The 55308-nt window shown below is 67.4% G+C and carries 49 protein-coding genes, 1 other RNA gene, 1 pseudogene and 1 riboswitch (1 of these 52 only partly in view); of the genes and pseudogenes, 17 read left to right on the forward strand and 34 right to left on the reverse strand.

The genetic code is table 11. The features are described 5' to 3' along the window. Together AC5P8Z_RS16945 and AC5P8Z_RS16950 are read right to left on the reverse strand one after the other, a co-directional pair. Positions 1 to 478, reverse strand: the start of a protein-coding gene (locus AC5P8Z_RS16945) for a sensor histidine kinase (RefSeq protein ID WP_495229567.1). Its footprint begins 572 nt before the window's first position; only the first 478 of its 1050 coding nucleotides appear in the window; it begins with the start codon at positions 476 to 478; its stop codon lies off the left edge, out of view. 36 nt (positions 479 to 514) lie between these two features. Continuing rightward, positions 515 to 1441 (reverse strand): alpha/beta fold hydrolase, encoded by a 927-nt coding sequence (locus tag AC5P8Z_RS16950; protein WP_295569343.1) that lies wholly within the window; start codon positions 1439 to 1441, stop codon positions 515 to 517. 203 nt (positions 1442 to 1644) lie between these two features. Between AC5P8Z_RS16950 and metF the strand changes: the two genes are divergently transcribed. Together metF and AC5P8Z_RS16960 are read left to right on the forward strand one after the other, a co-directional pair. Then, a complete protein-coding gene (gene metF / locus AC5P8Z_RS16955; protein WP_197619763.1) occupies positions 1645 to 2472 on the forward strand; it encodes a methylenetetrahydrofolate reductase [NAD(P)H] in 828 nt (275 codons plus the stop codon). A 40-nt stretch (positions 2473 to 2512) separates the two neighbouring features. Beyond that, on the forward strand, positions 2513 to 3109 hold the full coding sequence (locus AC5P8Z_RS16960) for a DUF4124 domain-containing protein (protein WP_495229568.1): 597 nt from the start codon (positions 2513 to 2515) through the stop codon (positions 3107 to 3109). 95 nt (positions 3110 to 3204) lie between these two features. Here AC5P8Z_RS16960 and AC5P8Z_RS16965 read toward each other — a convergent pair whose 3' ends face one another. The 3 genes from AC5P8Z_RS16965 to AC5P8Z_RS16975 form a co-directional block, all read right to left on the reverse strand. Next, complete coding sequence (locus tag AC5P8Z_RS16965; protein WP_495229569.1) at positions 3205 to 4161, reverse strand: Nudix family hydrolase; 957 nt, start codon at positions 4159 to 4161, stop codon at positions 3205 to 3207. Positions 4162 to 4262: 101 nt separating this feature from the next. Then, positions 4263 to 6995: a preprotein translocase subunit SecA gene (secA, locus tag AC5P8Z_RS16970; RefSeq protein WP_495229570.1), complete on the reverse strand. Its 2733-nt coding sequence runs from the start codon at positions 6993 to 6995 to the stop codon at positions 4263 to 4265. Between the two features lie 250 nt (positions 6996 to 7245). Then, positions 7246 to 8202: a M23 family metallopeptidase gene (locus AC5P8Z_RS16975; protein ID WP_286070963.1), complete on the reverse strand. Its 957-nt coding sequence runs from the start codon at positions 8200 to 8202 to the stop codon at positions 7246 to 7248. A 12-nt stretch (positions 8203 to 8214) separates the two neighbouring features. Here AC5P8Z_RS16975 and AC5P8Z_RS16980 point away from each other — a divergent pair, with 12 nt between their 5' ends. Then, a complete protein-coding gene (locus AC5P8Z_RS16980) occupies positions 8215 to 8664 on the forward strand; it encodes a DciA family protein (RefSeq protein WP_286070962.1) in 450 nt (149 codons plus the stop codon). Between the two features lie 282 nt (positions 8665 to 8946). Here AC5P8Z_RS16980 and lpxC read toward each other — a convergent pair whose 3' ends face one another. From lpxC to mraZ, 15 genes and pseudogenes are all read right to left on the reverse strand, one after another. Beyond that, positions 8947 to 9858 carry a UDP-3-O-acyl-N-acetylglucosamine deacetylase gene (gene lpxC / locus AC5P8Z_RS16985; RefSeq protein ID WP_004143722.1) on the reverse strand — a complete coding sequence of 304 codons (912 nt, stop codon included), beginning with the start codon at positions 9856 to 9858 and terminating at the stop codon, positions 8947 to 8949. A gap of 192 nt (positions 9859 to 10050) precedes the next feature. Continuing rightward, positions 10051 to 11286, reverse strand: a complete 1236-nt coding sequence (ftsZ, locus tag AC5P8Z_RS16990) for a cell division protein FtsZ (protein ID WP_286070961.1) — start codon at positions 11284 to 11286, stop codon at positions 10051 to 10053. Between the two features lie 161 nt (positions 11287 to 11447). Further along, complete coding sequence (gene ftsA, locus AC5P8Z_RS16995) at positions 11448 to 12683, reverse strand: cell division protein FtsA (RefSeq protein ID WP_005408083.1); 1236 nt, start codon at positions 12681 to 12683, stop codon at positions 11448 to 11450. A 68-nt stretch (positions 12684 to 12751) separates the two neighbouring features. Continuing rightward, positions 12752 to 13429 (reverse strand): annotated as a pseudogene (locus AC5P8Z_RS17000) (cell division protein FtsQ/DivIB); the annotation flags it as partial. Continuing rightward, entirely contained in the window at positions 13426 to 14388 is a 963-nt protein-coding gene (locus tag AC5P8Z_RS17005; protein WP_286070960.1) for a D-alanine--D-alanine ligase, read from the reverse strand. The pseudogene AC5P8Z_RS17000 and the gene AC5P8Z_RS17005, both read right to left, overlap by 4 nt. Further along, a complete protein-coding gene (gene murC, locus AC5P8Z_RS17010) occupies positions 14385 to 15821 on the reverse strand; it encodes a UDP-N-acetylmuramate--L-alanine ligase (protein ID WP_180865295.1) in 1437 nt (478 codons plus the stop codon). Before murC ends, AC5P8Z_RS17005 begins: the two co-directional genes overlap by 4 nt. Positions 15822 to 15861: 40 nt before the next feature. Next, positions 15862 to 16947 carry an undecaprenyldiphospho-muramoylpentapeptide beta-N-acetylglucosaminyltransferase gene (murG, locus tag AC5P8Z_RS17015; protein WP_495229571.1) on the reverse strand — a complete coding sequence of 362 codons (1086 nt, stop codon included), beginning with the start codon at positions 16945 to 16947 and terminating at the stop codon, positions 15862 to 15864. Then, positions 16944 to 18254 (reverse strand): putative lipid II flippase FtsW, encoded by a 1311-nt coding sequence (gene ftsW, locus AC5P8Z_RS17020; RefSeq protein ID WP_286070957.1) that lies wholly within the window; start codon positions 18252 to 18254, stop codon positions 16944 to 16946. The genes murG and ftsW overlap by 4 nt, the downstream gene beginning before the upstream one ends. A 1-nt stretch (position 18255) precedes the next feature. Continuing rightward, positions 18256 to 19341 (reverse strand): phospho-N-acetylmuramoyl-pentapeptide-transferase, encoded by a 1086-nt coding sequence (gene mraY / locus AC5P8Z_RS17025; protein WP_180865298.1) that lies wholly within the window; start codon positions 19339 to 19341, stop codon positions 18256 to 18258. Continuing rightward, entirely contained in the window at positions 19331 to 20725 is a 1395-nt protein-coding gene (locus tag AC5P8Z_RS17030) for a UDP-N-acetylmuramoyl-tripeptide--D-alanyl-D-alanine ligase (RefSeq protein ID WP_495229572.1), read from the reverse strand. The genes mraY and AC5P8Z_RS17030 overlap by 11 nt, the downstream gene beginning before the upstream one ends. After that, a complete protein-coding gene (locus tag AC5P8Z_RS17035; RefSeq protein ID WP_286070955.1) occupies positions 20722 to 22230 on the reverse strand; it encodes a UDP-N-acetylmuramoyl-L-alanyl-D-glutamate--2,6-diaminopimelate ligase in 1509 nt (502 codons plus the stop codon). Before AC5P8Z_RS17035 ends, AC5P8Z_RS17030 begins: the two co-directional genes overlap by 4 nt. Beyond that, complete coding sequence (locus AC5P8Z_RS17040; protein ID WP_286070954.1) at positions 22227 to 24071, reverse strand: peptidoglycan D,D-transpeptidase FtsI family protein; 1845 nt, start codon at positions 24069 to 24071, stop codon at positions 22227 to 22229. Before AC5P8Z_RS17040 ends, AC5P8Z_RS17035 begins: the two co-directional genes overlap by 4 nt. Then, positions 24068 to 24331 carry a cell division protein FtsL gene (gene ftsL / locus AC5P8Z_RS17045; protein WP_005408074.1) on the reverse strand — a complete coding sequence of 88 codons (264 nt, stop codon included), beginning with the start codon at positions 24329 to 24331 and terminating at the stop codon, positions 24068 to 24070. Before ftsL ends, AC5P8Z_RS17040 begins: the two co-directional genes overlap by 4 nt. Then, positions 24328 to 25296, reverse strand: coding sequence for a 16S rRNA (cytosine(1402)-N(4))-methyltransferase RsmH (gene rsmH, locus AC5P8Z_RS17050; RefSeq protein WP_019661066.1), 969 nt, complete (start codon positions 25294 to 25296; stop codon positions 24328 to 24330). Before rsmH ends, ftsL begins: the two co-directional genes overlap by 4 nt. A gap of 14 nt (positions 25297 to 25310) precedes the next feature. Then, positions 25311 to 25757 (reverse strand): division/cell wall cluster transcriptional repressor MraZ, encoded by a 447-nt coding sequence (gene mraZ, locus AC5P8Z_RS17055; protein WP_004143635.1) that lies wholly within the window; start codon positions 25755 to 25757, stop codon positions 25311 to 25313. A 323-nt stretch (positions 25758 to 26080) separates the two neighbouring features. Between mraZ and AC5P8Z_RS17060 the strand changes: the two genes are divergently transcribed. Then, on the forward strand, positions 26081 to 26857 hold the full coding sequence (locus tag AC5P8Z_RS17060) for an NRDE family protein (RefSeq protein WP_286070953.1): 777 nt from the start codon (positions 26081 to 26083) through the stop codon (positions 26855 to 26857). Between the two features lie 812 nt (positions 26858 to 27669). Beyond that, complete coding sequence (locus tag AC5P8Z_RS17065; protein ID WP_286070952.1) at positions 27670 to 28149, forward strand: DM13 domain-containing protein; 480 nt, start codon at positions 27670 to 27672, stop codon at positions 28147 to 28149. Between the two features lie 89 nt (positions 28150 to 28238). Here the strand turns inward: AC5P8Z_RS17065 and rnpB are convergent. Together rnpB and rsmI are read right to left on the reverse strand one after the other, a co-directional pair. Further along, positions 28239 to 28590: RNase P RNA component class A (gene rnpB / locus AC5P8Z_RS17070), an RNA gene on the reverse strand. A gap of 118 nt (positions 28591 to 28708) precedes the next feature. Continuing rightward, complete coding sequence (gene rsmI, locus AC5P8Z_RS17075) at positions 28709 to 29527, reverse strand: 16S rRNA (cytidine(1402)-2'-O)-methyltransferase (protein ID WP_010481946.1); 819 nt, start codon at positions 29525 to 29527, stop codon at positions 28709 to 28711. 81 nt (positions 29528 to 29608) lie between these two features. On the opposite strand from rsmI, the gene AC5P8Z_RS17080 reads away from it, so the two are divergent. The 6 genes from AC5P8Z_RS17080 to AC5P8Z_RS17105 all read left to right on the forward strand — a co-directional run bounded on the left by AC5P8Z_RS17080 (position 29609) and on the right by AC5P8Z_RS17105 (position 34461). Continuing rightward, positions 29609 to 31330: a penicillin-binding protein activator gene (locus AC5P8Z_RS17080; protein ID WP_495229573.1), complete on the forward strand. Its 1722-nt coding sequence runs from the start codon at positions 29609 to 29611 to the stop codon at positions 31328 to 31330. Further along, complete coding sequence (locus AC5P8Z_RS17085) at positions 31320 to 31688, forward strand: YraN family protein (protein WP_286070949.1); 369 nt, start codon at positions 31320 to 31322, stop codon at positions 31686 to 31688. Before AC5P8Z_RS17080 ends, AC5P8Z_RS17085 begins: the two co-directional genes overlap by 11 nt. Positions 31689 to 31767: 79 nt before the next feature. After that, positions 31768 to 32385, forward strand: a complete 618-nt coding sequence (locus tag AC5P8Z_RS17090; protein WP_495229574.1) for a metal-dependent hydrolase — start codon at positions 31768 to 31770, stop codon at positions 32383 to 32385. After that, the gene (locus AC5P8Z_RS17095; RefSeq protein WP_495229575.1) at positions 32382 to 33767 is read left to right on the forward strand and encodes an FAD-binding oxidoreductase; all 1386 of its coding nucleotides are present in this window, start codon (positions 32382 to 32384) and stop codon (positions 33765 to 33767) included. Before AC5P8Z_RS17090 ends, AC5P8Z_RS17095 begins: the two co-directional genes overlap by 4 nt. Positions 33768 to 33978: 211 nt before the next feature. After that, positions 33979 to 34242, forward strand: coding sequence for a fimbria/pilus periplasmic chaperone (locus tag AC5P8Z_RS17100; protein WP_495229586.1), 264 nt, complete (start codon positions 33979 to 33981; stop codon positions 34240 to 34242). A 9-nt stretch (positions 34243 to 34251) separates the two neighbouring features. Next, positions 34252 to 34461 carry a fimbrial biogenesis chaperone gene (locus AC5P8Z_RS17105; protein ID WP_495229587.1) on the forward strand — a complete coding sequence of 70 codons (210 nt, stop codon included), beginning with the start codon at positions 34252 to 34254 and terminating at the stop codon, positions 34459 to 34461. Between the two features lie 69 nt (positions 34462 to 34530). Here AC5P8Z_RS17105 and AC5P8Z_RS17110 read toward each other — a convergent pair whose 3' ends face one another. From AC5P8Z_RS17110 to AC5P8Z_RS17135, 6 genes are all read right to left on the reverse strand, one after another. Further along, positions 34531 to 35499, reverse strand: coding sequence for a fimbrial protein (locus AC5P8Z_RS17110; protein ID WP_495229576.1), 969 nt, complete (start codon positions 35497 to 35499; stop codon positions 34531 to 34533). Between the two features lie 188 nt (positions 35500 to 35687). Beyond that, complete coding sequence (gene thiL, locus AC5P8Z_RS17115) at positions 35688 to 36650, reverse strand: thiamine-phosphate kinase (RefSeq protein ID WP_495229577.1); 963 nt, start codon at positions 36648 to 36650, stop codon at positions 35688 to 35690. 205 nt (positions 36651 to 36855) lie between these two features. Beyond that, positions 36856 to 37335 carry a transcription antitermination factor NusB gene (nusB, locus tag AC5P8Z_RS17120; RefSeq protein WP_005415268.1) on the reverse strand — a complete coding sequence of 160 codons (480 nt, stop codon included), beginning with the start codon at positions 37333 to 37335 and terminating at the stop codon, positions 36856 to 36858. Beyond that, positions 37332 to 37799: a 6,7-dimethyl-8-ribityllumazine synthase gene (gene ribH, locus AC5P8Z_RS17125; protein WP_495229578.1), complete on the reverse strand. Its 468-nt coding sequence runs from the start codon at positions 37797 to 37799 to the stop codon at positions 37332 to 37334. Before ribH ends, nusB begins: the two co-directional genes overlap by 4 nt. A 192-nt stretch (positions 37800 to 37991) precedes the next feature. Then, complete coding sequence (gene ribB / locus AC5P8Z_RS17130; protein ID WP_286070942.1) at positions 37992 to 39092, reverse strand: 3,4-dihydroxy-2-butanone-4-phosphate synthase; 1101 nt, start codon at positions 39090 to 39092, stop codon at positions 37992 to 37994. Then, positions 39089 to 39715, reverse strand: a complete 627-nt coding sequence (locus tag AC5P8Z_RS17135; protein WP_286070941.1) for a riboflavin synthase — start codon at positions 39713 to 39715, stop codon at positions 39089 to 39091. Before AC5P8Z_RS17135 ends, ribB begins: the two co-directional genes overlap by 4 nt. 77 nt (positions 39716 to 39792) lie before the next feature. Beyond that, positions 39793 to 39938, reverse strand: a riboswitch (FMN riboswitch). Between the two features lie 267 nt (positions 39939 to 40205). On the opposite strand from AC5P8Z_RS17135, the gene AC5P8Z_RS17140 reads away from it, so the two are divergent. The 4 genes from AC5P8Z_RS17140 to AC5P8Z_RS17155 all read left to right on the forward strand — a co-directional run bounded on the left by AC5P8Z_RS17140 (position 40206) and on the right by AC5P8Z_RS17155 (position 43544). Beyond that, positions 40206 to 40829: a hypothetical protein gene (locus AC5P8Z_RS17140; RefSeq protein ID WP_286070940.1), complete on the forward strand. Its 624-nt coding sequence runs from the start codon at positions 40206 to 40208 to the stop codon at positions 40827 to 40829. 152 nt (positions 40830 to 40981) lie between these two features. Further along, entirely contained in the window at positions 40982 to 41866 is an 885-nt protein-coding gene (locus AC5P8Z_RS17145) for a hypothetical protein (RefSeq protein WP_286070939.1), read from the forward strand. A gap of 131 nt (positions 41867 to 41997) precedes the next feature. Further along, positions 41998 to 42861, forward strand: coding sequence for a hypothetical protein (locus AC5P8Z_RS17150; protein ID WP_495229579.1), 864 nt, complete (start codon positions 41998 to 42000; stop codon positions 42859 to 42861). Then, positions 42861 to 43544, forward strand: coding sequence for a hypothetical protein (locus tag AC5P8Z_RS17155; RefSeq protein ID WP_495229580.1), 684 nt, complete (start codon positions 42861 to 42863; stop codon positions 43542 to 43544). Before AC5P8Z_RS17150 ends, AC5P8Z_RS17155 begins: the two co-directional genes overlap by 1 nt. 36 nt (positions 43545 to 43580) lie before the next feature. Here the strand turns inward: AC5P8Z_RS17155 and ribD are convergent, their stop codons facing one another. The 5 genes from ribD to glyA all read right to left on the reverse strand — a co-directional run bounded on the left by ribD (position 43581) and on the right by glyA (position 47638). Next, entirely contained in the window at positions 43581 to 44666 is a 1086-nt protein-coding gene (gene ribD / locus AC5P8Z_RS17160) for a bifunctional diaminohydroxyphosphoribosylaminopyrimidine deaminase/5-amino-6-(5-phosphoribosylamino)uracil reductase RibD (RefSeq protein ID WP_495229581.1), read from the reverse strand. 78 nt (positions 44667 to 44744) lie between these two features. Further along, a complete protein-coding gene (gene nrdR, locus AC5P8Z_RS17165; RefSeq protein ID WP_004143350.1) occupies positions 44745 to 45266 on the reverse strand; it encodes a transcriptional regulator NrdR in 522 nt (173 codons plus the stop codon). Positions 45267 to 45404: 138 nt separating this feature from the next. Beyond that, the gene (locus AC5P8Z_RS17170; RefSeq protein ID WP_495229582.1) at positions 45405 to 45854 is read right to left on the reverse strand and encodes a hypothetical protein; all 450 of its coding nucleotides are present in this window, start codon (positions 45852 to 45854) and stop codon (positions 45405 to 45407) included. Next, positions 45847 to 46317 carry a hypothetical protein gene (locus AC5P8Z_RS17175; RefSeq protein WP_495229583.1) on the reverse strand — a complete coding sequence of 157 codons (471 nt, stop codon included), beginning with the start codon at positions 46315 to 46317 and terminating at the stop codon, positions 45847 to 45849. Before AC5P8Z_RS17175 ends, AC5P8Z_RS17170 begins: the two co-directional genes overlap by 8 nt. Before the next feature lie 67 nt (positions 46318 to 46384). After that, positions 46385 to 47638 (reverse strand): serine hydroxymethyltransferase, encoded by a 1254-nt coding sequence (gene glyA, locus AC5P8Z_RS17180; protein WP_286070934.1) that lies wholly within the window; start codon positions 47636 to 47638, stop codon positions 46385 to 46387. Positions 47639 to 47864: 226 nt separating this feature from the next. On the opposite strand from glyA, the gene AC5P8Z_RS17185 reads away from it, so the two are divergent. Beyond that, a complete protein-coding gene (locus tag AC5P8Z_RS17185) occupies positions 47865 to 52811 on the forward strand; it encodes an autotransporter-associated beta strand repeat-containing protein (protein ID WP_495229584.1) in 4947 nt (1648 codons plus the stop codon). Between the two features lie 92 nt (positions 52812 to 52903). Here the strand turns inward: AC5P8Z_RS17185 and AC5P8Z_RS17190 are convergent, their stop codons facing one another. Further along, the gene (locus AC5P8Z_RS17190) at positions 52904 to 53368 is read right to left on the reverse strand and encodes an RcnB family protein (protein ID WP_286070932.1); all 465 of its coding nucleotides are present in this window, start codon (positions 53366 to 53368) and stop codon (positions 52904 to 52906) included. A 255-nt stretch (positions 53369 to 53623) separates the two neighbouring features. On the opposite strand from AC5P8Z_RS17190, the gene ettA reads away from it, so the two are divergent. After that, positions 53624 to 55288, forward strand: coding sequence for an energy-dependent translational throttle protein EttA (ettA, locus tag AC5P8Z_RS17195; protein ID WP_010481992.1), 1665 nt, complete (start codon positions 53624 to 53626; stop codon positions 55286 to 55288). Positions 55289 to 55308: the final 20 nt, after the last annotated feature.

A 55308-nucleotide genomic window follows, 5' to 3' on the forward strand; every position in this document is an offset into this window, starting at 1 on the left:
CGGCACGCAGGCGGGCCAGTTCACTGTGGCGCGCCCGGCGCAGGCCGTGCAGGCCGGCCCACAGGCCGGTCCACATCAGCAGGAACAGCGCGGTGTTCATCCAGTACACCAGCAGCGAAGACCACCGGTAATCCGCGTGGCCGCCGGGCAGCTGCACCCAGCCCAGTGCCAGCGCCGGCAGCAGCAGCGCCGCCGTCATCGCCTGTGCGACGCTGGCACCGGCCACCACACCGGCGGCCAGTTTCAGCACCAGGCTGCCCAGGCTCCCCTCCCACCAGCGCTGGCGCAGCGCCACCGCGCGCAGCATGCCGCTGCACAGCCACAGGCAGGCGGCCACGCTGACAGTGATCAACACGATGCCGCTGAACACCACGCCGCCGCCGATCCGCATCCCCGCCCACAGCCCGTACATCGCATAACCCGCCCATGCCAGTGCATTGAGGGTCCAGAAGCGGCGCGATGAGGTGGTGGCGTCCATGCGGACTCTCGGCGGTGGCAGGAGGACAGACAAGGGTCAGGGGTGCGCGGCGAGGAAACGCTGCACCTGCTGCTGCAGCCAGCGCGGATCATCCCACATCAGGAAGTGGAACCCCTGCGCGCTCATCGCGATCTGCAGGCCCTGCAGTTTCGCGTACTGCGCCTGGAACACCGCGCGGGTGCTTTCTTCGGTACCGCCCATCGGCTGGTAACCGGCCCAGCTGCCCAGCACCAGCGTCGGTGCGCTGATGGAGGCGATGCTGTCACGCAGGTCGGCGGTCATCACCCCGTGCATGGCGTCGGCGGTGGTCTGTCGGTCACTGCTCTCGCCCCAGCGGCCCAGCTCGGCCTGGCGCTGCGGATCACGGGTCATGCCCGGCAGGCCGGCTTTCAGCTGCGCCTGCCACTGCGCGGCGTCGGCGGCGAGCATGCCCTTGCGCAGCTGGTCGGCCATCGGCCGCACGCTGTCTTCGGTGGCGTTCGGGTCACGCGCCGCCGGCAGGAACGGCAATGCATCAACCACCACCAGCGCGCTGACCGCCTTCGGCTCGGCCTGCGCCATCTGCAGGCCCAGCAGGCCGCCCAGGCTGTGGCCGATCACCACCACCGGGCCCAGCTGCTGGTCATGCAGGTAGGCCAGCAGCTGCCCGCGCATCGCCGGCAGGAAGTCGGCCGGGCGCGGATCGGCGGGCGCAGCGCCGGCAAAGCCCGGCAGCTGCACCAGGTGGCACTGCACGTCCTTCAGCGCCAGGCAGGTCTCGCGCCAGACCTCGGCGCTGCTGTTGAGGCCGGGGATCATCAGCAGCGGGCGGCCCTTGCCGACCACCTCGACCTGCACCTTGCCGGTGCGTGTGGCGGCCGCCGCATGGGCCGGACCGGAGCCAAGCACGGCCATCGCCATGCCGATCATCGCCAGCCGGGCCAGCGCCTTCAGTGCGTACCAGAGTGCCAGGAAGATCTTCATCGTCTGCTCCTTCGTCGGGTGGATGTTGCCGGGATGGGAGCAGCGTGGGCCGGGCCGAGGCGTGCCGGTTGCGATTCCGGAGCAGCGGCCGCACGGCGCGGCGAACGGTCGCGGCTCGGGGTTGACGGACCCTCACGCAGCCGTCAAACATCCATCTTGATGAAGCGATATACTGCTTCGCACCTGCCGCCGCCGCCCGCGCCATGACCGCCATCAGCTTCGAGTTCTATCCGCCCAAGACCGACGAACAGCGCAGCCAGCTGGACCGTGCCGCGGCCAAGCTGAAGGACTACGATCCGCAATACGTGTCGTGCACCTTCGGTGCCGGTGGCTCGACCCTGAGCTATACCTCCGAGACGGTACGCCACCTCAACCAGCACCACGGGTTCGACGCGGCGCCGCACCTGTCGTGCGTGGGCGGCACCCGCCAGGAGATCCGCGAGCTGCTCAAGCTGTACCGCGCCATCGGCTGCCGTCGCCTGGTCGCACTGCGCGGTGACCTGCCCTCGGGCATGGGCTTCCCCGGCGACATGCGCTATGCCGCCGAGCTGATCGCCTTCATCCGCGCCGAGCATGGCGATGCGTTCCACATCGAAGTGGGTGCGTATCCGGAGACGCACCCGCAGGCGAGCGATGCGCTGGCCGACCTGAAGCACTTCAAGGCCAAGATCGATGCCGGTGCCGACGCGGCGATCACCCAGTATTTCTTCAACCCGGATGCCTACTTCCACTTCGTCGATGAAGTGCGCCGGCTCGGTGTGCAGGTGCCGATCACGCCGGGCATCATGCCGATCGCCAACTTCAGCCAGCTGCGCCGCTTCTCCGAACAGTGCGGCGCGGAGATTCCGCGCTGGATCAGCCGCAAGATGCAGGCCTACGGCGATGACGCCGAATCGGTGCGTGCGTTCGGCACTGAAGTGGTGGCCAGGCTGTGCCAGCGCCTGATCGAAGGCGGCGCACCCGGCCTGCATTTCTATACCTTGAACCTGGCCAAGCCGACCACCTCGGTGCTGAAACTGCTGCAGGGCTGAAAGCACGCCCTGCGGACCTGATCGGCGCTACCCTTTCTGGATGATCCGCCTTTCCCTCCTGCTGGTGCTGTTGCCGCTGTGCGCGATGGCCCCTGTTGCCAATGCGCAGTCCCCGCGCCTGAACCGCTGCACCGATGCGCAGGGCCAGAGCGTCTACACCGACCGTCCCTGCGACAGCGTGGGTGCCCGGTCGCGGCTGCCGCCCCCCGCCCCCGCCCCCGCCCCCGCCGGCAACACTGCACCGCGCGACACATTGGGTGCGCGCTGCCCACGCCGGCTGAGCGAGCTCGTGGACGCATTGCGCAACGGCATCCTCAGCAACGATGTGAACCGGCTCTCTTCGCTGTACCTGTGGGGTGCGGTGTCGGACGCGGGGGCGCAGCGCATCCTTGGCCAGCTGGAATCGCTGGCACGGCGACCGCTGGTGGACGTGGTGCCGGTGTATCCGCGGCACGATCAGGACGTTCTGCAGGACGAGGGTCAGAGCCCTGCCGCGCAGGGATCCGACCCTGAGCCGCCAGCGGCGCGGCATCCAGTCGGCCTGCGCCTGGAGCAGACCCTGCCGGGCAGCGTGGCGCGCGCCTCGACGGTGCTCGGGCTGCGGCGGCAGTACGGGTGTTTCTGGATCACGTTGTGATCGGGAGGGGTCGGATCCCGTTCCAACGGAATGGGCCCTGACCCCGGGTTCCAGCGGGGGTCAGAGCCCCGCGTTGCGGGGATCCGACCCTGGCATCACTCCGGCCACAACCCGCGAATGGCCGCGATGCCCTGCCCGCCGTGGCGGCGCGCTTCGGTGATGTGGCCGCGACCCATGCCACCCAGGGCGTAGATCGGCAGTGACACCTGCGCACGCAGCTCGGCGAAGGCATCCCATCCCAGCGGCACGGCATCCGGATGACTGTCCGTGGCCTGCACCGGGCCGAGCACGGCGAAGTCGCAGCCCAGCTGCTGTGCGGCCTGCAGCTGCGGCAGGTCGTGGCAGGATGCGGCCACCAGCTGTCCTTCGGGGAGTGGACGCTGCGACAGCTCCAGCAACTGCTCGCTGCCCAGGTGCACGCCCACGCCCAGTGCGCGTGCCAGTTCGATATCGCGGTTGAGCAGCCATTGCACGCCGCTGCGGCGATGCGCACGCACGGCCTGCTCGACCATCGCCTGCCGCTGTGGATGCCCCGGCGGCAGGCGCAGCTGGATGCGCTGCTGGCCGCTCGCTACCGCGCGCTGCAGCTGCGCGTGCCAGTGCTGCACGCCGCCATCATCGTCGGCCGGCGCGGGGGTGATCAGGTAGCGGTCGGGCTGGCGCAGGGCGGCCACTACCGGCAGATCGGCCGGTGGCATCGAATAGCGGCCCAGCTTGTCCGGCGCCACCCAGGTGATCGCCTGTCCTTCGCGTCCGCGCGGGGTCCCCTTCCAGCTGCGCACGTGGCGCACCTCCAGGGTCAGGTGCTTGTCCGGGTAACGCTGCGGCACGTCCATCAGCCACTCGCCGACATCGGCCTCGATGCCCAGTTCCTCGCGCAGCTCGCGCACCAGCGCCTGCTCGGAGGTCTCCCCGGATTCGCGCTTGCCGCCCGGGAACTCCCACAGGCCGGCCATGTCGCGGTTCTCGGTTCGGCGGTTGAGCAGGACGCGGCCACGCGCGTCGGTGATGACGGCGGCCACGACATGGATCGATCGGGTCGGGGAAGGCATGGGGGAAGCATGCCCAGAACAGGGCGACCCGCGCAATCGCGGATCCGGCCAGAATCAGGCGCCGCAAAGGAAAAGCCCCGCTTTCGCGGGGCTCTTCGGGATCAGCTCAGCTGGCCGTGGCAGTGCTTGTACTTCTTGCCACTGCCGCACGGGCAGGGATCATTGCGACCGATCTTCGGCTCATCGCGCTGCAGCTGTGCCACACCCTGGCGCTCGGCCTCCACCTGCGCCGCTTCCTCGTCGGCGCTGTAGCTGCCGGCGTCCTGGTGCTGGAACTGCGACTGGCTCAGGCGAGCTTCCACCTGCTGGCGTTCGGCCGCTTCCAGCGCCTGCACTTCCTCGTCGCTGCGGATGCGCACGCGCGACAGCAGGGTCACCACTTCGCGCTTGACGTTTTCCAGCATGTCCGAGAACAGCTCGAAGGCTTCCTTCTTGTATTCCTGCTTCGGCTGCTTCTGCGCATAACCACGCAGGTAGATGCCCTGGCGCAGGTAGTCCATGCGGGCCAGGTGCTCCTTCCAGCTCTGGTCCAGCACGGTCAGCATCACGTGCTTCTCCAGCGCGCGCATGGTCTCTTCGCCCACGCCGGCTTCCTTCTCGGCGAAGTGCTGGTTCACTCGTTCCTGCACCTTGGCGGCGATGGCTTCGGCGTCCAGTTCCTCGTGTTCCTTGACCAGGTCGGTCAGCGACATCTGCAGGCCGAAGTCCGACTCCAGGGTCGCCTCCAGGCCACGCAGGTCCCACTGCTCGTCGATCGAGTTCGGCGGCACGAAACGGGCGACCACATCGAAGATCACGTCGTCGCGGATGCCATCGACGTTGGCCTTCACCGACTCGGCATCCAGCAGCTCGTCGCGCTGGGCGTAGATCACCTTGCGCTGGTCGTTGTTGACGTCGTCGAAGTCCAGCAGGTTCTTGCGGATGTCGAAGTTGTGGGCCTCGACCTTGCGCTGCGCCTTCTCGATCTGGCGGCTGACCAGGCGGTCCTCGATGACGTCGTCTTCCTTCATGCCCATCATGCGCATGGCCTTCTGCACCCAGTCGGAGGCGAAGATGCGCATCAGGTTGTCTTCCAGCGACAGGTAGAAGCGGGACGAACCCGGGTCACCCTGGCGGCCCGAACGGCCACGCAGCTGGTTGTCGATACGGCGGGACTCGTGGCGCTCGGTGCCGACGATGTGCAGGCCGCCCGCAGCCTTCACCGCGTCATGGCGCTTCTGCCATTCGGCCTTGACCGCCGCCTTCTGCTCGTCGGTCGCGCCTTCGCCCAGCTCGTGGATTTCCGCTTCCAGCGAACCGCCCAGCACGATGTCGGTACCACGACCGGCCATGTTGGTGGCGATGGTCACGGCTGCCGGACGACCGGCATTGGCGACGATGGTCGCTTCGCGATCATGCTGCTTGGCGTTGAGCACTTCGTGCTTCACGCCCGCCTTGCGCAGGTGCTCGGACAGCATTTCCGAGGTTTCGATCGAGGTGGTACCCACCAGCACCGGCTGGCCGCGCTTGGCGCACTCTTCGATGTCGGCCAGCACCGCATTGAACTTGCCCTTGCGGTTGAGGAACACCTGGTCCGGGCTGTCCTTGCGGATGGTTGGGCGGTTGGTCGGGATCACCACCACTTCCAGGCCGTAGATGCTCTGGAACTCGAACGCTTCGGTATCGGCCGTACCGGTCATGCCGGACAGCTTCTTGTACATGCGGAACAGGTTCTGGAAGGTGATGCTGGCCAGCGTCTGGTTCTCGCGCTGGACCGGCACGCCTTCCTTCGCTTCCACCGCCTGGTGCAGGCCGTCGGACCAGCGGCGGCCGGCCAGGGTACGGCCGGTGAATTCGTCGACGATGACCACTTCGCCGTCGCGCACGATGTAGTCCACGTCACGCTGGTAGATGGCGTGAGCGCGCAGTGCGGCATTGAGGTGGTGGACCACGGTCAGGTTCTGTGCCGCGTACAGGCCTTCGGTCTCGCCATCGAGAATGCCGGCTTCGACCAGCAGCTGCTCGGCGTGCCCCATGCCCGCTTCGGACAGGTGCACCTGCTTGCCCTTCTCATCGACCCAGAAGTCGCCTTCGCCGTCTTCCACTTCCTGCTTGACCAGGTGCGGCACGACACGGTTGACGCGGATGTACAGCTCCGGGGAATCGTCGGCCGGGCCGGAGATGATCAGCGGGGTGCGCGCTTCGTCGATCAGGATGGAGTCGACTTCGTCGACGATGGCGTAGTGCAGGCCGCGCTGGTAGCGGTCGGCCTTGGACAGCGCCATGTTGTCGCGCAGGTAGTCGAAACCGAATTCGTTGTTGGTGCCGTAGGTGATGTCGGCGGCATAGGCTTCGCGCTTGTCGCTGTGCGGCATGCCCGGGTACACCACGCCCACGCTCAGGCCCAGCCAGTTGTACAGCTTGCCCATCTGCGCGGCGTCGCGGCGGGCCAGGTAGTCGTTCACGGTGACCACGTGCACGCCCTTGCCTTCCAGCGCGTTGAGGTACACCGGCAGGGTCGCCACCAGGGTCTTGCCTTCACCGGTGCGCATTTCTGCGATCTTGCCCAGGTGAAGCACCATGCCGCCGATCAGCTGCACGTCATAGTGGCGCATGCCCAGCACGCGGCGGCCGGCTTCGCGGCAGACCGCGAACGCTTCCGGCAGCACCTTGTCCAGGGCTTCACCGCCAGCGATGCGCTGCTTGAACTCCGGCGTCTTGGCCTGAAGCTGCTCGTCGGAAAGCTTCTCGATCTCCGGCTCCAGCGCATTGATCTTGGCGACGATGCGGTTGAGCTGGCGCAGCTGTCGTTCGTTACGACTGCCAAATACGCGGGTAAGCAGGCTGTTGATCATTGAAGGAACCGGGTTGGATGGACACGACGCCCGGCCTCCCCCTTGGGATCCGTCCGCCGCAAACGAAACAGGGCGCCTGGCGCCCTGTCGATGGCAACACCCATTGTAGCTTGGGACGGGCGGCTGAGGTTTCAACCCTTTGGAGAGGGGGTCAGGGCCGTTCCGCGTTGCGGAAGGGATCCGCCCCCGTGCTCGATCGGGGTCGGATCCCATTCACCATGGCGAATGGGCTCTGACCCCAGGCCTGGAATCAACCCCGGCTGACGCGGCCGACCGGCGTGTTGCCGCCGTCGCCGAGGAACTTGCGCGGGTTGACCACGTTGCCGTTTTCCCACACCTCGAAGTGCACGTGGGCGCCGGTCGAACGACCGGTGGAGCCTGCCTTGGCGACTTCCTGCCCGGCACGGACCAGATCGCCGACCTTCACCACCAGGCGCGAATTGTGCGCGTAGCGGGTGACATAGCCATTGCCATGGTCGACGTCGACCACGTTGCCATAGCCGCCCTTCACACCGGCGAAGCTGACCACGCCTTCGGCCACGGCCATCACCGGGTCACCGACCTTGGCGTGGAAATCCATGCCCTTGTGGGTGGCGGCACCGCGGCCGAACGGGTCGGCACGGGTGCCGAAACCGGAGGTCACGTAGCTGTTGCGGATCGGCATGCGCGAGGGCACGGCGTTCTGCTGCAGCTGGTGGTCGAACATCAGCGATTCCATCACCGACAACTGGCGGCCTGAAGCAGCGAAGCGCTGCTCCAGCACCTGTAAGTCGGCGTTGACGTCCTTGACCGGGATGTCGCTGGTCGGGCCGCCGGCATCGCCATCACCGAGGCCAGGCGTCTCGTTGAAATCGAATTCGCCGTCTTCCAGCTTGCCCATCTGGGTCAGCCGTTCGCCCAGCGCGTTGAGGCGGGTGGCCTGCGCCTGCAGCTCGCCGAGGCGGGCCGCGAGTGCATTGACCTGGGTCTGCGCATCGCGCTTGACCTTGGCCAGCTCCGCATCCTGGCGCTCGACCTTGGCCTGCAGCCGGGAATCATTCAGCGCGCTGGCGCCAATGCCGCCGGCAAGGCCGATAATGCAGCCTACCCCGAGCACGCTGCCCAGCAGGGCGCGGGGGCGGTCCTCGAAATAGAACCGCAAACGCGTGATCGGCGACGATTTGGCCTGTCCTTCACGCGTTTTGATTACGATCTTTTTGAATGCCATCAGTGAGTTTTCATGTCTGAGCCGAAATCCAGCGTTCGCCCCGCGTCAGTGCCGAAGCCGGCGCTGGATGCGGTGATGGCGGACAAAAGCGGGAACCCGCTGCGGCGTGCCTTGTGGCTCGACGCGCTGGACCGTCAGTTGCGCCCCCAGTTGCCGCCACCTCTGCGCAGCCGTTGCCGGCTGGCCAATGTGGACGGGGAACACCTCGTTTTTCTCGTCGAGTCCCCGGTCTGGCATGCCAAGTTGCGGCTTGCCGAAGCCCAGTTGCTCGACGCGGCCCGTTCCATCGGGCTGAAGGCCACCAGGGTGACCATCAAGACTGCGTCCACCACTCCCTCACGCTCCCCAGCGATCGACAACCGGAATGGCCCCCACGCAGTTTCAGCCGCCACGCACAAAGGGCTACGCGACGCCTTGGCTTGCCTGCAGGACGTTCCTTCGAAGCTGAAGAAGCGGTCCTGACGACAACGGAGCATCCGGCTCCGCTCCCCGTCGCGCGTGTCACCACGGCGTGAAACATTTCGGGGGCCGGGTCGCATCCTAGCTGCCATCCGGGGGGCTGTCGTTAGATTGTTGTTAAAACCGCGTTAAATTCAGGCTTCCGATCCAACAGGTTCACAAAACCGTGACCTCGAACCGGCCCTGGCGGCGGTCAAGCATGCTGAATGCGGTGCGCGTTGCGGAAACAACAACGCCGCCCTTTCAGGCGGCGTTTTTTTCTTTCAATTCAACAACCTGCAGGAATCAGGCGTAGGCCGGCGTTGCGTATTCGACCGGATCCGGCGTGGCCGGCGAGTCGAAGCTGACCCATTCCCAGGCCGTGGCGTCGGCCATCAGCGCGCGCACCAGCTTGTTGTTGAGCGCGTGGCCCGACTTGAAGCCCTCGTAAGCGCCCAGCACCTGGCCACCGGCCAGATAAAGGTCGCCGATCGCGTCGAGGATCTTGTGGCGCACGAATTCGTCGGCGTAACGCAGGCCGTCTTCGTTGAGCACGCGGAACTCGTCCAGCACGATGGCATTGTCCATCGAACCGCCCAGGCCCAGGTTGCGCTCGCGCATGTATTCCAGGTCGCGCATGAAGCCGAACGTGCGGGCGCGGGAGATTTCCTTGGTGTAGGCCAGTGTCGAGAACTCGATTTCCTGGCGCGACTGCTTGGCCGGGATCATCGGGTGGTCGAACTGGATGGTGAATCCCAGCTTGTAGCCCTCGTAGGGGGTGAAGCGGGCCACCTTGTCGCCCTCGGTCACTTCCACGGTCTTCAGCACGCGGATGAAGCGCTTGGGCGCATCCTGCTCCACGATGCCCGCCGACTGCAGCAGGAACACGAACGGGCCGGCCGAACCGTCCATGATCGGCAGCTCGGCCGAGGACAGTTCAACGATGATGTTGTCCACACCCAGGCCGGCCAGCGCCGACATCAGGTGTTCGACGGTCTGGATCTTGGCGTCGTTGCAGGTCAGGCCGGTGCACAGGGTCACTTCGGTGACCAGCTCGGCCTTGGCCGGCACTTCCACGACCGGATCCAGGTCCACGCGACGGAACACGATGCCATGGTTGACCGGTGCCGGGCGCAGGGTCATGTAGACCTTGTCACCGCTGTGCAGGCCAACGCCGGTGGCGCGGATCGTGTTCTTGAGGGTGCGTTGCTGGATCATGGGGGATGGACCGGAAGTGACACATTAGATTAACACGCGCGGTCCCCTACCCCGGCTGAAAGGCAGGCAGGACACACCGGCGCGCCAATGGGGCGCACATGAAGCAGGGCGGCCGGGCCCATCCTGGCCCGGCGCCCGCGTTTTCAGGACATGGTGGCGCAACCCGGGGAGGACAACCCCGGGCCGCTCCGCTCAGTCCGCCTGGCGGCGCAGGAACGCCGGGATGTCCAGGTAGTCGTTCGGCAGTTCCGCTGCAGCCGGGGCCGAAGAGGCCGGGGCCGACGGGGTCGAAGCGGCCGCGGTATCGCTGCTGGCGCGACGCAGGCCCAAGCCCATGCCGCCGACGGCCTTGGACACGGCATCGCCGCCGTTGTCGAAGTCGCCGAACTCCGGCTGGCCGGTGGTGGCGTTGCGGACCAGCTTGATCGGCGCACGCTCGCCCGGACGCTGGGTCTTGCTGGCCGACACGCGGTTCAGGCCGGTGGCCACCACGGTCACGCGCACTTCGTCCTGCATGTCCGGGTCGAGCACGGTGCCGACCACCACGGTGGCGTCTTCGGACGCGAAGCCGTCGATGGTACGGCCGATCTCGTCGAACTCGGCCATGGTGAAGTCGGCGCCGGCGGTGATGTTGACCAGGATGCCGTTGGCACCGGCCAGGTTCACGTCGTCCAGCAGCGGGTTCTGGATGGCCGATTCGGCGGCGGCCTGGGCGCGGTCATCGCCACGGGCGGTACCGGTACCCATCATCGCCAGGCCCATTTCGGACATGACGGTGCGCACGTCGGCGAAGTCGACGTTGATCAGGCCCGGACGCACGATCAGGTCGGCGATGCCCTGCACGGCGCCCTGCAGCACGTCGTTGGCGGCACGGAAGGCCTGGATCATGGTCGCGTTGCGGCCCAGCACGGTGATCAGCTTCTCGTTCGGGATGGTGATCAGCGAGTCGCAGTGCTGGCTCAGTTCCTCGATGCCCTTCAGCGCCACCTGCATGCGGCGACGGCCTTCGAACGGGAACGGCTTGGTGACCACGGCCACGGTCAGGATGCCCATTTCCTTGGCCAGCTGCGCCACCACCGGTGCGGCGCCGGTGCCGGTGCCGCCGCCCATGCCGGCGGTGATGAACACCATGTCCGCGCCCTGCAGCGCGTCCATGATGCGCTCACGGTCTTCCAGCGCAGCCTGGCGGCCGACTTCCGGGTTCGCGCCTGCGCCCAGGCCCTTGGTCACGTTGGTACCCAGCTGCAGCTGCAGCTTGGCACCGCAATTCTTGATGGCCTGCGAGTCGGTGTTGGCGGTGATGAATTCCACGCCGTCCACTGCCGAGTTGACCATGTGCGCCACGGCATTGCCGCCGCCGCCGCCCACGCCAACCACCTTGATCACCGCATTGGGTGCCATCTTTTCGATCAGTTCAAAATGCGCCATGTCCGTGTCCTCGTTGTATCCGCTTGTCGGTGGCATGGACGGTCGGGCCTCCTGCCTTTGCGTGTCATGTTGCCGATGCGGCTGTGTGGGTTGTGTGTTGCGTTGTTGCCGTCTATTGCAGGTACTGCGACCGGGTACGCCCGGGTGTTGCAGGTTCCGCGTCAGAACTCGCCGCGGAACCAGGTCTTGAGTTTCTTGAACATGCTTCCGGCGCGCCCGGTCGGCAGCGACGGGCGACGCGGGTGCTCGATCTGGCTGCCCATCAGCAGCAGGCCCACACCGGTGGCATGCACCGGGTTGCCGACTACTTCGCCGAGGCCGGTGACGTGCTGCGGAATGCCCACGCGCACCGGCATCTGCAGCATTTCCTCGGCCAGCTCGACCACGCCTTCCATCTTCGAAGCGCCACCGGTCAGCACCATGCCGGCGCGCACCAGTTCCTCGAAGCCGGAGCGCCGCAGTTCGGCCTGCACCATCTCGAAGATCTCCTCGTAACGGCCCTGCACCGCCTGCGCCAGCGAATGGCGCGGCATGCGACGCGGCGGGCGGTCGCCCACCGACGGCACCTGGATGCTTTCCTCGGCGGTGGCCAGCTGGGCCAGGGCGCAGGCATAGCGCACCTTGATCTGCTCGGCTTCCGGGGTCGGCGTGCGCAGCATGTGCGCGATGTCGTTGGTCACGTGGTCGCCGGCGATCGGCAGCGAGGCGGTGTGGCAGATCGCGCCCTGCACGAACACCGCGATGTCGGTGGTGCCGGCGCCCATGTCGACCAGCACCACGCCGAGTTCGCGTTCGTCTGCGGTCAGCACGGCCACGCTGGAGGCCAGCGAGGACAGCACCAGGTCATCCACCTGCAGGCCGCAGCGCTGCACGCACTTGCTGATGTTGGCCGCGGCCGACTGCGCGCACACCACCAGGTGCGCATGCACCTCCAGGCGCACGCCGGTCATGCCGACCGGGTTGCGGATGCCTTCCTGCGAGTCGTCCAGCACGTACTCACGCGGGATCGCGTGCAGGATCTTCTGGTCGGCCGGAATCGCCACCGCCTTGGCCGCATCGAGCACGCGATCCAGGTCGCCCCAGGTCACTTCCCCGTCGCGGATCGGCACGATGCCCGGCGAGTTCTTGCACTGCACGTGGTTGCCGGAGATCGAGGCGTACACCGAGCGGATCTCGCAGCCGGCCATCAGCTCGGCTTCTTCCACCGCGCGCTGGATCGACTGCACGGTCGATTCGATGTCCACCACCACACCGCGCTTCAAACCGCGCGACTCATGCGAGCCGATGCCGATCACTTCGATCGGATTGCCCGGCGAATACTCGCCCACCAGCGCCACCACCTTGGAGGTGCCGATGTCCAGGCCAACGATCAGCGATTTGTCACCCTTGCGATTCATGTCCTTTCCTGCGTCCTGCTGGCCGGGGTCGCCGGCGTTTTCGCCGGCGTGGCCGGGGTACCCCAGCTCAGCGTGAAACCATTGGTGTAACGGAGGTCGGCGCGCTCGATCGGCGCGTCCTGGCGGTTCAGCTGCGGCAGCACCTTGACGAAGCGCTGCAGGCGCGAGCGCGCGTCGTCGCGGCCAACCACCACTTCGGTGCCGTTGCTCAGCACCAGCGACCAGCTGCCGCGTGCATCCATCGTCACCCGGCGCACGTCGACGCCGGCCGGTGCGAACAATGCACGCGAGTCGCTGTACAGCTTCATCACTTCTTCGGTCTGGCTGTCCGGACCGTCCAGTTCGGGCAGCGCCAGGTCGGCCAGCTTCTTCGGCGTGGGGAACAGCTTGCCCTGCTCGGAGACCAGGCGATCGTTGCCCCAGCGCGCGAATGGCTTGTGCTCGACCAGGGTCACTTCCAGCACATCCGGCCACTGCTTGCGTACCCGCGCGCTTTCCACCCACGGCAGCTTTTCCAGTGCGTCCTGGGCATCCTGCAGCTTGACCGCGAAGAACCCGGCGCGCGCGTAGGGCAGCAGTACCTGCTGCAGCTGTTCGGCCGGTACACGCTTGAACTCACCGTGCACGCGCAGCTTCGCCAGCGGCCAGCGCTCGGCGCCGACCCAGCCATTGACCACGGCCACCACCGGCAGTGCAACCACCGACAGCGCCAACAGCCAGACGAAGATGCGCAGCACCGCGTTCATGCGTGCGAGGCCTCCAGGGTCTGTTCCAGCACGCGCCACACCAGCTCTTCAAAGTTGATGCCGGCCTGCCCGGCCGCCTTGGGCACCAGCGAGTGGCTGGTCATGCCCGGCGCGGTGTTCACTTCCAGCAGGAAGAAGCGGCCGCTGCTGCGGTCACGCATGACATCCACGCGGCCCCAGCCACGGCAACCGGCGGCACGGAACGCGGCCAGCGCGATGCGGCGGATCTCGTCCTCGTCGGCACCGTCCAGGCCCGGGCACAGGTACTGGGTGTCCTCGGCGATGTACTTGGCGTTGTAGTCGTACCACTGTCCCTTGGGCACGATGCGGATCGACGGCAGCGCGACGTCACCGAGGATGGCCACGGTCAGTTCGTCGCCGACCACCATCTGCTCCATCAGCAGCTGGCCGTCGTAGCGCGCGGCCAGCGCCACGGCCTCATCCAGGCCGGCCTCGTCGGTGACCCGACTGATGCCCACGCTGGACCCTTCATTGGCCGGCTTCACCACCACCGGCAGGCCCAGTTCGGCCGCCAGCGCATGCACGTTCGACGCGTCGACCTTCCGGTACTGCGGGGTCGGCAGGCCCAGCGACAGCCACACCTGCTTGGTGCGGATCTTGTCCATGCTCAGCGCCGAACCCAGCACGTCCGAACCGGTGTACGGCACGCCGAAGGCATCCATCAGGCCTTGCACGATGCCGTCCTCACCGCCACCGTTGTGGCCGTGCAGGATGTTGAACACGCGGTCGATGCCACCGGCGGCCAGGGCCTTGGCCAGCGCCGGGATGCCATCCACCGCGAACGCATCGACGCCGCGCGACTGCAGGGCTTCGAGTACGTTGCGGCCCGAATCCAGCGACACTTCGCGCTCGCTGGAGCTGCCACCGAGCAGCACGGCGACGCGGCCGAACACGGCCGGGTCGGTCACGCGCAGCGGCGGGAACGTCAGCGTACTCACGCTTCACCCTCCGCCTTGAAACCTTCCACGGCGATATGGCTCGCGACGGCGCCAATGTCGCCCGCCCCCATCATCAGCAGCAGATCACCGTCCTGCAGCACGTCGGGCAGCACGCTGGCCAGTTCGGCGGCCTTGCCCACCACCACCGGCTCGCTGCGGCCGCGCGCACGGATGGCACGGGCCAGCGCGTGCGAATCGGCACCGGCAATCGGCTCCTCACCGGCCGGGTAGACCTCGCTCAGCACCAGCGCGTCGACGCTGGACAGCACGGCAGCGAACTTGTCGAACTGATCGCGGGTACGGCTGTAGCGGTGCGGCTGGAAGGCCACCACCAGGCGCTTGTCGGCCCAGCCACCGCGGGCGGCGGCAAACACAGCCTCCAGCTCGCTCGGGTGATGGCCGTAGTCGTCAATGATGCGGACCTTGGCACCGCTGGCGGTGGTCACCTCGCCCAGATCGTTGAAGCGACGGCCAACGCCGGCGAAACTTTCCAGCGCGCGTGCGATCGCGTCCGGGGCCACGCCCAGCTGCCAGCCCACCGCCGCAGCGGCCAGCGCGTTGAGCACGTTGTGCCTGCCCGGCAGCGCCAGCACCACTTCCTGGCTGGTGCCCTGCGGCAGGCGCAGGGTGAAGCGCATGCGCGACCCTTCCTGCACCACGTTCTCGGCACGCACGTCGGCCTGCGGGCTCATGCCGTAGCTCATCACGTGGCGCGGGGTCTTCGCCGCCAGCGCGGCCACTTCCGGGTCGTCGATGCACAGCACCGCCAGGCCGTAGAACGGCAGGCGCTGCAGGAACTCGGCGAACGCCGCCTGCACGCGGGCAAAGTCGTTGCCGTAGTTCTCCAGGTGATCCGCATCAATGTTGGTGATGATCGACATCAGCGGGTTCAGGCGCAGGAAGCTGCCATCGCTTTCATCGGCCTCGGCCACCAGCCACTGCCCACCACCCAGCTTGGCGTTGGCACCGGCGGCCAGCAGCTGGCCACCGATCACGAAGGTCGGGTCCAGGCCACCTTCGCTCAGCACCGCCGCGGTCAGGCTGGTGGTGGTGGTCTTGCCATGGGTACCGGCCACCGCGATGCCGCGGCGGAAGCGCATCAGCTCGGCCAGCATCGCCGCACGCGGCATGATCGGAATGCGCTGGCTGCGCGCTTCCATCAGTTCCGGGTTGTCTTCGCGGATGGCACTGGAGACCACCACGCAGTCGGTGCCCAGCACGTTGGCCGCGGAGTGGCCGCGCATGATGCGCGCACCCAGGCTGGCCAGGCGGCGGGTCGCCACGTTGTCGGCGTTGTCCGAGCCGGACACTTCATAGCCCAGCGTCAGCATCACTTCGGCGATACCGCTCATGCCGGTGCCGCCGATGCCGACGAAATGCACGCGGGGGAAGGCGCGCACCAGGTCGTTGGTGTCGTGCAGGCGACGGATCATGCGCGGCCTCGCGCAGGGCAGGCGCGGTGGCATGCCTTCTTCATACAGCTTCCTCAAGAATGATATCGGCGATGCGCTCGGCGGCATCGACCTTGGCCAGGGCACGCGCGGCGTGTGCCATCTGCATGCGGCGGGCGGGATTTTCGGACAGATCGCGCAGCAGTGCGGCAATGCCGTCGGCCAGCGTTCCGTCCTGCTTCAGCAACACCGCCGCGCCGCGCTCGACCAGGTACTCCGCATTGCGGGTCTGGTGATCGTCGACGGCGGCGGGGAATGGCACCAGCACGCTGCCGACACCGACCGCGCACAGCTCGGCCAGCGTCGAAGCGCCGGCGCGGCACACCACCAGGTCGGCCCATGCAAAGGCTTCGGCCATGTCGGCGATGAACGGCGTGATCTCGGCCTGCACGCCGGCCTTGGCATACGCCTCGACCGCTTCGGCATGCATCTTCTCGCCGCTCTGGTGGCGCACCTGCACCGGGACCGCGGCGCCCAGTGCAGCGATGGCCTGCGGCACGCCGGTATTGAGCGCACGTGCACCCTGGCTGCCACCCACCACCAGCACGCGCAGCGGGCCGTGGCGGTCGGCGAAGCGCTGTTCCGGCGGTGCGATGGCGGCAATCTCAGCACGCACCGGGTTTCCGACGAACTCCTCGCGCTTGGCGAAGGTGCCCGGGAAGCCGGTCAACAGGCGGCGCGCATAGCGCGACAGGATGCGGTTGGTCATGCCCGGTGCGCGGTTCTGCTCGTGCACGATCAGCGGCAGGCCGTGCAGGCGCGTGGCCATGCCACCGGGGCCGGAGGCAAAGCCGCCGAAGGCCACCACCGCACGCGGCTGACGCTTGCGGATGATCATGCCGGCCGCGCGCAGCGCGCGCATCAGCCGCCACGGCGCACCCAGCAGGGCCAGCTTGCCCTTGCCGCGCAGGCCGGTGATGGCCAGCGTGTCGATGGCGATCTCGTGCTTCGGCACCAGGCGGGTTTCCATGGCGCCTTCGGCGCCCATCCAGGTGACCGGCACGCCACGCTCGCGCAGCACGCGGGCCACGGCCAGGCCGGGGAAGATGTGACCGCCGGTACCACCTGCCAGGATCATCACCGGGCGGGCGTTGGAAGCGCTGCTCATGACAGCCTCCCGAAGGTCGGCTCGATGCGCGACTGCAGGCGGCTGGTGCCACGCGCAGCGTTCGGCGCTGCGGCAGCCACCGGCTCGGCGCTCACCGGAACGCTGGCCGCGACCGGCGCGTCGCTCGGCTCGGCAGCGGCGTCCTCGGCGCCACCGATGCGCACGGCCTGACGGCGCTCGGCGCGCTTGAGCTCATAGGACACGCGCAGCAGCAGGCCCATCGCCACACAGGTCATCAGCACCGACGAACCGCCGGAGGAGATCAGCGGCAGGGTCAGGCCCTTGGTCGGCAGGATGCCCAGGTTCACGCCGATCGAGACGAAGGTCTGCATGCTGATCCACAGGCCGATGCCGAAGGCGATGTAGCCGGAGAAGTGGCGCTTCATTTCCACGCAGCGCATGCCCAGCCAGAAGGTGCGGCCGACCAGCAGCGCGTACAGGGCCACGATCACGCAGGTGCCCAGGAAGCCGAATTCCTCGGCGGTCACCGAGAAGATGAAGTCGGTGTGCGCTTCAGGCAGGTAGTACAGCTTCTGCACCGAGTTGCCCAGGCCAACGCCGGTCCACTCGCCACGGCCCACCGCCATCAGCGCGTTGGACAGCTGGTAGCCGTCCCCCTGCTGGTCGGCCCATGGGTCCAGGAAGGAAGTAATGCGGCGCATCCGGTACGGCTCGATGATCGCCAGCGCGCTCATCCCTACCAGGCCGATGATCACCGGCATCGACATGCGCGGCATGTTCACCCCGCCCAGTACCAGCATGCCGGCGGTGATCGCCAGCAGCAGGGTGGACGAGCCGAAGTCCGGCTGCAGCAGCAGCAGCACCACCAGCGCACCGGCCACGCCCAGCGGCTTGAGCATCGCCGGCCAGGTCGCGTTGACTTCGTCGCGGAAGCGCACCAGATAGCTGGACAGCCAGACGATGTAGAGCACCTTCACCGCTTCGACCGTCTGGAACTTGGAGATGCCCAGGTTGATCCAGCGGCGCGCGCCGTTGACCGTACTGCCCAACCCCGGCATGAACACCGCCAGCAGCAGCACGAAGCAGCCCAGCAGCAGCATCTGGTTGTACTGCTCGATGGACTTCAGTTCGGTGCGGGCGGCGATGACCGCCAGCACGATACCGACCGCCAGGAAGATCAGGTGGCGGTTGAGGTAGTAGAACGGGCTGCTCATCAGCGCGATCGAACTGGATGCCACCATCACCACGCCCACGCCGGTGAGCGCGATGATCGCGCCCAGCAGCCACTTGTCGTAGCTGCCTTCGATGGCTTCAAGGCGTGTTGCCTGGCGGGACAGGTCGTTCATCTCAGCGCACCTTCAACGTGGCCAGACCGATCAGCACGAGTACGACGGAGATGATCCAGAAGCGCACGATCACGCGCGGCTCGGGCCAGCCCTTCAGTTCGAAATGGTGGTGGATCGGCGCCATGCGGAACACGCGCTTGCCGGTCAGCTTGAACGAGGCGACCTGGATCATCACCGACAGGGTTTCGATGACGAACACGCCGCCCATGATCACCAGCACCAGCTCCTGGCGGGTGATCACCGCGATCGTGCCCAGCACCGCGCCCAGCGCCAGCGCACCGATATCGCCCATGAACACCATGGCCGGATAGGTGTTGAACCACAGGAAGCCCAGGCCCGCACCGGCAATTGCCGCGCAGATGATGACCAGCTCACCGGCACCTGGAATCTGCGGGATCTGCAGGTAGTTGGCGAACACCGCGTTGCCCGAGGCATAGGCGAACACACCCAGCGCGCAGGCGACCAGTACGGTCGGCATGATCGCCAGGCCGTCCAGGCCATCGGTCAGGTTTACCGCGTTTGAGAAACCGACGATCCAGAAGTAGGCGATGGCCACGAAGCCGATGCCGGCCAGCGGCAGCGCGATCGACTTGAACATCGGGATGTAGAAGGTCAGCGCCGCCGGCACGTCGGCGGTGTAGAACAGGAACAGGCCCGCGGCCAGGCCGAAGATCGACTGCAGCAGGTACTTCCAGCGCGACTTCAGGCCGTTCGGATCGCGACGGACGATCTTGATCCAGTCGTCATACCAGCCGATGGCGCCGAAGCACAGCATCACCGCCAGCACCAGCCACACGTAGCGGTTGCGCAGGTCGGCCCACATCAGCACCGACAGGGTGATGGTGAGCAGGATCAGCGAACCGCCCATGGTCGGCGTACCGGCCTTGGAGAAATGGGTCTGCGGGCCGTCCTGGCGGATCGGCTGGCCGCCCTTGAACTGGGCAAGCTTGCGGATCATCGCCGGGCCGAGCCACAGCGACAGGAACAGGGCCGTCAGTGCGGCAAGGATGGCGCGGAACGTCTGGTAGTTGAACAGCCCGAACAGGCTCTCCAACTGCTGCAACCATCGAGCCAGTTCATACAACATGCGGGGATTCCTCTCCTTGCGCCAGCAGCGCTTTGACAATCGTGTCCATGGCGCTGCCACGGGAACCCTTGACCAGGCAGCGCACGCCGGCGTGCAGCTCGTCCTTCAGCGCCTGCGACAGCGCGTCATGGGTGGTGAAATGACGGCCGCCTTCGCCGAACGCAGTGGCGGCGGCGGCGCTGAGCGGACCCAGCGCGTACAGACGCTTCAGTCCGGCAGCGCGTGCGCGGATGCCCGCCTGCGCATGCAGTGCCTGGGCATCCGGGCCCAGTTCGCGCATGTCGCCCAGCACCAGCCAACCCTCTTCCGGGGCGGCGGCCAGGGCATCGATGGCCGCAGCCAGCGAGCCGGGATTGGCGTTGTAGCTGTCATCCACCAGCACCGCGCCGTTGCGCAGCTGATGGGCGATCTGCCGACCCGGCACCGGCTGTGCCTCGGCCAGGCCGGCGGCAATCAGCGCGAGATCGACGCCGGCAGCCAGCGCCAGGCTGGCCGCGGCCAGCGCATTGCTGACGTTGTGGCGACCCGGCAGGCCGAGCACCACACGCACTTCGCCGGCCGGCGAAACCAGGGTGAACTGGCTGCCCTGGGCACCGGCGCGGATGTCGCGCGCGGTCACGTCGGCGGTATGTTCCAGGCCATAGCGCAGCACGCGGCAGCGCGGCGGGGTGCCGACGAAATGCTGTTCGAACCAGCGGCCGTAGGCATCGTCGGCGTTGATCACCGCCACACCATCGGCCGGCAATGCGGCATAGATCGCGCCCTTGGTCACCGCCACGCCGAGCAGGCTGCCCATGCGTTCCAGGTGTGCCGGGGCGATGTTGTTGACCAGCGCATAGCGCGGGCGGGCGATGTCGGTCAGGTAGGCGATGTCACCCGGCTTGCCGGCGCCCATCTCATAGACGGCATAGTCGGCATCTTCCGGCGCATCGATCACCGCCAGCGGCAGGCCGATCTCGTTGTTGCGGTTGCCCGGGTTGGCGTAGACCACCTTGTGCGCATGCTGTGCCACCTGCTGCAGGATCGACAGCAGCAGGCTCTTCACGCTGGTCTTGCCGTTGCTGCCGGTGATCGCGAACACCTCGGTGCCGCGGTCACGCTGCATGCCGGTGGCGATCTTCGCCAGCGCCCGCTCGGCGTCGGCCACCAGCACCTGCGGCAGCTCGATCGGCAGCAGGCGCTCGACCAGCAGCGCACTGGCACCGCGTGCCTGTGCGTCGGCGGCGAAGTCATGACCGTCGAAACGCTCGCCGCGCAGCGCCACGTACAGGCTGCCCGGACCGAGGTTGCGGGTGTCATGGCTGACCGCATCGATGGCCACGTCGTCGCCGTGGATCTCGCCGCCGGCCCAGTGCGCGATCAGCGAAAGCAGGGTGCGCTTCATGCGATGCCCTCCCCGGCCTGCGAGCTCAGAACACCGGCCTTGGCCGCCAGCGCAGCGGCGGCCACTTCGGTGTCGTCGAAGTCATGGCGCACGCCGTTGACCTCCTGGTACGGCTCGTGGCCCTTGCCGGCGATCAGGATGATGTCGCCGGCGCCGGCGCGCTTCACCGCCAGGCCGATCGCACGCGCGCGGCTGCGCTGCACGGTCACCGCCTCGGCGTTCTGGAAGCCGGCCAGGATGTCGGCCACGATCACGTCGCCATCTTCGCCACGCGGGTTGTCGTCGGTGACGATGACATGGTTGGCCAGGCGCTCGGCAATGGCCGCCATCTGCGGGCGCTTGCCGGTATCGCGCTCGCCACCGCAACCGAACACGCAGAACAGCGCGCCGTGCAGGTGGCCGTGCAGGCTGTCCAGCGCCTGTTCCAGCGCGTCCGGGGTATGTGCGTAGTCGACCACCACGGTCGGCAGGCCGTCTTCGCCGCCGAGGCGGTTCATGCGGCCGCGGATCGGCTGCAGCGCCGACAGCACTTCGGCAATGCGCGGCAGCGGCTGGCCCTGCGCGTGCAGGGTACCGGCCACGGCCAGCAGGTTGTCCACGTTGAAGCGGCCCAGCAGCGGCGACTGCACCGCGGCGCGCTGGCCGTCAATGACCAGTTCGAACGCAATGCCACGACCATCCAGCTGCAATGCTTCGGCGCGCACGCTGGCATCGCTGGCACCACGCGAACTCAGGCCGATCGGCTGCACGCCCGCCGGCAGGCCGGCAAACAGCTGGCGACCGAAGGCATCGTCCAGGTTGATCACCGCCGCCTTCAGGCCCGGGCGATGGAACAGCCGCGCCTTGGCCGCGCCGTAGCTGGCCATGTCGCCGTGGTAATCCAGGTGATCGCGGGTGAGGTTGGTGAACACCGCCACGTCGTAATGCACGGCATCGACGCGGCCCTGGTCCAGCGCGTGCGAGCTGACTTCCATCGCCACCGCGCGCGCACCTTCGTCGCGCAGCTGCGCCAGCAGCGCATGCATCTGCAGCACCAGCGGCGTGGTGAAACCGGTCGGTTCAACTGCACCATAAAGTCCGGCGCCCAGCGTGCCGATACTGCCACTGGGCGTGCCGAGCAGGTGCCAGGCCTGGGCCAGCAGCTGCACGGTGGAGGTCTTGCCGTTGGTGCCGGTCACGCCAACCATCGCCATCGCCCGCGACGGTGCGCCATGGAACTGGTCGGCCATCGCGCCCATGCGCGCACGCAGGCCCGGCACCGCGATCGCATCGATCGGGGCCGGCAGCTCGGCAGGTGCCGGCGGTTCGAACAGGATGGCGCCAGCGCCCGCCGCACGGGCCTGCTCGACAAAGCCCAGGCCATGCGCGCCGAACCCGGCGATGGCGACGAAGGCATTGCCGGGGCGCACGGCGCGGCTGTCCAGCACCAGGCCGGTCAGAACGGGATCATGGCCCGCCAGGGCCACGTCCGGAAGCAACTGCGAAAGCAACATCGAAGGACTCATTGCGTGCCTCCCGTAGCGGGCGGCGTCTGGGCATGCGCGCTGGGCAGCGCAGCATCGAATTCAGCGGCGGCATCCGCCGGCAACGCGGTTTCGGCCGGCGGCGCAGGCAGGATCGAGGCCGAGTGGCCGACCTTGCCGGACTGCTGCGCGGCCAGCCACGACTGCAGGTCGTCCAGCGGCACGTCCATCAGGCGCAGTGTGCCTTCCATCACGTTGTGATAGACCGGCGCCGACACCAGGCCGCCGTAGAACTTGCCGGCCTGCGGGTCGTTGATGACGATGACGGTGGCGAAGCGCGGGTTGGTGGCCGGCACCACGCCGGCGAACAGCGCGTTGTAGTGGCCGCGCTCGTAACCACCTGGACCGGCCTTTCGCGCGGTACCGGTCTTGCCGGCCACGCGGTAGCCCAGCACCGCCGCCTGCTTGGCGCCGCCCTGGGTGACCACCGTTTCCATCATCGCCACCACCTGCTTGGCGACGTTCTCGTCGATGATCTGATGCGCCTCGTTGCGCTGGCCCTTGACGAAGGTCGGTGCGATCAACTTGCCGCCATTGGCCAGCGCCGAGTAGGCGGTGGCGATCTGCAGCGGCGTCACGTTCAGGCCGTAGCCGTAGGACATGGTGGTCTTGGTGGCACCGTCCCAGTTGGCCGGGCGCCGCACCACGCCACCGGATTCCCCCGGGAAGCCGCTGTGCGGCACCGAGCCGTAGCCGAAGCGGCGCACGCCGTCATAGAACACCTGGTCCGGCATCTTCGCCGCAACCTTGGCCGCGCCGATGTTGGAACTGCGGGTGATCACGCCGGTCACGTTCAGCACGCCGTTGTTGCGCGGCACGTCGCGGATGGTGAAGCGGGCTACCTGCATGTAACCCGGGTTGGTATCGATGATGGTGTCCTTGGTCACCGCACCGGCCTGCAGCGCGGTGGCGATGGTCAGCGGCTTCATCGTCGAACCCGGCTCGACCAGGTCGGTCACCGCACGGTTGCGGCGCGCATCGGGCAGCGCGCCGGTCAGCGAATTCGGGTTGTAGGTCGGCAGGTTGACCATGGCCAGGATCTCGCCGGTGGTCACGTCCATGATCACCATCGAACCGCCGGCGGCCTTGTTGGCGACCAGCGCGTTGCGCAGCTCCTTGAAGGCCAGGTACTGGATGCGGCGGTCGATGCTGAGGGTCAGGTCCTTGCCCGGTTCAGCAGCGCGCAGCAGATCGCTTTCGACGGTCTCGCCCTTGCGGTTGCGGATCACCCGCTTGGCACCGGCCTTGCCGCGCAGCCATTCATCGAACGCCAGCTCCAGGCCTTCCTGGCCGCGGTCGTCGATGTTGGTGAAGCCCAGCACGTGCGCCATCGCCTCACCCTGGGGGTAGAAGCGGCGGAACTCGCGCTGCGCGGCCACGCCCGGAATCTTCAGCGCGACCACCTTTTCTGCCTCGTCCGGATTGATCCGGCGACGCAGGTACATGAATTCCTTGTCCGACTTCTGCGACAGGCGGCTGCTCAGCTCGTCCACGGACATGCCGACCGCCTGGGCCAGCTCCGGAATGCGCTCGGGCGAACGCAGCAGGTCCTGCGGATTGACCCAGATCGAGGCGACCGGGGTGGATACCGCCAGCGGCTCGCCGTTGCGGTCGGTGATCATGCCGCGCGAGGTCTTGATCGGCAGCTCGCGCAGGTAACGGGCCTCGCCCTGGCGCTGGTAGAAGTCGCTGTTGATGATCTGCACGTAGGCGGCACGACCGACCAGCGACACCGAGCACAGGCCGAGCGCCAGCGCGACCCAGCGCAGGCGCTGGCGCAGGTTGAAGGCGTTGCGCGGGCGGTTGCGGCCGGCCTTGCTCATGGCCGCACCACCACGATGTCCCCGGCTTCGGGGAACTTCATGCCGAGCTTCTCGCGGGCGATGCGATCCACGCGGTTGGCTTCGGCCAGCGTGGCCTGTTCCAGCTGCAGGCGGCCGAATTCCAGGTTGATGTCATCGCGCTTGCGTTCGGCGCGCGACAGCTCGATGAACGTCTGCCGATGACGGTGGCGCACGAACACGACGCCGATCGCCGAGGCCACGGTCGAGGCCAACAGGATGATCAGCAGCAGCCGGCTCATGCGTCGGCCTCCCGCTTCTGGGCCACGCGCAGCACGGCGCTGCGGGCGCGCGGGTTGGCGGCCAGCTCTTCGTCGGTGGCCTTGATGGCACCGCCGATCAGGTCCAGCGTCGGCACGAACGCGACCGCCTCGGGCAGGCGACGGTTGGCCGGCGGCGCCTTGGCCAGGCGGTTCATGTACTGCTTGACGATGCGGTCTTCCAGCGAATGGAAGCTGATCACCGCCAGCCGGCCACCGGGCTTGAGCCGCTCCACCGCCGCATCGAGGCCGGCTTCCAGATCGGCCAGCTCGCGGTTGATGTGGATGCGGATGGCCTGGAAGCTGCGCGTGGCCGGGTGGATCTTGTCTTTCCCACGCGGCATCACCGAAGCGATCAGCTCGGCCAGTTCGGCAGTGCGGGTGAACGGCTGCTTCTCGCGGCGCGCTACGATGGCACGGGCGATGCGGCGGCTCTGCCGCTCTTCGCCGTAGGTCCACAGCACGTCGGCAATCTCGCGGTCTTCCACGCGGTTGATCCACTGCGCGGCGCTTTCGCCGCTGTCCGGGTCCATGCGCATGTCCAGCGGGCCGTCCTTGCCGAAGCTGAAACCGCGCTCGGCCACGTCCAGCTGCGGCGACGACACGCCCAGGTCGAACAGCACGCCGTCCAGGCCTTCGGCCGTCGCATCCCACTGCAGCAGCTGGGCGAAGCTGCCACGGAAGATGGACACGCGCGGGTCCGGCGCGAAATCGCGCTCGGCAACGGCGATGGCTTCCGGATCCTTGTCCATGACCAGCAGGCGCCCCTCGGGACCGAGCTGGGTGAGCACACCACGTGCATGACCGCCACGACCGAACGTGCCATCCAGATAACGTCCGTTTTCGATCACCCTCAGGCCTTCAAGGACCTGGGTGTACAGGACCGGCAGGTGCACCGCCGGCGACTGCGACACCGGAAGGTGACCGGTCTGCGCTTCTGGGCGCATCCGGGCACCCCGGCTCACAACTTCAGGTCGAGCAACCCATCACCCAGATCCTCGTCAGACAACGTCTGCTGGATCAGGGCCCGATGCGCCTGCTCGCTCCACAATTCGAACTTGTCGCCCATACCGAGCAATACCGCCTTCTTCTCAATGCCCACCGCACCGCGGTGGCTGGCGGGGATGCTGATGCGACCGTTGCCGTCCAGCTCCAGATGGGCGGCCGAGCCGACCAGCTTCTGCTGCAACAGGCGCACGACGCGCTGGGTGTTGGGCTTGGACATGACGTCGTCGCGGACCCGCTCCCATTCCGACTCTGCATACAGCCACAGGCAGCCGGCTTCGAACGGGTTGTAGGTCAAAACGAGACGGTTGTTGCTGGCGCGCGCGACAAGGTCGCGGTAAGCGGTGGGAACCGCCATGCGCCCTTTGTCGTCAACTGTGATGGCCGTCTCGCCCTGGAACACGACGCGTGCACCTTTCCTTCGCCCGGTGAAACATTGAACCACGAAAACCCACAAAACACCCGGATTTCCCTCTGATGCCCACCTTAGCAGCGGCCGAGGGGTTGTCAACAACTTTTCAGCAGGGAAATCGCCAGCCGCATCAATGGCTTGCAACAACCTTTAGAGAATTGTTCAAGGCTTATCCACAAGTTGCTGATCCGTCTCAATTTTTGAGATTGAACGGAAGTTCAGGGCTGTGGACAGGGCGTGAAACACAGGCCGCGCATTCATCCGTAGCGGGCCGAAATGGGCCCCGGACTGCGCAAACGGTGCACAATGAGGCCATGTGCCTGCTCGCTCTTGGCTGGATGCACCACCCGCGCTGGCGGCTGGTGATGGCCGGCAACCGTGATGAGTTCCACGCCCGCCCGACCGCGGCGCTGGGCCCCTGGCAAGATGAGACCTCCGTCATCGGTGGGCGCGACCTGCGCTCCGGCGGTGGCTGGGCCGGCGTCGGTGCCGGTGGCCGGATGGCGGTGGTCACCAATGTCCGCGATCCGCTGGCCGCACAGACCGGTCCTTCACGGGGCGCGCTGGTGGCCGACTTCCTGCGCGGCCGCGACTCGGCCGCCGTGCATATCGACCGGCTGGCCATCGTGGCGGGCGCGTACGCCCCCTTCAACCTGCTGCTGGCCGATGGCGACAGCCTGGAGTACCTGGGCAACCACCCGGCCGAGCGCCAGCGCTTGGCCCCCGGCGTACATGGCATGTCCAACGGCGCGCTGGACGCGCCGTGGCCGAAGACGCGGCGGCTGATGGCTGCGCTTTCCGCCTGGCTGAAGGAAGACGGGGTCAGATCCTTTCCCCAAGGAGAAAGGAATCTGACCCCGCTCTGGCAGGCCCTTGCCGACGAACACCGCCCCGCCGACCGCGACCTGCCCGACACCGGCATCGGCCTGGAGCGCGAGCGCTGGCTGAGCCCAGCCTTCATCCGTGGCGACGACTACGGCACCCGCGCCAGCACGGTGCTGCTGATCGACGCCGATGGCCACGGCCAGATCCACGAGCGCCGCTTCGGTCCGCAGGGCGTGCCTGTTGGACAGGACCACTTCATTTTCTGACCCTCAACAGGCAAGTCGACTGACAACGGCGACCGACCTCCCATAGGGAGAGACGTGAGTCGCCATCGGTATGTCGCAACTGGCAATGCAGCAGGTCATCCGGCACATGCTCGGCCGGTGACCGTTCAGCGTCCCCATAGGAATCGGCACCTTGTGCCACAGGACCTTCAGCACTGAATTGTCGTCAGCTTCGTGGATGAGGCGCCTGCACGCCGCTTGAGCATCAGCATCAAGGGCGCGGAAATGTCCGCCGTTGCGTCGCTCTGCCTGCGCATCCACAAGGCGCCGCTGCCTTGCGCAACGCTCCCGTTCCGAAGAGTGCAGATCACGACATGCCAATCTCCACACTGATCCTGTCCCATGCCATTTCATTGTGGCTGGGCCTCGCCGTTGCGCTTCACATGTTGCCCCAGCCGCTCACCGCCAACGATGCCTGCAACCGCGGTGTCCATTGCGAACTCCCCCACCCCGCGGATGCCAAGGACCTCCATCCCACCCGGCCAGCCCACGTTCCCGCCGAGCCCGACTCACGGCCATCCCGGTTCACCCCTCCCTTCCTGCCAACCCGCGCGTTGCTCCGCATCAAGGCCCTCTGCGCTGCCATTTCACTTCCCTGCGGTTACGCGACCACCGCGCGCGATGCCGTCCATCCTGCGGGCTGAAACCCCAACGCTCGGAATCAGCCCGGATGCCCCGGCCCCGTGCAGGATCACCGCCTGTACCTGTTTTCTGTGTCTATCAATGCGCCACCTCGCGCCACACGATGGCCGCGCGCCACTTCCGCGCACACCACCGTTCCAGATGGAGTGACCATGCGCCGTATCCTCATCCTCATCACCACCCACCTGCTTACCCTCGGCCTTGGCTTCGGCCTGGGCGTGTACCTGCTGCCGATCCTGATCGCCCCCGACGACCCGCCGGTCGCGCAGGTGCAGGCGGCGATGGGCGACGCCCGCTACCACACCACCTTCCGTCGCGACCTCAAAGGCAGCGACGCCGTGCATTGGGCCGAGGGCAAGGTCAGCGTCAGTCCGCACCAGGTCGCGTTCGACGGCACGATGGGCCCGGGGCCGGACTACAAGGTCTACCTGGTCCGCGACTTCGTCGACAACAAGGCCGATTTCCTGAAGATCAAGGCGCAGGCCCAGCGCATCGGCGAGGTGAAAACCTTCAACCGGTTCCTGGTGGACGTGCCTGAAAGCGTCAACGTGGACGACTACACCACCGTGGTGGTGTGGTGCGAACGGTTCGAGCAGTTCATTTCCGCCGGTCAGTACCGCACGCCGGGTTGAACAACATCCCGAGCATCTGAACGGAGAGCAGCCGAGCATGGCTCGGCTCTACTGTAGAGCCGAGCCATGCTCGGCTTACCGCAAGAAAGAGGCGGAGCCGGCCGATAAGCCGGGTTCTGTCGTGGACAGTCATTCCTCTAGGCGTTACGTCACCGCAACGCTCAAGCAACCTACCCGGATCCAACGCGGGCCGCGCCAAAGGATCCCTATTTGGTCTTGCTCCAGGTGGGGTTTGCCGTGCCGGTCTGTTGCCAGACTCGCGGTGCGCTCTTACCGCACCATTTCACCCTTACCGGCCTTCCGAAGAAGACGTAGGCGGTATCTTTCTGTTGCACTTTCCGTCGGCTTGCGCCGCCCAGGCGTTACCTGGCACCTTGCCCTATGGAGCCCGGACTTTCCTCGGCACCCCCGAAGGGATGACGCGACTGTCTGGCCGGCTCCGCCAGCGCGCATTCTAGCGTACATGGGTTGTTCCTGCCGCCTTGATCGCGACGTGCGGTTCATCCATCCACGCATGGCGTGGACCTACCAATTCCGCTGCGCTGGCGGGTGCGATCCATCAACTCCCGTACAACGCCTTGCGCGGCGCGCCGGTCAGCTCGGCCGCCAGCTTCGCCGCAGTCGACGGCGGCAGGTGTTCGCTCAGCGTGGCGTACACGCGACGGCCATGCGCCAGCTGCGCTTCCTCATCGTCGCCGGCGCCCTGCACCATCACCACGAACTCGCCCTTGCGCTGGTTCTCGTCGGCTTCCACCTTGGCCAGCAGCCCCGCCAGATCGCCATCAAGCACGGTCTCGAACAGCTTGGTCAGCTCGCGCGCCAGCACCGCCGGGCGCTCGCCGCCGAAGATCGCCGCCATGTCCGCCAGCGATTCGCCGATGCGGTGCGAGGATTCGTAGAACACCATCGTGCGCACTTCACCCGCCAATGCCTGCAGCCGGTCGCGGCGGCCACTGGCCTTGGCCGGCAGGAAACCCTCGAAACTGAAACGGTCGCTGGGCAGGCCGGCCACGCTCAGCGCGGCGATGGCGGCGCAGGCCCCCGGGATCGGGCTGACCTTGATGCCGGCCGCACGCGCAGCACGCACCAGGCGGAAGCCGGGATCGCTGACCAGCGGGGTGCCCGCATCGCTCACCAGCGCCAGCGACTCGCCGGCCTGCAGGCGCGAGACCAGGCGCTGCGCCAAGGCCTCTTCATTGTGTTCATGCAGGGCCACCAGCGGCTGCTGGATGCCGAAATGGGACAGCAACTGGCCGCTGCGGCGGGTGTCCTCGGCACAGATGGCCGCCACCGAACGCAGCACCTCCTGCGCGCGCGGGCTCAGATCGGCCAGGTTGCCGATCGGGGTGGCGACGACGTACAGGGTTGGGACACTCATTTCAGCGGTACTCACGGGGCAAGGGTAGAATCGTAGCGTGTACCCGGCCAAGGCCGCTGCCCTCATCGCATGGACCCGATCATGAACAAGCCCGCCGCACGGATCTCCGCCCTGTCGTTGTCGCTGATGCTGCTGGCCGGCTGTGCCACCACCAGCCTGACCAGCGCGCCCGAATCGCCGGCCCAGAGCCAGGCGCTGGCGCTGATCGAACAAGGCAAGCCGCGCGACGCCGCCCTGCAGCTGGAAGCACTGGCCGCAACCCTGAAAGGTGGCGCCCGCAGCAACGCCCTGGCCGATGCCGCCTGGGCCTGGCACCTGGCCGGCGACAGTGCCCGCGCGCGCAGCCTGCTGGGCCAGCTCACCGCCCGCCAGCTGTCCGGCGCCAGCCTGCAGCGCTACCAGCTGATCGGCGCCGAGCTGGCGCTGGCCGACAAGCAGCCGGCACAGGCCCTGGCCCTGCTGAAGGACAGCGGCGACAACGTGCTGCCGGCGCTGCGCACGCGCTGGTACCTGGCCCGCGCCGCTGCACTGCAGGGGACCGGTGACAGCTTCGGCGCCGCCGCCGAACGTGCCCGCGCGCACGCCGGCCTGACCGGCAGCGCCCGCAGCGAGAACCAGGCCGCCATCGCCGGTCTGCTCGGTACCCTCGACGACGCCACCCTGCGCAGCCGTGCCGCTGCCCTGCCGGCCAACGACCCGCTGTACAACTTCGCCGGCCGTGCACTGATCGCGCGTGGCCTGCCGCTGCCGCGCCCGTTCGACCGTGATGGCGCCGCCCAGTTCGATACCAGCAAGCGCCCGCCGGCCATGAGCGACGGTTACCGTCCGCCGGCCAAGCTGGCCGTGCTGCTGCCGCTCAGCGGCCGCCTGGCCACCGCCGCGCAGCCGGTGCGCGATGGCCTGCTCGCCGCCTACTACGGCGAAACCCGCCGCCGCCCGGACATCAACTTCATCGACACCGCCGGTACCCCGGCCGGTGCGCTGGCCGCCTATGACAAGGCCGTCGCCTCCGGTGCCGACTTCGTGGTCGGCCCGCTGGGCCGTGACGAAGTGGATGCGGTCTATGGCCGCCAGCAGCTGCAGGTGCCGGTGCTGGCCCTGAACCGTGGCAAGGACGCGCCGCCGGCCGGCAGCGCCGGCTTCTCGCTGGCGCCGGAAGACGACGGCATTGTTGCCGCCGAATACCTGCGTGGCCGCGAGCGCGGCAAGGCGCTGGTGATCAACAGCGCCGACGACACCGGCCGCCGTGCCGCTGCCGCCTTCGCCCAGCGCTTCGCCCAGCGTGGCGGCCAGGTGGTGGCCACCGTCGGTGTCAGCGACGCGGTTGGCGATGTCGGCGCGCAGGTGCGCAATGCCGGCCAGGTCGATGCCGTGTTCCTCGCCGTGCGCGCCCCGCAGGCCCGCCTGCTGGCGCCGCAGCTGGCACTGGCCGGTGCCGGTGGCGCCACCCGCGTCGGCACCTCGCAGCTGACCGTCGGTAGCGGCAAGGTGGAAGAAGACGTGGCGCTGGACGGCATCGTCTACCCGAACGAAGCCTGGAACGTGCGCAGCGTGTCCGGCCTGCCCTCGGCCAGCCAGGTGGCCAGCACCCTGCCCAGCGCACGCGGTGCCGCCGGCCGCCTGTTCGCCTTCGGCGCCGATGCCTGGAAGATCACCGCCTACCTGGACAAGCTGTCCAACGAAGGCGGCCTGGACGGTGCCACCGGCACCCTGTTCCTGGACAGCAATGGCAACATCCTGCGCCAGCCGGCCTGGTCCACCTTCAATGGCGGCCGGCCGATGCCGATCGTCGGTGGTCGCTGAGCGCAGCCAACGGGGCGCGGCGGTGGAAGCCGCCGCCGAGCAGCATCTGCAACAAGCCGGACTGCAGCCGCGTGCGCGCAACGTGCGCTACCGCGGCGGTGAACTGGACCTGGTGATGGACGACGCCGGCACCGTGGTATTCGTGGAAGTACGTTACCGCGCGCGATCCGATTTCGGTGGCGGTGCGGCCTCGGTGGATGTGCGCAAGTGCCGGCGCGTGGCGCATGCCGCATTGCTGTACCTGCAGGACCATCCCGCGCTGGCCGATGCGCCCTGCCGCTTCGATGTGGTGGAAGCCACGGGTGAACCGCCGCAGTTGAACTGGCTGCGCGATGCGTTCCGGCTGGAGGATTGCTGATGGTTACCGTCCGCTCTGGTAGAGACCGACCTTGGTCGGCGCTTCTGGGACTGGCCGGCACGACCATGGTGCGTGACTGATGCCGTCGATCATCACCCATGCCGCTGTACCGCTGGCGCTGTGGTGCGCCGCCGATCGCGGCCGCATTCCGGCGTGGCTGCTGGCTGCAGGTGTGGTCGCCGCGATGCTGCCCGATGCCGACGTGCTGGCATTTGCCCTGCACATTCCGTATGCCGATGCGTTCGGCCATCGCGGTGCCAGCCATTCGTTGTTGTTTGCCAGTGTGTTGGCGACGTTGGCCGCCGTGTGGGCGTTCTTTGGCAGCGGCCGACCCTGGTCGGCACAGCGCAGCCCCGGTAGTCGCCGACCTCGGTCCGCGGTTTCGTGCCAACCAAGGTTGGCACCAACCACACAGGCGGCGACGTTCGTCTTCTTCTGCGCGGCCAGCCATCCGCTGCTGGATGCGATGACCTCCGGCGGGTTGGGCGTTGCCCTGGCCTGGCCGTGGAGCGAGCACCGCGTCTTCGCCCCGTGGCGACCGATCCGCGTTTCACCCTTCGCGCCGCAGTTCTTCAGCGCACGCGGCATCGCCACCCTGCTCTCTGAACTGCGCTGGGTGTGGCTGCCGCTGGCCACCGCCGTGGTCGCCTGGAAACTGATCCAACCTGCCCCCGCTGTCCCGCGAGATCCCTCATGAGTACTGCCCTGCCCGCTGCCCTGGTTGCCGAACTGTCCGCTCTGCTGGGCGTGGAGGGCTGGCGCATGGATGACAACGCGCTGGAGGCGAACGCGCAGGACAACTCGTGGCGCCGTCAGCGCCCTGCAGCCGTCGCGCTGCCCACCAGCATCGAACAGGTACAGGCACTGGTGCGCGCCTGCCGTGCACATCACGTGGCGCTGGTCGCGCGCGGCGCGGGCACCGGCACCACCGGTGCTGCGGTGCCATTGCGCGGCAGCATCGTGCTGTCGTTCACCCGCATGGACCGCATCATCGAGATCCGTGCCGGTGATCGCTGCGCCGTGGTGCAGCCGGGCGTGCTCAATGGAACGCTTCAGCAGGCACTGGCACCGCACGGCCTGTTCTGGGCGCCCGATCCTTCCAGCGCGGAGATCTGCAGCGTGGGTGGCAACCTGGCCTGCAACGCCGGTGGCCCACGCGCGGTGAAGTACGGCACCAGCCGCGACAACGTGCTGGGGCTGGTGGCCGTCACCGGCACCGGCGAGGTGATCCGCTGCGGGGGTGCCTACACCAAGGATTCCACCGGCTATGACCTCACCCACCTGCTGGTGGGCAGCGAAGGCACGTTGGCGCTGATCGTGGAAGCCACGCTCAAGCTCACCCCGCTGCCGGTCAGCCAGGCCGGCCTGCGTGTGCTGTATCGCGACGCCGATGCGGCGGCGGCAGCGGTATCTCGCCTGATGTCGCAGCCGGTGGTGCCCACGCGCCTGGAATTCATGGATGCACGCAGCCTGGAGCTGCTGCGCCTCAACGGTGCCGAAGTACCCGAGGCCGGCGCGATGCTGCTGGTCGAAGCCGATGGTGACCACGACACCCTGCCCTACCTGCTGCAGGCACTGGCCAGCGCCGCCGAAGGCGACGGCATGATCGAGCTGGACGTGGCGATGGAAGGCCGTGCACGCGACCAGCTGTGGGCCGCGCGCAAGGCACTGTCGCCGGCACTGCGCACCGTAGCGCCCGGCAAGATCAATGAAGACGTGGTGGTACCGGTGTCGCGCATCCCCGACCTGGTGGCTGGCGTGCAGGCGCTGGCACGCGAGTACACGCTGACCATCGTCACCTTCGGTCATGCCGGCAACGGCAACCTGCACGTCAACATTCTTTACCACCCGGACGATGCCGACGAGAACGCACGCGCGCATGCCGCGCTGCCGAAGATCTTCGAGCTGACCTTGGCGCTGGGCGGCACGTTGTCCGGCGAACACGGCATTGGATTGGCCAAGCGCGATTTCATGGCGCAGGCGTTCGGCCCGGCCACGCTGGCGACGATGCGCGCGATCAAGACCGCACTGGACCCGGATGGGATTCTCAACCCGGGCAAGGTGCTGCCGCCGGTGTGATGCTCGCCGGGCATTAACCGGCGCTACCAAGGTGTGCACCTGTAGAGCCGAGCCCACGCTCGGCTGCTCTCCGTTCAGATCACGATGCACCCGCGCTTCGCGCGGTGAGCCGAGCATGGGCTCGGCTCTACAGAGGTCCGTGCGCCTACCCCTGCACGGTCGCTTGCCAGGCCATGCGCACACCCACCTGGCCACCCACGTTGCGGTAGCCATGGTCGCCGCGCTGCACGCTCAGGCCGCCCGCCAGGCCTACCGCATCACCTACGCGCCGCGCCCATCGGAAGCACCACTGCCGACCGACCGCGAATCGGTGTTCTATTTCAATCTGCTGGACATTCCGCCCAGGCCCAGCGATGCCAGCGGCAAGAATCTGCTGCAGTTCGCAGTGCGCACGCGCGTTAAATTGTTCCATCGCCCTGCCGGCCTGCCCGGCAGCGCACGCGACGCGGCAGCCCAGCTGCAGTGGCGTGCCTAGGGCAACGCGCTGCAGGTGCGCAACCCCAGCGCGTACCACGTAACACTGAGCACCGCGACATTGGCCGATGGCCGCAAGGTGGACGTGGACATGGTGGCACCGGGCGCCACGGCACGGTTCCCGTTGCCGCCGGGCAGCACGGTGCCGGCCACGGTGACGTTCCAATGGCTGGATGATTACGGTACGCCGCGTGATGCCGAGGCTGCGGTCGCGCAATGAGCTGCGTAATCGGGGTCAGAGCCCTTTGCGCTGCAAAGGGATCTGACCCCGTCTGCCGGGTTCAGGATGTCAACGGTAGGTCGCGGTCAACACCGCTTCGCCGATAATGGCACCGGGCGCCAGTGCCTCGCTCGTACGCAGATAGCGTGCATGGAAACCGATTGGCTGGCTGCCCTTCGCCGACCAGCCATGTGACCACGCCTGCCCGAACGACAGCGGCACGGCGCCGCGCAGTATCTGCACCTGCACGCCCGTTGCATCGGAGCCGGCCGCAGGCGCCAGCAGGCTGCCGGTATTGGCCGGGTCATTGGCATCGGCCATGGTGAAGCTCACATCCACGTTCGCACTCGGGCAGGCCATCACCACATCGAAGTCCATGCCTTTGGCGCTGTCGCCCGGGCTGGCCAGTTCATTGGCGATCACCTCATCGAGCACCAGCGTGTGGTCGGTCAGTGCACAGGTGACCGGTGGCACGTTGAACCCCAGAGAGATCGGCGTCTGCAGCCGCTGCGTGGGATCGGCCACCGGCCATGCCTCCACGCTGCCCAGGTGCTGGTACGGCACGCTCTGCATGGCACCACCGCGCAGGAAGTAGCGGATGATCACCCCCGCGTTGACGCTGCCTTCTGCGGGACGTGACGGACTGCGCACGGTCTGCGCTGTCCCGACGCGAATGGTATGCGGCGAGCCATCACTCATCTGGTAGAGCATGCCGATCAACGGCGAGCGGTCGCTGAATCCGTACGCGGCATAGGTATTCCCGTCGTAGACGATGTCGCGCACGTAGGTGAGTCCCGCCAGCGGAGCATTGATCACGAACTCGGACACGCCCGCAGGGCAGCGATAGGCGCTGGCGAGGTAGCCACCGGTACCGGCGAAGTAGCGGTCAGGCAGGTCCAGGTTGGGTATGGTGCGATTGTCATCCAGCACCTGGTCACTTGGCGACAGACGCTGACAGGCCATGGACGGCGCAATGGCCAGCAGCGGCAACAGCGTGCAGGGCAGCGTGCGCCGTGCCAGTAAAAGAAAGTGATGCATCTTGCGCGACTCCTTCGCAGCGGCCACGGCGCACACGCGCCTGCGGTGCCACGCATGTTGGGGAGATCGTAGAGTCTAGGCAAGGCCGCTGTGGCCGGCCATGCAAAAGCTTGCAAATGACAGGCCGGGATCGCGGCTGGGGTCAGAGTGCTTTGCGTTGCGAAGGGATCCGCCCCCGCGCCCGCATATCAGGCGAAGTGCTGGTAACCGCCGCTGGCGGCTTCACCATCCACCTGCACGCCCTGCCCTTCGGTGATGCGGCCGACGCGGGTCAGCGGCACATCCAGCGATTCGGACAGGTACAGCAGGGCATCGCGCTGGTCAGCCGCGGCGGTGAAACACAGTTCGTAGTCATCACCACCGCGCAGCGCGCACTCGCGGGCACCGTCGCGGCCCAGCAGCTCGCGCAGCGCCGCTGACATCGGCAACGCATCGGCATCGACCTCGGCGCGCACACCACTGCGTGCAGCGATGTGGCCAAGGTCGGCCAGCAATCCATCGGAGATATCCACGGCCGCATGCGCGAAGGCACGCAGGCGCAGGCCGAGGGTGACGCGCGGAGTGGGACGCAGCAGGCGCAGACGCAGGGTTTCGTAGTCGGCCAGCAGCGTGGCGGCGGTCACGTTCAACGCACCCTGCTGCCACAGGCGCAGTGCCCCGGCGGCATCGCCCAGCGTGCCACTGACCCAGATGTCATCGCCCACCTGCGCGCGGTCGCGGCGCAGTGCCTGGCCGCGCGACACCTGCCCCATCGCCGTGACCGACAGTGACAGCGGGCCGCGTGTGGTGTCGCCACCGATCAGCGCAATGTCGTGCTGGTCGGCCAGTGCGAAGAAACCGTCGGCGAAGGCCTCGATCCAGTCTTCAGAGGCTTCTGGCAGCGACAACGCCAACGTGCACCACGCCGGGCGCGCGCCCATCGCGGCGAGGTCGGAGAGATTCACGGCCAGTGTCTTCCAGCCGATATCGAACGCCGGCGTTTCGGCCGGGAAGTGCACGCCGCTGTTCAGCGTGTCGGCGGTGACCACCAGCTGCTCGTTCGGACGCGGCTGCAGCAGTGCGGCGTCGTCGCCGATGCCGAGCAGTATGTCGTCGCGCTCGAGGGTGCGGGCGCGGATGCGGTCGATGAGGGCGAATTCAGCCAGGGACATGGGGCGCTCCGGCGAGGTGCATGGGATGGGCGGCGGGCGCGGGTGGATCGTGCCGATCGGATGGAACCGGCGGGGTGGAGCCGACTGTTGGTCGACTGCCTTTCGATCAGCGGTCGTATCGCCGGATCAAGAGCAGTCGACTGACAGTCGACTCTACCGAAGCAGATTCCCGCGCCGTTCAATGAACGGTGCGGGACGCAGGGGTTCAGTGACCCGATTCGACCTTGCGCCATTCCACGGCGGCACGATCCAGCACGCCGTTGACGTAGGTGTGGCCGTGTTCGGAACCGAAGCGCTTGGCCGATTCGATGGCTTCGTTGATCACCACGCGGTACGGCACGTCCAGGCGGTAGCGCAGTTCGTACGCCGCCAGGCGCAGCACCGCGCGTTCGATCGCGTCCACTTCCTCGATGCCGCGGTCCAGGTACGGGCCGAGCGCTTCGTCGATGTCGCGACGGTTGTCGAGCACGCCATGCACCAGCGCTTCGAAGTACGCCAGGTCGGCGATTTCGCGGGCCTGTTCGTGGGCGAACTGGGCGATCAGCGACTGGGCGTTGCCGCCGGAGATCTGCCAGGCGTAGATGGCCTGCACGGCACGACGGCGGGCGCGCGAGCGCAGCACCGGATCGACGCCATCGCGGCGGACGGGTTTACCGGAGGGCTTGCCCTGGGTGTTCTTGTTCATGGCAGCTGCTCCAGAAGATTGACCATTTCCAATGCGGCGAGTGCGACTTCCTCGCCCTTGTTGCCGTGGCTGCCGCCTGCGCGGGCCTCGGCGTCTTCAACACGTTCCACCGCCAGCACGCCGTTCAGCACCGGCACGCCGAAATCCAGCTGCACGCGCATCAAGCCTTCGGCGCAGCGGTCGGCCACGTGTTCGTAGTGGCGGGTGTCGCCACGGATGACGCAGCCCAGGGTGAGGATGGCGGCGTGCTCGTGGGCGGCGGCCAGGCGCGCGGCGACCAGCGGCAGTTCCCAGGCACCCGGCACGCGGATCACGTCGATGTTGGCTTCGGCAATGCCATTGCCGGCCAGGCTCTGGCGGGCGCCAGCGACCAGCGTATCGGTGATGCGGGCGTTCCAGCGGCTGGCCAGGATGGCGAAGCGCGCCGATTCGGGAGTGCGAAGATCGCCTTCGTGGTGGCTCATATGCGGCTTGGGGGACTCGATAAGGGGGTAATTCTAGCGTGGATGGGCCCCGGCCGTGGCTGGCGGGGGCCTGGAGGGGGCCTGCTGTAGAGCCGAGCCATGCTCGGCTGCCCTGTCTGGCACCGGACCGGAGAACCCGCGCTGCGCGCATGAGCCGAGCATGGCTCGGCTCTACAAGGGTTCCCCATGGCCTCAGCAGCCCACCGTCTCCACCACTTCCAGGCCGTAACCGGCCAGGCCGACCTGGCGGCGCGGGGTGCCGAGCACGCGCAGCTTGCCCAGGCCCAGGTCAGACAGGATCTGTGCGCCGGCCCCGTTGCGGCGCCACTGGCCCACGTCCTTGTCCTTGCCCGGCACCACCGGCGCCGGCTGCTGGCGCAGGCGGGCCAGCAGGGCTTCGCTATCGCGCGGGGCCGACAGCACCACCATCACGCCCGCGCCCTCGGCATCGATCGCACGCAGAGCGTCGGTGGCCGCCACGCCGAAGTCGTCACGGCGCCAGTGCAGCAGGTCGGCCAGCGGGTTCTCCACCTGCACGCGCACCAGGGTCGGGGTGTCCGCATCCGGGGTACCGCGGACCAGCGCGAAATGCAGGTCGTGGGCGATGCGGTCACGGTAGGTCACCAGCTTGAACGGACCGAATTCGGTGTCGATCTCGCGCTCGTCCACGCGTTCAACGGTCTTTTCGGTGGCCAGGCGGTAAGCGATCAGGTCGGCGATGGAGCCCATCTTCAGGCCGTGCTCGCGCGCGAACACTTCCAGCTCCGGGCGGCGCGCCATGCTGCCATCCGGGTTCAGGATCTCCACCAGCACGCCGGCCGGTTCCAACCCCGCCAGCATGGCCAGGTCAACGCCGGCTTCGGTATGGCCGGCGCGGGTCAGCACGCCGCCCGGCTGCGCGATCAGCGGGAAGATGTGGCCCGGCTGGTGCAGGTCCGACGGCTTGGCGTTGGGCTTCACCGCGGTGCGGATGGTGTGTGCGCGGTCGTGGGCCGAGATGCCGGTGGTGACACCCTCGGCAGCCTCGATGCTGACCGTGAAGTTGGTCTGGAACTGCGCGGTATTGGCCTGCACCATCGGCGCCAGGCCGAGATCGGCGGCGCGGGTGCGGGTCAGTGGCAGGCACACCAGGCCACGGCCATGGGTGACCATGAAGTTGATGTCCGACGGTTTGACCAGCTCGGCGGCCATGATCAGGTCGCCTTCGTTCTCGCGGTCTTCGTCATCGACGATGACGACCATGCGGCCTTGGCGGATGTCTTCCAGGATGTCCGGAATCGGGGCGAAATTCATGCGGCATCTCCCTGCGGGTGCTGAGCGTTGCCCGGCACACCGATCAAACGTTCGACATAACGGGCAACCAGGTCGATTTCCAGGTTCACCGCGCTGCCCACGCCAGTGGCGGAGAAGGCGGTGTTGGCGACGGTGTGAGGGATCAGGGCGACGTCAAAACCCTCGTCGTCCACTTCGTTGACGGTGAGGCTGACGCCGTCCACGCAGATCGAGCCCTTCTTTGCGATGTAGCGGCGCAGCGCGGCCGGCGCGGCGAAGCGCCAGCGCTGGGCACGTGCATCTTCGTGGATGGACAGCACCTGGCCGAGGCCGTCGACGTGGCCGCTGACCAGATGGCCGCCCAGGCGGTCGGTCGGGCGCATGGCGCGCTCCAGGTTGATGACCGCGCCCTCGCGCAGCTGGCCCAGCGTGGTAAGGCCCAGGGTCTCGGTCGAGGCATCTGCCTGGAAGCTGCTGGCGTCGAATGCGATGACGGTGAGGCAGACGCCGTTGATGGCGATGCTCTCGCCCATCTGCACGTGGTCGAACGGCAGGTTGCCGACGTTGAAGGTGAAGCGGACATCGCCGCCGATGGCTTCGCGAGCGGCCAGACGGCCGACGCCTTCGATGATTCCAGTAAACAAGAAACGTTCTCCGCGAAAAGTGAGCGAAAAACGCCGCAAGGCAAACAGGCGGGCGCAGGGCCGCAAAGGCCCTGTGGCACCGTCTTCTTTCATCCGGACTATGACCGTCGGCTCCGGCATTGGACCGGATCTGCTGACCCCCGGCCGTGGACCGGGGCGCTCGCGGGCTCGTGCTTGCGCACCCACCGCCGGTGGGGAATTGCACCCCGCCCTGAAGACGTTTGTGTACCGGCGAACCGGCCCGCGTAGTGTAGCAGCCCGGCCTGAACGGGGTCGGATCCCTTTCCGCAGGAAGGGTTGTGAGGCCATGCAGCACAGGGGGCAGAGCCGTTTTCCTGCGGAAAACGGATCCGACCGCCGACCCAGCCTGTGACGGTCGTCTCTCGCATTTTGTAAAACTTTCATTAAAATCCGCACCGGACGACATGAGGTCGCCACGGGCAGCCGCGAAGGCAGGCCCGCCAATGGACTGAAATTCACAGGAATTCCCATGCGCAAGATCCTGATCGTGGCCGCCCTGCTGGCCGCTGCCCCGTTCTCGGCCTCCGCCGACGCCCTGAGCTACACCTACGTTGAAGGCGGCTGGACGCAGGTCAAGACCAACGACGACCTGCTGGATGACCCGAAGGTCGACGGCGGCTACCTGCGCGGTTCGGTCGCGCTGGCCGAACAGGTCTACGTGTTCGGCGGCTGGACCTACGCCAGCAAGTCGTACAACTACGACTACGGCTCCTACAAGCTGAAGCTGAACCAGCCGGAGCTGGGCATCGGCTACCACATGCCGTGGACCGACCGCGTCGACTTCACCGCTGACGCCGCCTGGGTCCGCCAGCAGGCCGAAATCACCGTCAACTCCGATTTCTACGGCCGCCTGCGCAACAAGGATCACACCAACCTGGGCCGCGTCACCGTGGGCCTGCGTGGCAAGCCGTCGCGCATGACCGAAGCCTGGGTCAAGACCGGCTACATGGACGGCGGCAACCACTTCAAGGGGACCTGGGTCGGCACCCTGGGTGGCCAGATCAACTTCACCAAGACCTGGGGTCTGGTGGGCGAGATCTCCGGCTACCGCGATGTCACCCAGTACTCGGCCGGCGTCCGCGCCAGCTTCTGATCCAACGATCGTTCCTCGTCGTGCGATCGAACGGGCCCCGCAAGGGGCCCGTTTTTTTGGCCGCTGCACGCCGTCACCTGGCCGCGTGGCGCCATCGAAGGTGCAGGCAGATGCGCTAGGCTTGCGCGCCTCTGGAACAGGAAACCACCGTCATGAAGACGCTCACCCGTAGCGTGCTGGCCAGTGCCGTGCTGTGCGCCCCGCTGTTTGCCAGTGCCGCCCCGGCCCAGCTGACGCCCGAACAGGCCTTCGACCTGTACGCGCGCACCCTGCTGGAAGACGACGCGGCCGCCACCCGCACGCTCAACGATGCGCTGAAGCCAGCCTTCGAAGGCCAGGACGCCGTGACCCCAAACCCGGGTGCGCTGGCCAAGGCATTGGCCGAACCCTGGCAGACGGTACTGGCCAGCACCGGCGCCACGTCCGACGCTGCGTCGACCGAAGCGCTGTATGCCAAGGCGCTGCGTGAGTCGAAGTGCCGCGCGACCAAGAGCGTGATCGAAGACAACCAATACGTTGAAGACCAGAAGCTGGCACGCATCAGTTTCAGCTGCCAGGTGCCCGACCTGGGCAAGGTGCGCCCGCTGTTCGCCGCCAGCTTGGCCGCCGATGCCAGCCCGGCCTCGCGCAAGCAGTTCACCGATGCCTATACCCAGGCGCTGCAGAGTCGCTCGCGCGTGCCGGTCAGCGGCACTTTCACCCTGTACCCGGCCAAGGAAAACGGCTACTGGTACAGCGGTAATTTCGATGATCTGGTGGGCACCGTAGCCGGTGCGCTGGCGCCGTTCGAGGACTGGATGCAGGATGCACAGGCGGCCAGCGCGCCGAAGGTGACCGGCGTACCGGGCTGCGACCTGCTGCTGCAGCAGCACCGCGCCTGCGTGGCGAAGATCGCGCCGGAACAGATCAGCGGCGTGGATGCGATGGCCGAGGAACTGAAGTCCAAGGCGCAGGTGCAGTCGGCCGAGGAGATGACGCAGGAGTGCAAGGCACTGCGCCCGATCGCCGAGATGATGTGGACCGACGAATGCGCGTGAGGTGGTAAGCGGTAGCGCCGGGCCATGCCCGGCGACGCCCGCAACGCTGCACATTTTCAGACAAGTTGCATGGACCCGTGCAAGGAACGCCCCTGATCCTCAGGGCCCTCCCGGATTGCCCCTGTGCCGCCATGCTGAAACCCGTCCTGATCCTGCTGCTGGGAGCGCCGCTCACGGCTGTTGCCGCACAACCTGCTGCGCTTTCACTGGAAGATACCTTCGACGCCTATGTGCAGGTCATCCTCCACGGCAACGAGGCGTCCAGGGAAGCGCTACGCAAGCGCAACCTTCTGCGTGGGATCAACGACGGCACGGATGTGATCGTCGCCCCCCTTGATGTGCTCCAACTGCCCAAGGCCGCTTTCAACGGCACTGCAATGGAGCCGGTTTCCCGCGCTCTGGAGATGCGGCAGAAGACCCTGTCCTGCACCATCACCCACATCACCCGGGAGACGGTGGATGCGATGCTGCAGGCCAACGTGGCGTATCGCTGTGCCTTCCCCGACCTCTCGGGCTTCTTCGCGACCTACCGGAACGCGCAGAAGCGACGCGCCGTTGTTGGTGACGATCCGGAAGACGCCAAGGCCCTCTTCGTTTCCTTCACCAACGCCCTGCGCGACGCGCCGGATCGTTCACATCAGGGCAGGGCGGTGTTCCTCCAGATGCCAGATAGCGGCACCTGGGAGAGCACCAACCTGCCGCTGCTGGGTCTCGCACTGTTGCAACGGGTAATGCCCTTCGACGCATGGAATACGCGTATCGAAGCGGAATCCGTGCCCACGGTCACCGGCATTCCCACCTGCGACCTGATGATGGCCGCACAGCTGGGGTTTCATGCCCGGCACCCTCCCCAGAGTCCCTTCCTGAGCAACGGCATGCTGCAAAGGAATCTGCTCAAGCGTGTGGAGGGAATGAGCGACGAGGAGGCAGCGCGCGATTGCCAGATCACCCATGACCGCAACCGCGAGCTGTGGAACAGGGAGAAGACCGACTGATGCGTGGATCGATCGCGATCAGGCACGTGGTGATCCTCCTGCTGGGCCTGCCGCTCTGGGCGGTAGCCTCCGCGCCTGCCGATCTCTCGCCGCAGGCCGAATACACGCTGCAGGCGCAGGTACTGCTGCACGACGATGCCGCCGCCCGGCAGATACTGCGCGAGCAGGGAGAGGGATATGAGCCTGCCGTTGCCCTGGACTGGCAGTTGCTTGTGGACGATGTGCCTGCAGCACTCGCGCGGCAGGGCGCTACTACGCCTTCCCCGGCTGCGACGCAGGCCTTTGTACAGGCACTGGCAAGACGACTGCCGAGGGTCAGCTGCGCTGCCCGGGAGTTCGTGCCGTCGGGATCGCCGGAGATCGGCCTGTACCCACTGGTCTGCCAGCATCCCGACGTGGAACCCCTCCGGCAGGAATATCTGGCGTTGCGGGCCGCACCTGAAGCAGGGCGCCAGGCACGCATCGATGCGCTCTTCCTGCGCTGGGCGGCGGCGCTGCGCGACGGGCCCGCTGTACCACATTGCAGTCGGGTCACCGGGTGGTACCAGGCACGCCATGCGTTCGCCCATGCCGAGCGCGTGCATCAGCTCTATCAGACAATCCTGTGGCGATTGCTGCCGATCGAGTTGTGGCTGGGTGAACCGCTGCTGCCGCAGGAGGATGAGCTGTGTGATGACGTTTGAAGTCCGTCGGGCTCAACCCTGCACGGCGTAGGCCCGTCATACCCGCAGCAGCAACCTGATGTCTTCGCCCACCTGCCGCTGATCAACCACACGCAGGCGGCGCTGCTGGTCCATCACTTCGATGCCGAGGCCGGCCAACAGCGGACGGCCGCTGTCGCCCAGCAACGTGGGCGCCTGATACAGCAGCAGCTCGTCCACCCAGCCACCGCGCAGCAAGGCACCGGCCAGCGTCGCGCCGGCTTCGGTATGCACTTCGTTGATGCCGCGTTCGGCCAGCAGGGCCAGCACCGCACCCAGATCCAACCTGCCGCCACTGCCCGGCACGCTGGCAAATTCGGCGTCGGCCGCATCCGGTGTGCTTACTGCTGCGTCATGCAGGTACAACGTCGGCGCCCCGCCCTCGCGCACGCGGCTGCACTCCAGCGAGCGCAGGCGCGAATCCAGCACCACGCGCAGCGGCGGCATCACGTCGGTATCGGCCAGGCGTACGGTCAGCATCGGGTCGTCGGTGAGGACGGTGTCGGCGCCGGTCAGGATCGCGCCGGCGCGGGCACGCCAATGCTGCACATCCTCGCGCGCGGCCGGGCCGGTAATCCATTTGGAGCTGCCATCGGCCATCGCGGTGCGGCCATCCAGGCTGGCGGCCAGCTTCACCCGCAGCCACGGGCGGTGGCGCTCCACGCGCGACAGGTAACCCTTGTTGAGCGCGCGCGCCTGCGCAGCCATCAGCCCTTCGTCGACAACGATGCCGGCGTTGCGCAGCAGATCGAAGCCACCGCCATCGACCTTCGGGAACGGATCGCGCATCGCCGCAACCACGCGCGACACGCCCGCTTCGATCAGCGCCAGCGCGCAGGGTGGTGTGCGCCCATAGTGCGCGCAGGGTTCCAGGGTGACGTAGGCGGTGGCCCCACGTGCTTCGCTGCCGGCCTCGCGCAGGGCGAACACCTCGGCATGCGGGCCACCGGCGCGCTGGTGCCAGCCCTGCCCGACCACGCGTTCGCCATGGGCGATGACACAGCCGACCATCGGGTTCGGGCGGGTGGTGTAGGCGGCGCGCTCGGCCAGGCGCAGTGCGTTGGCCATGTGCAGGTGGTCGAGGATGGAGAACGGGGTGGTCATGCGGCCATGGTAACGCCGCCGGTGTGCATCCATGCCATCAGTGCCAACCAAGGCTGGCATCTACCGGGGAAAAGGCGGTCAGCCCTTCTTCTTCTTGGTCAGGGCGATCACGTCGCCCAGCAGCTGCAGCTGTTCGGTGCTGGACGGCAGGTCACGTTCCAGCTTCTCGATCTCCTCGCGGAAATCAGCCACGTCCTCGAAGCTGCGGTACACCGACGCAAACCGCACATACCCGACATGATCGAGCTTGCGCAGTTCATTCATCACGAACTCGCCAACCTTGATCGAAGGCACTTCGCGCTCGCCGCTGATGCGCAGCTGATGCACCACCGCACGCACCGCCGCTTCAATCTTGTCTTCGGCCACCGCGCGCTTCTGCAGCGCGCGATCGAAGCCGGCGCGCACCTTGCGCTGGTCGAAGGCTTCGCGGGTGCCATCACTCTTGACGATGGCCGGCAGCTTCAGCTCGACCGTTTCCATGGTGCTGAAACGCTCGCCGCACGCTTCGCATTCACGCCGACGGCGAATCGTCGCGCCGTCTTCAGAGACGCGCGAGTCGATGACCCGGGTATCGGCATGTTGGCAGAAGGGGCAATGCATGGAACGCCTGGCTGAGGGAGCAACCTGATTGCCACGGTCATGGCAGCGTCGCAAAGGTACCTGAGAAAGGGCTTAGCAGCAAATGCTGTCTGCGCGGAAGTGCCTGCCCGACGCCCCATGGCACGCGCCGCAGGCAGCTCAGCAGGCTTGGTCAGCTCCGAGAGGCGTCTGACGCCAACGCAACCACGCCAGATGTGCGGCCGGCAGTAGAAACGGCGGGCCCAAACCGAGGTAGGCCAGCAGGGCGAATTCGCCCTGTTTGAACACCAGGTGCAGCATGACGACGACCACCGCCAATGCCGCCAGAACACCCAACCCCAACCCCACCCACGCAGCAAGCGACGATTGCTGCAGGCCGGCCCGGCCACGCCGCAGGAACACGCCGCTCAACCACAGCCACGACAGCAGGCCGATGATGCCACCCGACGACCACAGCAGCAGCACCGTGAGTTCGTTGCCGGGCAGATACTTGCCGTCCACCGCGACCATCAGCCCCAGCACCGCGACGGTGCCTGCGGCGGCAAGGGCCGGCAGTCCCAGCAGCAGGCCGCCGACCGCCACCATGCGCTTGTGTCCGCTTTCATCCATGGCGCGTCGGCGCTCCCGCAAAGGTGGCAGCATCAGCGCGCGCACGCAGAAGCATCAACATGCCGGCAGGCACCAGCAGCGACGGCCCGGCGAACAGCCCGCTGAGCACGGATGGGCCAAGCTCGGAGAAGTAGTACAGCGCCATCGCCAGCATTGGCAGGCCCGCCAGCACGCCCAGGCCCAGCAGCCACCACCAGCGGCGTGATGCCGTGTGCAGCCCGCGTGCGCCATCGCGCAGCCAGAAGATGCTGAGTGCGACCCAGGCCACCAGGCCGGCGATCGCGAAGGATCCCCACGCGAACCTGCCGGCGGCAAACCACAGTTTGTCCGCGTCCAGGGTAGCCAGTCCGATCACGCCCATGACCAGGGCGATGCAGGCGCCCGCGCCGCCGAAGAACAGGCTGGGCAGGCCAAACAGCACCGCCACGGCGGTGTACAGGTACCTGAGGTGGCGCTCTTCCATGCGCGGTTGCTCCAATGCTGGGGTCAGAGCCCTTCCCTGCGGGAAGGGATCCGACCCCACTCCCCGATCAGCCGTAGACCGGGTACTTGCGGCACTGCGCGCTGACGGCATCACGCACGCGGGCGATCACGGCGTCATCGTTCGGCGCGTCGAGCACATCGGCGATCCAGTTGGCCAGGTCCACGCAGTCCTGTTCAACGTAACCACGGGTGGTCACCGCCGGGGTGCCCAGGCGCAGGCCCGAGGTCACGAACGGCGAACGCGGGTCGTTCGGCACCGAGTTCTTGTTGACGGTGATGTGCGCCTTGCCCAGCGCAGCTTCCGCGTCCTTGCCGGACACGTCCTTGCCGATCATGTCGACCAGCATCAGGTGGTTCTGGGTACCACCGGAGACGATCTTGTAGCCGCGCGCGATGAGCGTGTTGGCCATCGCCTGGGCGTTCTTCACCACCTGCTGCTGGTAGGCCTTGAAGCCCGGTTCCAGCGCTTCCTTGAAGGCCACGGCCTTGCCTGCGATGACGTGCATCAGCGGACCGCCCTGGATGCCCGGGAACACGATCGACTGCAGCTTCTTGACCAGGTCTTCGTCGGCACCCTTGGCGACGATGATGCCGCCGCGCGGGCCGCGCAGGGTCTTGTGGGTGGTGGAGGTCACCACGTGGGCGTGTTCCAGCGGGCTCGGGTAGACGCCGGCGGCGACCAGGCCGGCCACGTGGGCCATGTCCACGAACAGGTAGGCACCGACCTTGTCGGCGATGGCGCGGAAGCGCGCCCAGTCGATCACCTGCGAGTACGCCGAGAAGCCGGCCACGACCATCTTCGGCTTGTGCTCCAGGGCCAGGCGCTCGACTTCGTCGTAATCGATCAGGCCCTGGTCGTTCACGCCGTACTGCACGGCGTTGAACAGCTTGCCGGAGGCATTGACCTTGGCACCGTGGGTGAGGTGGCCGCCGTGGGCCAGGCTCATGCCGAGGATGGTGTCACCCGGCTGCAGCAGCGCGAAGTACACGGCCTGGTTGGCCTGCGAACCGCTGTGCGGCTGCACGTTGGCGTAGTCGGCCCCGAACAGCTGCTTCAGGCGGTCGATCGCCAGCTGCTCGGCGATGTCCACGTATTCGCAGCCGCCGTAATAGCGCTTGCCCGGGTAGCCTTCGGCGTACTTGTTGGTCAGCTGGCTGCCCTGGGCTTCCATCACCGCCGGGCTGGTGTAGTTCTCGCTGGCGATCAGCTCGACGTGGTCTTCCTGACGCTGGGTTTCGGCGGCGATGGCCTTGGCCAGTTCGGGATCGTAGGTTTCGATGCGGACGTCACGCGGGAACATCGGTTACTCCAGGCAGGGTGAGGAACAACGAGTTGTTCATTGTAAGGCCGACGGCCCGGTCCCGTCAGATCTGGTTGCCGCTGGAACGACTGCCACCTCGCCCGGGCGACCCAATCCGTGACCTCATTCCTTGAATAATCCAGAAAATCTTGCTCCAGACCCTTCAGAACTCTTCTGTCCGGCCGATACCGCTGCTCCAGCCAGAAGCCTCAAGGAAGTGTTGCTCGTGAACCGTCTGTATCGCCTGGTCTTCAACCACGCCCTGAAGACCGTGCAGGTCGTCTCTGAAATCGTCACTGGCAGCCGTCCTGGCCGTTCCCCCTCCCCCGCCCATGCGCCTTCGCTGTCACTGCGGCTGCTGGTGCCGGCGCTGGCTCTGGCGTCTTCAGCCACGGCCCAGGCCGCCGCACCGGCAGGCTGGAACAAGTGGGGCGTGGGTAACTCGATCATCTGGTTCCAGGCCAGCAACTGGTCCGGCGGCGTGCCCACGGCAACGTCCGCGGCGGCCTACATCGATGGCTTCTCGCGCGTGGAATCGCCCGGCGCCGTCAGCAACCATCTGCACGTGGGCTACGAAGGCACCGGCACGCTGGATGTCATCAATGGCGGCACGCTGACGTCGTCCACCATCTTCATGGCGACCCAGGCAGGTTCAACCGGCCAGGCCAACATCGACGGCGCTGATTCGTTCTGGCGCAGCAACACCACCATCGGCGTGGGCCATGCGGGTACCGGGCGCGTGACCATCACCGGCGGCGGGGCGCTGGACATCCGTACCGACAGCTACATCGGCGCCACCCCGACCGGCAACGGCACGGTCTATGCCACCGGCGATGGCTCGCGCTTCCTGACCGGCGGCAACCTGTTCGTCGGCAACGAGGGGGTGGGCCTGGTCAGCATGCAGGCGGGCGCGGACATGACCAGCGGCAGCGCCTATGTCGGCAACACGGCCACCGGCAACGGCACGGTCGAAATCACCGGTGCGGGCAGCACCTGGGTCAACAGCGGCAGCCTGGCGATTGGCAGCACCGGCACCGGCACGGTGAAGGTCCTGGATGGCGGCAGCGTAACCGCTGGCACGTTCATCGCGCTGGGCCGCCTTCCGGCCGGGGCTGCACGCAGCAGTGGCACACTGATCGTGGATGGCCCCGGTTCGCAATTCACCGGCAGCACCCAGATGGTCGTCGGCGGCTCCGGCGACGGCACGGTGCAGATCAGCAACGGCGGCCGGATGGACATCGCAGGCTCGGTGGTGATCGCCGAGCAGGTCGGCAGCACCGGCACCGTGTCGGTGAGCGGCACCGGCAGCGAATGGCACAGCACCTACCTGCGCGTGGGCGCCAACGGTGATGCGCAGTTCAACGTGGCCAATGGCGCGACGGCACGCGTGGACACCGCCATCGACGTCGGCCTGACCGCCAGCAGCAAGGGCGTGCTGACGATCGGCAACAATGCGGTGCTGAGCGTTGGCGACGGCACAAGCGGCCGCATCACTCCCGGCCAGGGCGATTCCTCGCTGGTGATGGACGGCGGCACCCTGCAGGGCAATGGCACGCTGCAGGTCAGCACCAAGGTGGACCTGCAGGGCAGCGGCACGATCGCCTCGGACAGTGCGGTGGACGTCTGGGGCACGGTGTCGGGCACCGGTCTGTTGACCAAGACCGGAACCGGTACGCTGTCGATGAACAGCAACAACACCCATAGCGGAGGCATGCACATCCAGGGCGGACGCCTGGTCCTGGGCAGTGCCTCGGCCGCCGGCACCGGCGCGCTGACGATGGCCGATGCCACCTCGCTGGCGTTCGGCCTGAACACCCTGGCCGTTGGCAATGCGATCCGCCTGGACGGCACGGTGAATGTCGACCTGACCGCGGGCCAGTCCGCACTGCTGTCCGGCGCGATCGACGACAGCAGCGCCCACGGGCGCCTGGTCAAGACCGGCACCGGCCGTCTGACCCTGTCGGCCGCCAACAGCTACAGCGGCGGCACCCAGGTCGATGCAGGCACCCTGGCGGTCGCCACCACCGGCGCGGCAGGCACCGGCGAGGTGCGCCTGGCCAATGGCACCACCCTGGCCTTCGCCGGCAGCGCCGTTGCCTTGGGCAACGCCGTGGTGCTCGATGGCAGCAGCACCGTCGACGTAGCCCTCGGTACGGGACGGCTGAATGGCGTCGTGGCCGATGGCAACGGCATCGGTACGCTGGCCAAGACCGGCTCCGGCGTCCTGGCACTGGAAGCGGCCAACACCCATTCCGGTGGCGTGCAGGTGCAGGCCGGCGGCCTGATGCTGGGCAATGACACCGCCGCAGGCAGCGGCCGGCTCTCACTGGCCAACGGCACGACGCTGGGGGTTACCCGCGCAGGCCTGGATGTGGCCAATGCAATCAGCCTGCAGGGCAGCGGCAACGTGCTGCTGGACAACGGCCGCGACGCCCGCCTTTCCGGCGTCATCAGCGACAGCGCCAGCAGCGGCCGCCTGGTCAAGTCGGGCACCGGCATGCTGACCCTGGCCGGCAGCAACACCTACAGCGGTGGCACGACCATCAGCAGCGGCATGCTGAAGATCGAGCGCGAAGATGCGCTGGGCAGCGGCGCGGTGCAGATCGGCAACGGTGCTTCGCTGGGCCTGGCCGGCAACACGCGGGGGGTCGCCAATGACATTTCCCTGGCCGGCACTGCCGGCGTGGTGGTCTGGCCGGGCAGCGCCACGCTGGACGGCGTGATCAGCGATGGTGGCAGCCGTGGCACGCTGGTGAAGAGTGGCGCAGGCACCCTGGTGCTGTCTGCAGCGAACCGCTTCACCGGCGGCGTGCAGGTGGACATGGGCACGCTGACGCTGGGCAACGCTGCAGCAGCCGGCGGCGGTACGCTGACGATGAACGACTACACCACGCTTGCCTTCAACGGCAGCGGGTTGAACATCGCCAATACCCTGCTGCTTGGCGACCGCGTAACGGTGCGCACGGACGATGCCACGCAGCTGTCGGGCAGCATCGGCGATGCAACCGGCAACGGACGCCTGGTCAAGACCGGCACGGGCACCCTCACCCTGTCCGGTACCAGCACCTACAGCGGTGGCACCCAGCTGGATGCCGGCACGCTCGCGGTGACCGGTAGCAACGCCCTGGGCAGCGGCGCGGTGCAGCTGGCCGATGGCACGACCCTCGCCCTGGTGGGCAGCGATGTCGTGCTGGGCAATGCGCTCGCACTGGAAGGCGAAGGCACCATCGACGTGGCCAGTGGCAGTGCCACCATCAACGGCGTGATCCGCGACGGCGAGCGCAGTGGCGGCATCATCATGATGTCGCTGGCTGTTTCGCCGCTGGCAGCGCCTGCCCCGGCGTCGGGCACGCTGGTCAAGACCGGTGCCGGCGAACTGGTGCTGGGCGCCGACAGCAGCTACAGCGGCGGCACCCGCATCGAGGCCGGCAGGCTGCGTCTGCAGGACCGTGCGGCGATCGTCGGTGACATCGCCATCGCCGCTGGTGCCGGCCTGGACGTGGCACGCTCGGCGGACAGCCGCTTCAGCGGCGTGCTGTCCGGCGCCGGTGAAGTGCGCAAACTCGATGCCGGCCAGCTGTGGCTGACCAGCGACAGCCATGCGTTCAGTGGCCAGACCCTGATCGAGCGTGGCAGCCTGTTCGTGCAGGGCGCACTGGGCGGCGCCACCACCCTGGGCGCAGCCACCCTGCTCGGCGGCACCGGCACGCTGCAGGACGTGAGCCTGCTCGATGGCGCCAGCCTGGCCCCGGGCCTGGAAGGCGGCATCGGTACGCTGAACATTTCGGGCAACCTCGCGTTCAGCCAGAGCGCGCGCTTCAACGTGGACGTTGCCGCCGATGGCAGCAGCGACCGGGTGCGCGTGGGCGGTACCGCCATCCTGGGCAACGCCGGCACCGTGGCGCTGGCACGCGGCAGTGACTGGTCGCCGCGCACCCGCTACACCCTGCTGACGGCCGACCAGGCTGTGCAGGGCGTGTTTGCCGGCGTCACCAGCAACTTCGCCTTCCTGACCCCGAGCCTGGAATACGACGCCAACAACGTCTACCTGACCCTGGCCCGCAACGACATCGCCCTGCCGGACGTCGAAGAAGCGTTCCCCGACGTGAAGGTCAACCGCAACCAGAAGGCCGTCGCCACCAGCGTCGAAGCGATGGGCACCGGCAACGCGGTGTACGACGCCGTGGTGCGGCTGGAGGTCGACCAGGTGGTTCCGGCCTTCGACAGCCTGAGTGGCGAGATCCATGCCGCCCACCGCGGCACGCTGCTGCAGAACCGGTTCCTGCACGATGGCGTCGACCGCCACCTGGACGGCACGGTCATGGCCGGCGAAATCGCACCGGGCGTGCGCGCCTGGATTGCCGGCAGCGGCGGCCAGCGCCGTACCGATGCCAGCAGCGAAAATGCCGGCCTGCGCGCCTCGCAGCACGGCGTGATGGCCGGTGCCGGCTGGCAGCTGGGTGAGTCGCTGGAGCTGGGCGTGGCCGCGGGCCAGCAACAGCTGGTCAGCCGCCTGGCCCAGCGCGATGCGCGCAGTGAAACCGACAACACCGAGTACGGCCTGTATGCGCAGTACCGCTGGCAGGGCCTGAGCCTGCGCGGCGGCGTCAGCCGTGCCGACTACCGCACCGACAGCACCCGCACCGCCCAGGTCGGGACCACGCTCAGCGAAGGTCTTGTGTCCCGCGAAGATGCCACCGGCACCACCGCGTTCCTGCGGGCCGGCTGGAGCTTCGGTGGCCCGCGCCTGCAGCTGACCCCCGAACTGGAACTGGCCCAGGTGCGCCTGAGCAGTGACGGCAGCCAGGAACACGGCGGCCACAGCGCCCTGCAGCTGGAGAGCAGCAGCGCGACCTATCGCAGCGGTCTGGCGGCACTGCGTGTGGACTGGGACATCAGCGGTGGCCAGCGTGACCGTGCGGCGCTGACCGCGCGCGTGGGTTGGCAGGCAGCCGGCGGTGATCGCCTGCCGCAGGTCGACGCGCGCTTCGTGGAAGGTACCCAGGGCTTTGCGATCAACGCTGCGCCACTGGCCCGCCGCAGCGCCCTGGCGCAGTTCGGCGTGGCGGTGAGCCCGACCGACAACAGCCGCGTGGCACTGCAGATGCAGGGCCGCCGTGGTGATGGCCAGCGTGATGTGGGTGCGCAGCTGGACTGGTCGGTGGCGTTCTAAGCGAAGAACGGGGTCGGAGCCATTCCTGTGGAAAGGGCTCCGACCCCGGGTACGTCAGTAGATCCACGCCATGCGTGGATCCGACCGCCGGCTCAGCGCCCGCTGAGCACGTACTGGGCGATCACACCGGTGGCGATGGCCACCAGCAGCATGTTGCCGCGGTCATCGCGGATCCAGTGGTGGCCGTACGGCGGGCGACGCAGGTGGTAGCGCGGGTAGTCATTCACCACGTAGACCGGCCCACGGTAGTAGTCGCGGTAGGGGGAACCGACCCGCCAGCCGTAGCCGCCATAGCGCGGCGGCGGCGGTGCCGGGCGATAGACCACGCGGGGCGGTGCCGGGCGGTAGTAGCGGTCATGGTCGCGGTGCCAGTCGCGGCGTGCCTCGCGGCGGTCGCGCTCCCAGTCTCGGCGGTCCTGGCGCCACTCACGGCGATCCTCCCGCCACTCACGGCGGTCGTGGTCGCGGCGATGGTCGTTGTCGGCGAAGGCCGGGGCCACGGCGCCCAGCGCCAGCACAGAGGCCACAGCACTGGCCATTACTCGATTGATGCGCATGTGTCAGACCTCTGCTCGGGTGGGTGGTGAGCCCATATTGCGCAACCGATCTGAACCGTTTCCGGCTGGAAACGCTTCCCGTTGCAGGACTGTGACCCAGTATTCAGGCCACGGCCAGCCCGGCGCCCCTTCCCGGGCGCGGCCCGGAACCGGTTCCGGCTATAATTGGCGGTATTCCATTCCAGACTGTGCCCGCTGCCGCAACGGGATCTTCCCGTGACGGACCGGGCGCAGGGCCGCGCCTACGGAGACCGCATGTCCTCGCAATACATCTACACCATGAACCGCGTGTCCAAGGTGGTCCCGCCCAAGCGGCAGATCATCAAGGACATCTCGCTGTCCTTCTTCCCGGGCGCGAAGATCGGCCTGCTGGGCCTGAACGGCGCGGGCAAGTCCACCGTGCTGAAGATCATGGCCGGCGTGGACACCGATTTCGAGGGCGAAGCCCGCCCGCAGCCGGGCATCAAGGTCGGCTACCTGGCGCAGGAACCGGAGCTGGATCCGACCAAGACCGTGCGTGAAGCGGTCGAGGAAGGCGTGGGCGAAGTGCTGCAGGCCCAGGCCGCGCTGGAAGCGGTGTACGCCGCCTACGCCGAGGAAGGCGCCGACTTCGACGCACTGGCCAAGGAACAGGAGCGCTTGGAGGCGATCCTAGCCGCGGGCGACGCGCACACGCTGGAAAACCAGCTGGACGTGGCCGCCGATGCGCTGCGCCTGCCGCCGTGGGATGCGGTGGTCGGCAAGCTGTCCGGTGGTGAGAAGCGCCGCGTGGCCCTGTGCCGCCTGCTGCTGCAGAAGCCGGACATGCTGCTGCTCGACGAACCGACCAACCACCTCGACGCCGAGTCGGTGGAATGGCTGGAACAGTTCCTGGCGCGCTACACCGGCACCGTGGTGGCGGTCACCCACGATCGCTACTTCCTGGACAACGCCGCCGAGTGGATCCTGGAACTGGACCGCGGCCGCGGCATTCCGTGGAAGGGCAACTACACCGACTGGCTGACCCAGAAGGACGAGCGCCTGAAGCAGGAAGACAACCAGGAAAAGGCTCGCCAGAAGGCGATCCAGAAGGAACTGGAGTGGTCGCGCCAGAACGCCAAGGGCGGCCGCACCAAGGGCAAGGCCCGTCTGGCCCGCCTGGAAGAGCTGCAGTCGGTCGATTACCAGAAGCGCAACGAGACCAATGAAATCTTCATCCCGCCGGGCGAGCGCCTGGGCAATGCGGTGATGGAGTTCAAGAACGTCTCCAAGAAGTTCGGCGACCGCCTGCTGTTCGACAACCTGAGCTTCCTGGTGCCGGCCGGCGCCATCGTCGGCATCATCGGCCCGAACGGTGCCGGTAAGTCGACCCTGTTCAAGATGATCACCGGCCAGGAAAAGCCGGACACCGGCGAGATCGTGGTCGGCCCGACCGTGAAGCTGTCCTACGTGGACCAGAGCCGCGACGCGCTGGAAGGCAACCACAACGTCTTCCAGGAAATCGCTGGCGGCCTGGACATCCTCAACATCAACGGCATCGAGATCCAGTCGCGCGCCTACATCGGCCGCTTCAACTTCAAGGGCCAGGACCAGCAGAAGATGGTCGGTTCGCTGTCCGGTGGTGAGCGTGGCCGCCTGCACATGGCCAAGACCCTGCTGCAGGGTGGCAACGTGCTGCTGCTCGACGAACCGTCCAACGACCTGGACATCGAAACCCTGCGTGCGCTGGAAGATGCGCTGCTGGAGTTCCCGGGCAACACCTTCGTCATTTCGCATGACCGCTGGTTCCTGGATCGCATCGCGACCCACATCCTGGCGTTCGAAGGCGACTCGCACGTGGAGTTCTTCCAGGGCAACTACCGCGAGTACGAAGAAGACAAGCGCCGCCGCATGGGCGACGACGCTGCGCCGAAGCGCCTGCGCTTCAAGGCGCTGAAGTAACTGCAGGAAAACGCAAACGG

Source organism: Stenotrophomonas sp. YJH_SMC_17 (assembly GCF_059371655.1).

What these genes read in the sequence shown, in the direction of transcription:
- AC5P8Z_RS16950 (WP_295569343.1), bottom strand. Translation starts at nt 1,441, where the DNA reads ATGAAGATCTTCCTGGCACTCTGGTACGCACTGAAGGCGCTGGCCCGG.
- metF (WP_197619763.1), top strand. Translation starts at nt 1,645, where the DNA reads ATGACCGCCATCAGCTTCGAGTTCTATCCGCCCAAGACCGACGAACAG.
- AC5P8Z_RS16960 (WP_495229568.1), top strand. Translation starts at nt 2,513, where the DNA reads ATGATCCGCCTTTCCCTCCTGCTGGTGCTGTTGCCGCTGTGCGCGATG.
- AC5P8Z_RS16965 (WP_495229569.1), bottom strand. Translation starts at nt 4,161, where the DNA reads ATGCCTTCCCCGACCCGATCGATCCATGTCGTGGCCGCCGTCATCACC.
- secA (WP_495229570.1), bottom strand. Translation starts at nt 6,995, where the DNA reads ATGATCAACAGCCTGCTTACCCGCGTATTTGGCAGTCGTAACGAACGA.
- AC5P8Z_RS16975 (WP_286070963.1), bottom strand. Translation starts at nt 8,202, where the DNA reads ATGGCATTCAAAAAGATCGTAATCAAAACGCGTGAAGGACAGGCCAAA.
- AC5P8Z_RS16980 (WP_286070962.1), top strand. Translation starts at nt 8,215, where the DNA reads ATGTCTGAGCCGAAATCCAGCGTTCGCCCCGCGTCAGTGCCGAAGCCG.
- lpxC (WP_004143722.1), bottom strand. Translation starts at nt 9,858, where the DNA reads ATGATCCAGCAACGCACCCTCAAGAACACGATCCGCGCCACCGGCGTT.
- ftsZ (WP_286070961.1), bottom strand. Translation starts at nt 11,286, where the DNA reads ATGGCGCATTTTGAACTGATCGAAAAGATGGCACCCAATGCGGTGATC.
- ftsA (WP_005408083.1), bottom strand. Translation starts at nt 12,683, where the DNA reads ATGAATCGCAAGGGTGACAAATCGCTGATCGTTGGCCTGGACATCGGC.
- murC (WP_180865295.1), bottom strand. Translation starts at nt 15,821, where the DNA reads ATGATCCGTCGCCTGCACGACACCAACGACCTGGTGCGCGCCTTCCCC.
- murG (WP_495229571.1), bottom strand. Translation starts at nt 16,947, where the DNA reads ATGAGCAGCGCTTCCAACGCCCGCCCGGTGATGATCCTGGCAGGTGGT.
- ftsW (WP_286070957.1), bottom strand. Translation starts at nt 18,254, where the DNA reads ATGAACGACCTGTCCCGCCAGGCAACACGCCTTGAAGCCATCGAAGGC.
- mraY (WP_180865298.1), bottom strand. Translation starts at nt 19,341, where the DNA reads ATGTTGTATGAACTGGCTCGATGGTTGCAGCAGTTGGAGAGCCTGTTC.
- AC5P8Z_RS17030 (WP_495229572.1), bottom strand. Translation starts at nt 20,725, where the DNA reads ATGAAGCGCACCCTGCTTTCGCTGATCGCGCACTGGGCCGGCGGCGAG.
- AC5P8Z_RS17035 (WP_286070955.1), bottom strand. Translation starts at nt 22,230, where the DNA reads ATGAGTCCTTCGATGTTGCTTTCGCAGTTGCTTCCGGACGTGGCCCTG.
- AC5P8Z_RS17040 (WP_286070954.1), bottom strand. Translation starts at nt 24,071, where the DNA reads ATGAGCAAGGCCGGCCGCAACCGCCCGCGCAACGCCTTCAACCTGCGC.
- ftsL (WP_005408074.1), bottom strand. Translation starts at nt 24,331, where the DNA reads ATGAGCCGGCTGCTGCTGATCATCCTGTTGGCCTCGACCGTGGCCTCG.
- rsmH (WP_019661066.1), bottom strand. Translation starts at nt 25,296, where the DNA reads ATGCGCCCAGAAGCGCAGACCGGTCACCTTCCGGTGTCGCAGTCGCCG.
- AC5P8Z_RS17060 (WP_286070953.1), top strand. Translation starts at nt 26,081, where the DNA reads ATGTGCCTGCTCGCTCTTGGCTGGATGCACCACCCGCGCTGGCGGCTG.
- AC5P8Z_RS17065 (WP_286070952.1), top strand. Translation starts at nt 27,670, where the DNA reads ATGCGCCGTATCCTCATCCTCATCACCACCCACCTGCTTACCCTCGGC.
- rsmI (WP_010481946.1), bottom strand. Translation starts at nt 29,527, where the DNA reads ATGAGTGTCCCAACCCTGTACGTCGTCGCCACCCCGATCGGCAACCTG.
- AC5P8Z_RS17080 (WP_495229573.1), top strand. Translation starts at nt 29,609, where the DNA reads ATGAACAAGCCCGCCGCACGGATCTCCGCCCTGTCGTTGTCGCTGATG.
- AC5P8Z_RS17090 (WP_495229574.1), top strand. Translation starts at nt 31,768, where the DNA reads ATGCCGTCGATCATCACCCATGCCGCTGTACCGCTGGCGCTGTGGTGC.
- AC5P8Z_RS17095 (WP_495229575.1), top strand. Translation starts at nt 32,382, where the DNA reads ATGAGTACTGCCCTGCCCGCTGCCCTGGTTGCCGAACTGTCCGCTCTG.
- AC5P8Z_RS17100 (WP_495229586.1), top strand. Translation starts at nt 33,979, where the DNA reads ATGGTCGCCGCGCTGCACGCTCAGGCCGCCCGCCAGGCCTACCGCATC.
- AC5P8Z_RS17110 (WP_495229576.1), bottom strand. Translation starts at nt 35,499, where the DNA reads ATGCATCACTTTCTTTTACTGGCACGGCGCACGCTGCCCTGCACGCTG.
- thiL (WP_495229577.1), bottom strand. Translation starts at nt 36,650, where the DNA reads ATGTCCCTGGCTGAATTCGCCCTCATCGACCGCATCCGCGCCCGCACC.
- nusB (WP_005415268.1), bottom strand. Translation starts at nt 37,335, where the DNA reads ATGAACAAGAACACCCAGGGCAAGCCCTCCGGTAAACCCGTCCGCCGC.
- ribH (WP_495229578.1), bottom strand. Translation starts at nt 37,799, where the DNA reads ATGAGCCACCACGAAGGCGATCTTCGCACTCCCGAATCGGCGCGCTTC.
- ribB (WP_286070942.1), bottom strand. Translation starts at nt 39,092, where the DNA reads ATGAATTTCGCCCCGATTCCGGACATCCTGGAAGACATCCGCCAAGGC.
- AC5P8Z_RS17140 (WP_286070940.1), top strand. Translation starts at nt 40,206, where the DNA reads ATGCGCAAGATCCTGATCGTGGCCGCCCTGCTGGCCGCTGCCCCGTTC.
- AC5P8Z_RS17145 (WP_286070939.1), top strand. Translation starts at nt 40,982, where the DNA reads ATGAAGACGCTCACCCGTAGCGTGCTGGCCAGTGCCGTGCTGTGCGCC.
- AC5P8Z_RS17150 (WP_495229579.1), top strand. Translation starts at nt 41,998, where the DNA reads ATGCTGAAACCCGTCCTGATCCTGCTGCTGGGAGCGCCGCTCACGGCT.
- AC5P8Z_RS17155 (WP_495229580.1), top strand. Translation starts at nt 42,861, where the DNA reads ATGCGTGGATCGATCGCGATCAGGCACGTGGTGATCCTCCTGCTGGGC.
- ribD (WP_495229581.1), bottom strand. Translation starts at nt 44,666, where the DNA reads ATGACCACCCCGTTCTCCATCCTCGACCACCTGCACATGGCCAACGCA.
- nrdR (WP_004143350.1), bottom strand. Translation starts at nt 45,266, where the DNA reads ATGCATTGCCCCTTCTGCCAACATGCCGATACCCGGGTCATCGACTCG.
- AC5P8Z_RS17170 (WP_495229582.1), bottom strand. Translation starts at nt 45,854, where the DNA reads ATGGATGAAAGCGGACACAAGCGCATGGTGGCGGTCGGCGGCCTGCTG.
- AC5P8Z_RS17175 (WP_495229583.1), bottom strand. Translation starts at nt 46,317, where the DNA reads ATGGAAGAGCGCCACCTCAGGTACCTGTACACCGCCGTGGCGGTGCTG.
- glyA (WP_286070934.1), bottom strand. Translation starts at nt 47,638, where the DNA reads ATGTTCCCGCGTGACGTCCGCATCGAAACCTACGATCCCGAACTGGCC.
- AC5P8Z_RS17190 (WP_286070932.1), bottom strand. Translation starts at nt 53,368, where the DNA reads ATGCGCATCAATCGAGTAATGGCCAGTGCTGTGGCCTCTGTGCTGGCG.
- ettA (WP_010481992.1), top strand. Translation starts at nt 53,624, where the DNA reads ATGTCCTCGCAATACATCTACACCATGAACCGCGTGTCCAAGGTGGTC.